The sequence below is a fragment of the Pseudomonas sp. BF-RE-21 genome (genome assembly GCF_019947305.1).
GTDB classification, from domain to species: domain Bacteria; phylum Pseudomonadota; class Gammaproteobacteria; order Pseudomonadales; family Pseudomonadaceae; genus Aquipseudomonas; species Aquipseudomonas migulae.
On the sequence record NZ_JAGYGF010000050.1, the window covers coordinates 1 to 47,463 of the forward strand.

At 59.7% G+C, this 47,463-nt stretch carries 45 protein-coding genes and 2 pseudogenes; 23 read left to right on the forward strand and 24 right to left on the reverse strand.

What is annotated here, in order from left to right; translation table 11 throughout:
* Positions 1 to 416 precede the first annotated feature (416 nt).
* A complete protein-coding gene (locus tag KGB25_RS24155) occupies positions 417 to 611 on the forward strand; it encodes a hypothetical protein (RefSeq protein ID WP_008033677.1) in 195 nt (64 codons plus the stop codon).
* A 112-nt stretch (positions 612 to 723) separates the two neighbouring features.
* Positions 724 to 906, forward strand: a complete 183-nt coding sequence (locus tag KGB25_RS24160) for a hypothetical protein (RefSeq protein WP_008033676.1) — start codon at positions 724 to 726, stop codon at positions 904 to 906.
* Here the strand turns inward: KGB25_RS24160 and KGB25_RS24165 are convergent.
* Positions 903 to 1,964 carry an AI-2E family transporter gene (locus KGB25_RS24165; protein ID WP_192229169.1) on the reverse strand — a complete coding sequence of 354 codons (1,062 nt, stop codon included), beginning with the start codon at positions 1,962 to 1,964 and terminating at the stop codon, positions 903 to 905. The two genes, KGB25_RS24160 and KGB25_RS24165, sit on opposite strands and share 4 nt — an antisense overlap.
* Positions 1,965 to 2,138: 174 nt before the next feature.
* Here KGB25_RS24165 and yegQ point away from each other — a divergent pair, with 174 nt between their 5' ends.
* A complete protein-coding gene (yegQ, locus tag KGB25_RS24170; protein WP_223437017.1) occupies positions 2,139 to 3,464 on the forward strand; it encodes a tRNA 5-hydroxyuridine modification protein YegQ in 1,326 nt (441 codons plus the stop codon).
* Positions 3,465 to 3,672: 208 nt separating this feature from the next.
* On the opposite strand, the gene KGB25_RS24175 is transcribed toward yegQ, so the two are convergent.
* Positions 3,673 to 4,536: a LysR substrate-binding domain-containing protein gene (locus KGB25_RS24175; RefSeq protein ID WP_008033671.1), complete on the reverse strand. Its 864-nt coding sequence runs from the start codon at positions 4,534 to 4,536 to the stop codon at positions 3,673 to 3,675.
* 96 nt (positions 4,537 to 4,632) lie between these two features.
* Between KGB25_RS24175 and KGB25_RS24180 the strand changes: the two genes are divergently transcribed.
* On the forward strand, positions 4,633 to 5,541 hold the full coding sequence (locus KGB25_RS24180; RefSeq protein ID WP_223437020.1) for a DMT family transporter: 909 nt from the start codon (positions 4,633 to 4,635) through the stop codon (positions 5,539 to 5,541).
* Between the two features lie 100 nt (positions 5,542 to 5,641).
* Here the strand turns inward: KGB25_RS24180 and KGB25_RS24185 are convergent, their stop codons facing one another.
* On the reverse strand, positions 5,642 to 6,358 hold the full coding sequence (locus KGB25_RS24185; RefSeq protein ID WP_008033665.1) for a FadR/GntR family transcriptional regulator: 717 nt from the start codon (positions 6,356 to 6,358) through the stop codon (positions 5,642 to 5,644).
* 281 nt (positions 6,359 to 6,639) lie between these two features.
* Between KGB25_RS24185 and KGB25_RS24190 the strand changes: the two genes are divergently transcribed.
* Together KGB25_RS24190 and gudD are read left to right on the forward strand one after the other, a co-directional pair.
* Positions 6,640 to 7,986 (forward strand): MFS transporter, encoded by a 1,347-nt coding sequence (locus tag KGB25_RS24190; protein ID WP_223437021.1) that lies wholly within the window; start codon positions 6,640 to 6,642, stop codon positions 7,984 to 7,986.
* Between the two features lie 24 nt (positions 7,987 to 8,010).
* Positions 8,011 to 9,354, forward strand: coding sequence for a glucarate dehydratase (gudD, locus tag KGB25_RS24195; RefSeq protein ID WP_008044644.1), 1,344 nt, complete (start codon positions 8,011 to 8,013; stop codon positions 9,352 to 9,354).
* A gap of 126 nt (positions 9,355 to 9,480) precedes the next feature.
* On the opposite strand, the gene KGB25_RS24200 is transcribed toward gudD, so the two are convergent.
* On the reverse strand, positions 9,481 to 10,353 hold the full coding sequence (locus tag KGB25_RS24200) for a LysR family transcriptional regulator (RefSeq protein ID WP_223437023.1): 873 nt from the start codon (positions 10,351 to 10,353) through the stop codon (positions 9,481 to 9,483).
* 159 nt (positions 10,354 to 10,512) lie between these two features.
* On the opposite strand from KGB25_RS24200, the gene ampC reads away from it, so the two are divergent.
* On the forward strand, positions 10,513 to 11,679 hold the full coding sequence (ampC, locus tag KGB25_RS24205) for a class C beta-lactamase (RefSeq protein ID WP_223437025.1): 1,167 nt from the start codon (positions 10,513 to 10,515) through the stop codon (positions 11,677 to 11,679).
* 183 nt (positions 11,680 to 11,862) lie between these two features.
* Here the strand turns inward: ampC and KGB25_RS24210 are convergent, their stop codons facing one another.
* A complete protein-coding gene (locus tag KGB25_RS24210; protein ID WP_223437027.1) occupies positions 11,863 to 12,411 on the reverse strand; it encodes a DUF4174 domain-containing protein in 549 nt (182 codons plus the stop codon).
* Between the two features lie 177 nt (positions 12,412 to 12,588).
* Here KGB25_RS24210 and KGB25_RS24215 point away from each other — a divergent pair, with 177 nt between their 5' ends.
* Positions 12,589 to 12,957 carry a VOC family protein gene (locus KGB25_RS24215; RefSeq protein ID WP_008033652.1) on the forward strand — a complete coding sequence of 123 codons (369 nt, stop codon included), beginning with the start codon at positions 12,589 to 12,591 and terminating at the stop codon, positions 12,955 to 12,957.
* A 49-nt stretch (positions 12,958 to 13,006) separates the two neighbouring features.
* Here the strand turns inward: KGB25_RS24215 and KGB25_RS30680 are convergent, their stop codons facing one another.
* Together KGB25_RS30680 and KGB25_RS24225 are read right to left on the reverse strand one after the other, a co-directional pair.
* Positions 13,007 to 13,240, reverse strand: a complete 234-nt coding sequence (locus KGB25_RS30680; RefSeq protein ID WP_223416169.1) for a DUF2798 domain-containing protein — start codon at positions 13,238 to 13,240, stop codon at positions 13,007 to 13,009.
* Positions 13,241 to 13,297: 57 nt separating this feature from the next.
* Positions 13,298 to 14,017, reverse strand: a complete 720-nt coding sequence (locus KGB25_RS24225; protein ID WP_223437029.1) for a cysteine hydrolase — start codon at positions 14,015 to 14,017, stop codon at positions 13,298 to 13,300.
* A 152-nt stretch (positions 14,018 to 14,169) separates the two neighbouring features.
* Between KGB25_RS24225 and KGB25_RS24230 the strand changes: the two genes are divergently transcribed.
* The 3 genes from KGB25_RS24230 to KGB25_RS24240 all read left to right on the forward strand — a co-directional run bounded on the left by KGB25_RS24230 (position 14,170) and on the right by KGB25_RS24240 (position 19,053).
* Positions 14,170 to 15,057 (forward strand): helix-turn-helix transcriptional regulator, encoded by an 888-nt coding sequence (locus KGB25_RS24230; protein WP_223437031.1) that lies wholly within the window; start codon positions 14,170 to 14,172, stop codon positions 15,055 to 15,057.
* A 180-nt stretch (positions 15,058 to 15,237) separates the two neighbouring features.
* Positions 15,238 to 15,588 (forward strand): hypothetical protein, encoded by a 351-nt coding sequence (locus KGB25_RS24235; protein ID WP_223437033.1) that lies wholly within the window; start codon positions 15,238 to 15,240, stop codon positions 15,586 to 15,588.
* Between the two features lie 627 nt (positions 15,589 to 16,215).
* On the forward strand, positions 16,216 to 19,053 hold the full coding sequence (locus KGB25_RS24240) for an EAL domain-containing protein (RefSeq protein ID WP_223437035.1): 2,838 nt from the start codon (positions 16,216 to 16,218) through the stop codon (positions 19,051 to 19,053).
* A 25-nt stretch (positions 19,054 to 19,078) separates the two neighbouring features.
* On the opposite strand, the gene KGB25_RS24245 is transcribed toward KGB25_RS24240, so the two are convergent.
* Both KGB25_RS24245 and KGB25_RS24250 read right to left on the reverse strand, forming a co-directional pair.
* Positions 19,079 to 19,864, reverse strand: a complete 786-nt coding sequence (locus KGB25_RS24245; RefSeq protein WP_008033636.1) for a sulfite exporter TauE/SafE family protein — start codon at positions 19,862 to 19,864, stop codon at positions 19,079 to 19,081.
* 190 nt (positions 19,865 to 20,054) lie between these two features.
* Positions 20,055 to 20,804 carry a hypothetical protein gene (locus tag KGB25_RS24250; protein WP_008044104.1) on the reverse strand — a complete coding sequence of 250 codons (750 nt, stop codon included), beginning with the start codon at positions 20,802 to 20,804 and terminating at the stop codon, positions 20,055 to 20,057.
* A 248-nt stretch (positions 20,805 to 21,052) separates the two neighbouring features.
* Here KGB25_RS24250 and KGB25_RS24255 point away from each other — a divergent pair, with 248 nt between their 5' ends.
* From KGB25_RS24255 to KGB25_RS24265, 3 genes are all read left to right on the forward strand, one after another.
* Positions 21,053 to 22,201 carry an aldose epimerase family protein gene (locus KGB25_RS24255; RefSeq protein WP_223437037.1) on the forward strand — a complete coding sequence of 383 codons (1,149 nt, stop codon included), beginning with the start codon at positions 21,053 to 21,055 and terminating at the stop codon, positions 22,199 to 22,201.
* A 504-nt stretch (positions 22,202 to 22,705) separates the two neighbouring features.
* Positions 22,706 to 23,527, forward strand: a complete 822-nt coding sequence (locus KGB25_RS24260) for an aldo/keto reductase (RefSeq protein WP_223437039.1) — start codon at positions 22,706 to 22,708, stop codon at positions 23,525 to 23,527.
* A gap of 29 nt (positions 23,528 to 23,556) precedes the next feature.
* A complete protein-coding gene (locus KGB25_RS24265) occupies positions 23,557 to 24,027 on the forward strand; it encodes a DUF1810 domain-containing protein (protein WP_207286203.1) in 471 nt (156 codons plus the stop codon).
* Here the strand turns inward: KGB25_RS24265 and KGB25_RS24270 are convergent.
* Positions 23,992 to 26,352 carry a DNA polymerase II gene (locus tag KGB25_RS24270; protein ID WP_223437051.1) on the reverse strand — a complete coding sequence of 787 codons (2,361 nt, stop codon included), beginning with the start codon at positions 26,350 to 26,352 and terminating at the stop codon, positions 23,992 to 23,994. The two genes, KGB25_RS24265 and KGB25_RS24270, sit on opposite strands and share 36 nt — an antisense overlap.
* A gap of 324 nt (positions 26,353 to 26,676) precedes the next feature.
* On the opposite strand from KGB25_RS24270, the gene KGB25_RS24275 reads away from it, so the two are divergent.
* On the forward strand, positions 26,677 to 27,117 hold the full coding sequence (locus KGB25_RS24275) for a CBS domain-containing protein (RefSeq protein WP_007944798.1): 441 nt from the start codon (positions 26,677 to 26,679) through the stop codon (positions 27,115 to 27,117).
* A gap of 116 nt (positions 27,118 to 27,233) precedes the next feature.
* Here the strand turns inward: KGB25_RS24275 and KGB25_RS24280 are convergent, their stop codons facing one another.
* On the reverse strand, positions 27,234 to 27,857 hold the full coding sequence (locus KGB25_RS24280; RefSeq protein ID WP_207286205.1) for a glutathione S-transferase: 624 nt from the start codon (positions 27,855 to 27,857) through the stop codon (positions 27,234 to 27,236).
* 146 nt (positions 27,858 to 28,003) lie between these two features.
* Between KGB25_RS24280 and KGB25_RS24285 the strand changes: the two genes are divergently transcribed.
* Complete coding sequence (locus KGB25_RS24285; protein WP_207286206.1) at positions 28,004 to 28,798, forward strand: DUF4349 domain-containing protein; 795 nt, start codon at positions 28,004 to 28,006, stop codon at positions 28,796 to 28,798.
* 177 nt (positions 28,799 to 28,975) lie between these two features.
* Positions 28,976 to 29,416: a phage infection protein gene (locus KGB25_RS24290; protein ID WP_145316151.1), complete on the forward strand. Its 441-nt coding sequence runs from the start codon at positions 28,976 to 28,978 to the stop codon at positions 29,414 to 29,416.
* Between the two features lie 78 nt (positions 29,417 to 29,494).
* On the opposite strand, the gene KGB25_RS24295 is transcribed toward KGB25_RS24290, so the two are convergent.
* Positions 29,495 to 30,589 carry a DUF1615 domain-containing protein gene (locus KGB25_RS24295; RefSeq protein ID WP_223437041.1) on the reverse strand — a complete coding sequence of 365 codons (1,095 nt, stop codon included), beginning with the start codon at positions 30,587 to 30,589 and terminating at the stop codon, positions 29,495 to 29,497.
* 279 nt (positions 30,590 to 30,868) lie between these two features.
* Here KGB25_RS24295 and KGB25_RS24300 point away from each other — a divergent pair, with 279 nt between their 5' ends.
* A complete protein-coding gene (locus tag KGB25_RS24300) occupies positions 30,869 to 32,401 on the forward strand; it encodes an FAD-dependent oxidoreductase (protein WP_008045202.1) in 1,533 nt (510 codons plus the stop codon).
* Positions 32,402 to 32,521: 120 nt separating this feature from the next.
* Here the strand turns inward: KGB25_RS24300 and hemB are convergent, their stop codons facing one another.
* The 3 genes from hemB to KGB25_RS24315 form a co-directional block, all read right to left on the reverse strand.
* Positions 32,522 to 33,496, reverse strand: coding sequence for a porphobilinogen synthase (hemB, locus tag KGB25_RS24305; RefSeq protein WP_008045200.1), 975 nt, complete (start codon positions 33,494 to 33,496; stop codon positions 32,522 to 32,524).
* 228 nt (positions 33,497 to 33,724) lie between these two features.
* On the reverse strand, positions 33,725 to 34,567 hold the full coding sequence (locus KGB25_RS24310) for a PhzF family phenazine biosynthesis protein (RefSeq protein WP_223437043.1): 843 nt from the start codon (positions 34,565 to 34,567) through the stop codon (positions 33,725 to 33,727).
* Between the two features lie 33 nt (positions 34,568 to 34,600).
* Positions 34,601 to 35,299 (reverse strand): glutathione binding-like protein, encoded by a 699-nt coding sequence (locus KGB25_RS24315; protein WP_207286210.1) that lies wholly within the window; start codon positions 35,297 to 35,299, stop codon positions 34,601 to 34,603.
* A 367-nt stretch (positions 35,300 to 35,666) separates the two neighbouring features.
* Between KGB25_RS24315 and KGB25_RS24320 the strand changes: the two genes are divergently transcribed.
* On the forward strand, positions 35,667 to 36,341 hold the full coding sequence (locus KGB25_RS24320; RefSeq protein WP_008045195.1) for a hypothetical protein: 675 nt from the start codon (positions 35,667 to 35,669) through the stop codon (positions 36,339 to 36,341).
* Positions 36,342 to 36,446: 105 nt separating this feature from the next.
* On the opposite strand, the gene KGB25_RS24325 is transcribed toward KGB25_RS24320, so the two are convergent.
* The 3 genes from KGB25_RS24325 to KGB25_RS24335 all read right to left on the reverse strand — a co-directional run bounded on the left by KGB25_RS24325 (position 36,447) and on the right by KGB25_RS24335 (position 38,562).
* The gene (locus tag KGB25_RS24325) at positions 36,447 to 37,403 is read right to left on the reverse strand and encodes a zinc-binding alcohol dehydrogenase family protein (protein ID WP_223437045.1); all 957 of its coding nucleotides are present in this window, start codon (positions 37,401 to 37,403) and stop codon (positions 36,447 to 36,449) included.
* 31 nt (positions 37,404 to 37,434) lie between these two features.
* On the reverse strand, positions 37,435 to 37,608 hold the full coding sequence (locus KGB25_RS24330) for a DUF1427 family protein (protein ID WP_008035179.1): 174 nt from the start codon (positions 37,606 to 37,608) through the stop codon (positions 37,435 to 37,437).
* Positions 37,609 to 37,791: 183 nt separating this feature from the next.
* Positions 37,792 to 38,562 carry an AraC family transcriptional regulator gene (locus KGB25_RS24335; protein ID WP_032832904.1) on the reverse strand — a complete coding sequence of 257 codons (771 nt, stop codon included), beginning with the start codon at positions 38,560 to 38,562 and terminating at the stop codon, positions 37,792 to 37,794.
* A 146-nt stretch (positions 38,563 to 38,708) separates the two neighbouring features.
* Here KGB25_RS24335 and KGB25_RS24340 point away from each other — a divergent pair, with 146 nt between their 5' ends.
* Complete coding sequence (locus KGB25_RS24340) at positions 38,709 to 38,936, forward strand: DUF6555 family protein (RefSeq protein ID WP_008035177.1); 228 nt, start codon at positions 38,709 to 38,711, stop codon at positions 38,934 to 38,936.
* 105 nt (positions 38,937 to 39,041) lie between these two features.
* Here KGB25_RS24340 and KGB25_RS24345 read toward each other — a convergent pair whose 3' ends face one another.
* The 3 genes from KGB25_RS24345 to KGB25_RS24355 all read right to left on the reverse strand — a co-directional run bounded on the left by KGB25_RS24345 (position 39,042) and on the right by KGB25_RS24355 (position 40,345).
* The gene (locus KGB25_RS24345; protein WP_008045190.1) at positions 39,042 to 39,206 is read right to left on the reverse strand and encodes a metallothionein; all 165 of its coding nucleotides are present in this window, start codon (positions 39,204 to 39,206) and stop codon (positions 39,042 to 39,044) included.
* A 198-nt stretch (positions 39,207 to 39,404) separates the two neighbouring features.
* A complete protein-coding gene (locus KGB25_RS24350; RefSeq protein ID WP_192419822.1) occupies positions 39,405 to 39,857 on the reverse strand; it encodes a DMT family transporter in 453 nt (150 codons plus the stop codon).
* A 2-nt stretch (positions 39,858 to 39,859) separates the two neighbouring features.
* Positions 39,860 to 40,345: a DMT family transporter gene (locus tag KGB25_RS24355; protein WP_008045188.1), complete on the reverse strand. Its 486-nt coding sequence runs from the start codon at positions 40,343 to 40,345 to the stop codon at positions 39,860 to 39,862.
* Between the two features lie 237 nt (positions 40,346 to 40,582).
* Here KGB25_RS24355 and KGB25_RS24360 point away from each other — a divergent pair, with 237 nt between their 5' ends.
* Complete coding sequence (locus KGB25_RS24360) at positions 40,583 to 41,518, forward strand: LysR family transcriptional regulator (protein ID WP_223437047.1); 936 nt, start codon at positions 40,583 to 40,585, stop codon at positions 41,516 to 41,518.
* Between the two features lie 187 nt (positions 41,519 to 41,705).
* Here the strand turns inward: KGB25_RS24360 and KGB25_RS30685 are convergent, their stop codons facing one another.
* The 3 genes and pseudogenes from KGB25_RS30685 to KGB25_RS24370 all read right to left on the reverse strand — a co-directional run bounded on the left by KGB25_RS30685 (position 41,706) and on the right by KGB25_RS24370 (position 44,892).
* Positions 41,706 to 42,527 carry a methyl-accepting chemotaxis protein gene (locus KGB25_RS30685; RefSeq protein WP_404943258.1) on the reverse strand — a complete coding sequence of 274 codons (822 nt, stop codon included), beginning with the start codon at positions 42,525 to 42,527 and terminating at the stop codon, positions 41,706 to 41,708.
* 84 nt (positions 42,528 to 42,611) lie between these two features.
* Positions 42,612 to 43,388, reverse strand: a pseudogene (locus KGB25_RS30690) (cache domain-containing protein); the annotation flags it as partial.
* 187 nt (positions 43,389 to 43,575) lie between these two features.
* Positions 43,576 to 44,892, reverse strand: coding sequence for a Na+/H+ antiporter family protein (locus KGB25_RS24370; RefSeq protein ID WP_162130708.1), 1,317 nt, complete (start codon positions 44,890 to 44,892; stop codon positions 43,576 to 43,578).
* Between the two features lie 1,513 nt (positions 44,893 to 46,405).
* On the opposite strand from KGB25_RS24370, the pseudogene KGB25_RS30695 reads away from it, so the two are divergent.
* Both KGB25_RS30695 and KGB25_RS30700 read left to right on the forward strand, forming a co-directional pair.
* Positions 46,406 to 46,552, forward strand: a pseudogene (locus tag KGB25_RS30695) (HAMP domain-containing protein); the annotation flags it as partial.
* A 102-nt stretch (positions 46,553 to 46,654) separates the two neighbouring features.
* Positions 46,655 to 47,410: a methyl-accepting chemotaxis protein gene (locus tag KGB25_RS30700; RefSeq protein WP_404943259.1), complete on the forward strand. Its 756-nt coding sequence runs from the start codon at positions 46,655 to 46,657 to the stop codon at positions 47,408 to 47,410.
* Positions 47,411 to 47,463 lie beyond the last annotated feature (53 nt).

A 47,463-nucleotide genomic window follows, 5' to 3' on the forward strand; every position in this document is an offset into this window, starting at 1 on the left:
GCGGGCCCAGGGAGCAGGACGGGAGCGAGGGCATGCCGAGCCACAGCGAGGCACCGAACGAAAGGGGCAAGAGCCCTTTGGTTACTTTGGGGCTTTTCCAAAGTGACTCGCCGTAAGGGCGAAACCAATAGCCGCCGATACCGCAGAAACGGATATGCCCCCCAACCAATCCCAACCCCAAAAACCCCCTCAACATCACACTCGAACAGCAGTTTTAAGGCCCCACCCGTCGGCAAAAGTCTGGATAAATCGCATCAAGGTCGCTATCGGGACAGTGCTGACGGTTTAAGTTGGCAAGATTGACTCACCCACCCTCACCCCCGCCTTGGGGGAACACGGTCATATTTATGTCATGTCAGGTCCGCAAGCTCGGACCTGTCCGCCAACAACAGGTTGATAACAACAAGGACGACCACATGCCCACACAAAACCCGCACCGCAACCTCGGTTTGTGCACCTCCAGCAAGGTCTACAACGCCCTGACCGAACTCAAGCACCTGGAAGGTCATCGCAGCGCCAAGTTTCTTTCGCTGCTGGCCGAAAACCTTGTGCGAAAAGGCCTGCTCAACGAACAGGAAGTGGTCCACATGCTGGACCTGGTGGTCGACTGACCGACAGACGGTCGTTTGCACCCGCTGCCGTCAATGTCGACTATCGAAAGCGATGATTGTTCGTTCGCGCGGCGGACCCGTAAGGTAGCTCCATAGATTGATGGAGGTACTTATGTCCCAGGTTCAAATCATGTCCGTTATTGGCAGCGCCGTTCCCGCCTCGCTTAGAGAGCTAGGATTGCTCGCCTGTTGGTATCTGGTCCAGGACGGTGAACAAATCAGCGGTCCGCTCCCATCGCTGACCGCCGCCAAGGCACTGTCACAGAGCTTCGACGCCGGCCGACTCAGCGCTTAAGGCAACTGCACCCGCGGTTTGGTTTCCATGAAAATCGCCCAGCTCGACATAAACAGCGCGGCGATCAACGGTCCGATGACAAAGCCATTGAGCCCGAAAATCGCCAGGCCGCCGAGGGTCGAGATGAGGATCAGATAGTCCGGCATCTTCGTGTCCTTGCCCACCAGGATCGGGCGCAGCACGTTGTCCACCAGGCCAATCACGAACACCCCGAACAGCCCCAGCACCACGCCCTGCCAGATCGCCCCGCTGAACAGGAAAAACGCCGCCACCGGCGCCCAGACAATCCCTGCACCGACCGCCGGCAACAGCGACAGAAACGCCATCAACACCGCCCAGAGCAACGAGCTCGGGATGTCCAGAAACCAGAAAATAAAACCGCCCAATGCGCCTTGAGTGATCGCCACAAAAAGGTTGCCCTTCACCGTGGCACGCACCACGCGGTTGAACTTGAGCTGCAAACGGCGTTTCTGGTGTTCTTCCAGCGGCACGGCGGCGCGCACTTTGCGCGCCAGTTCTGCTCCGTCGCGCAAAAAGAAGAACAACAGGTACAGCATGATGAAAAAACCCACCACGAAATCAAACGTACCCTGACCGAAACTGAAGGCTTTGTTGGCGATGAACTCATTGCCCGTCACCGCACTCTTGATGATTTTCTCCCGCAGCCCCTCCAGCTCACCGATCCCGGCGCGATCGAGCAAGTGCTGGAAGTACGGAGGCAGGCTGTGTTTGAAATGCGTGATGTACCCCGCAATGTCCAGCTCGCCGCTTTCGATGCTCTTGTAAAGCGCCGCCCCTTCCTGGACCAGCAGAATACTGAGGATGATCACCGGCAGGATCGCAATGACCATGCAGATGCTCAACGTCAGCATTGACGTCAGGTTGCGCTCCCAGCCGAACTTCAGTTGCAGTCGTCGCTGCAACGGTGCGAAGAGAATGCCGAGGATCACCGCCCAGAACACCGCGCCGTAGAACGGCAGCAAAATCCAGATAAACGCGGCGGTCACCACCCCCAGCAAAATCACCAGTGATTTGTCTTGTACCTTCTCTTCGTTCATGTCCGATCCATGTCAGTCCGCAGGGCACAGGCCCTTGTAGCAAGAGCCGTCCTGATGCTTAGTCCGCCACGGTTCGCGCGAGTGCCATCCGTTTGTTCATCAAGCATAGATCCAGATCAATGAATGCCGCGGGTATGCCGATTATCCTCGCCGGCTTTTGCGATCGACCCGCCCATGACCCTTTTCACACCTGAGCTGCTCGCCCCCGCCGGCACCCTGAAAAACATGCGTTATGCCTTCGCCTATGGCGCCGACGCGGTGTACGCCGGTCAGCCGCGCTACAGCCTGCGGGTGCGCAACAACGAGTTCGATCACGCCAACCTCGCGCTCGGCATTCGCGAGGCCCAGTCCCAGGGCAAGCGCTTTTACGTGGTGGTGAACATCGCCCCGCACAACGCCAAACTCAAAACCTTCCTCAAGGACCTGGAGCCGGTGATTGCCATGGCGCCGGACGCGCTGATCATGTCCGATCCGGGCCTGATCATGCTGGTGCGTCGACACTTCCCGCAGATGCCGATCCACCTGTCGGTGCAAGCCAACACGGTCAACTGGGCGAGTGTCGAGTTCTGGCAACAACAAGGCTTGAGCCGGATCATCCTGTCGCGGGAACTGTCCCTGGAAGAAATCGCCGAAATCCGCCAGCAAGTGCCCGCCATGGAGCTGGAAGTGTTCGTCCACGGCGCGTTGTGCATGGCCTATTCCGGCCGCTGCCTGCTGTCGGGCTACATGAACAAACGCGATGCCAATCAGGGCAGTTGCACCAATGCCTGTCGCTGGAAGTACTCGGCGCAAGAAGCCACGGAAAATCTGCTCGGCGACATCGTGCAAACCTTCCAGCCCGAACCGACGCTGGGAATTGGCGCGCCCACCGATCAAGTGTTCCTGTTGCAGGAAGCCAACCGCCCCGACGAACTGATGCCGGCCTTCGAAGACGAACACGGCACCTACATCATGAACGCCAAGGACCTGCGCGCCGTGCAGCACGTCGAGCGCCTGACGCAGATGGGGGTGCATTCGCTGAAAATCGAAGGGCGGACCAAATCTCACTTTTACTGCGCGCGCACCACTCAGGTTTACCGTCGGGCGATCGACGATGCGGTGGCCGGTCGCGACTTCGACCGGGGCCTGATGACCGATCTGGAATCCCTCGCCCAGCGCGGTTACACCGAAGGTTTTCTGCGTCGTCACGTGCATGACGAATACCAGAATTATCAGAACGGCAGCTCGGTGTCGGAGCGGCAGCAGTTTGTCGGTGAATTGACCGGCGAGCGGCGTGACCGGCTGGCGGAAGTCAAAGTGAAGAACCGTTTTGGCCTGGGCGATCACATGGAACTGATGACGCCCAAGGGCAACTTCCACTTCGATTTGCATCAGTTGCAGAACGTCAACGGCCAACCCATCGATGTGGCGCCGGGGGATGGGCACACCGTGTACCTGCCGATTCCGGATGCGGTGGATTTGCGCTTCGGGTTGTTGATGCGGGATGTGCGCGAGATGTGATCTTCGATCAACACCGCGATCCCCAAAACACCGCATCCCCTGTCACACCGCTATTGCTGATACACCGCTTTCTTTTGAACACCGCGCCCCCTGTAGGAGCTGGCTTGCCAGCGATGAGGCCCTTCAAATTTTCACCGCAGCTAAGGCCGCCATCGCTGGCAAGCCAGCTCCTACAGGGGGACGCGGTGTTTCGGATAGCGGTGGTGTCTCAGGTGAACTCCTCGCGCAACATCGCCACAAACGCTTCTCGCGCCGGGTGAACCCCGGCGTTTTCATGCCAGTAAAACAGGTTGTCGATGGCGGTCAGTTCAGGGAACTCATACCCCGCGCACCCCGCGCCTTTGGCGTACTGATCGAACACCCCTTTGGGCACCAGCGCGACCCCCGCCCCCGCGCTGACGCACCCGACAATCGCGCCGTAACTCGCCAGGCTGACAATCGGCAGCGCCTGCCCCTGGCGCAACAACCAATGTTCCAGCGCCGCACGGTAAGGACACCCCTGGGGCCACATGAACACGGTCTTGTCCTGCAAATCGGCGATCTCGCGCACCGGCCCCAGCGACGTCGAGGCAATCAGCAGCAGCTCCTCGCGGTACATCGGCGTGCGCTTGAGTTGTGAGCGCTCGACATCCACCGCGACGATTGCGCCGTCGAGCCGGTGGTTGGCGGTGTCATCGAGCAATTGGCCCCACGTGCCGGTGGTCAGCTCCAGCGCGACCGCCGGATAGCGCTTGTGGAACTTGGCGAGCAAACGCGGCAAGCGACCGGTGGCCGACGATTCGATGGCGCCGATGCGCAACGGGCCGGACGGTTCGGCGGCGGGGTCGACCGCCCGCTTGGCCTCAGCCGTCATGGCAAGAATCTTCGAGGCGTAGGCCAGAAAAGTCTGCCCCGACGGACTGATGCGCAACCCTCTGCCTTCGCGGATAAACAACGCGACGCCCAGCTCCGCTTCCAGCGACTTGATCCGTGCCGTGATGTTCGACGGCACGCAATGCAACAGCTCGGCCGCCCGGGCGATGCTGCCGACGTCGGCCACGGTCTTGAACATGCGAATCTGTGCCAGCTCCATACATCACCCAAAGTGAACGGTTCGCGCAGTATAAGTCAGTTGTGGCGAACGGTCCGCATTCTGATACTCGAAGCATCTGCCCACAGGTGCCCGACCATGAAAGCGCTCTCAACCGCCACCCCTCCCCTCAAAATCATCCTGGCCATGGCCTTCGTCGTCGCGTGCTGGGGCTATTCCCCGACCGGTATTCACATCGGCTTGCAAGCCTATGATCCCGGGCATCTGGCATTGCTGCGGTTTCTGCTGGCGTCGGTGTTCATGGCGCTGGTCGCGGTGTTCAAAGGCATCAGCCTGCCGACCCTTCGCGATCTGCCGCTGCTGTTCGGCCTCGGCTTTTTTGCGGTGAGCCTGCATCACGTGGCGACCAATTTTGGTCAGCAAGGGGTCAGCGCCGGTGCGTCCAGCGTGCTCGCGCAATCGACGCCCTTGTTCAGCACGCTGCTGGCGCGCTTCGTGTTCAAAGACCAGGTGAGCGCGTGGCGTTGGGGCTGTGTTTTTCTGGGATTGATCGGCGTGGTGATTGTGGTGGCGGGCGATCGCGGACTGGGCAGCATCGACGCCCATGGCCTGTTGATTCTGCTGGCGGCGGTGTCCTGGAGTTTCTACTTCGCGTTGCAGAAACATCACTCCGGGCGTTACGACGGGCTGACACTGGTCTGCTACACGGTGTGGTCGGGGACCGCGTTGTTACTGGTTTATCTGCCGGGGTTGGCGGCGCAAGCGGTCAACGCGCCGATGCAGGTGCAACTGGCAGTGCTGGCGCTGGGCATTTTTCCGAGCGCGCTCGCCTACCTGGCCTGGGCATTTGTGTTGACTCACGTTGATTTGAGCCGGGCGACGATGACGCTGTATCTGGTGCCGCCGACGGCCATGGCGATTGCCTCGTTTGGCTTGGGGGAACGGCCGACGGTGATGATCGTTGTCGGGGGGACGGTGGTGTTGGTCAGTGTGTTGGCGTTGAATCTGGAGCGGCGGTTTGTGGCGATTCGGGTGGCGGGTGTTTGATGGGTGTTTTGTGGTGATGGGGCTGGCGCCTTCGCCGGCAAGCCGGCTCCTACAGGGGATCGCGGCTCGGCGCTGCGCCAGCCGGATCCCGCGAAGGCGGTTAATCGCGATCCGCCAGAAACCGGTCCCGGCTGTTGGTCAGGTGCAGCCACATTGCCGCCCGCGCCGCGTCCGCATCCTGACGCTTGATCGCGTTGAGAATCGCCTCGTGTTCCAGATTGGCCAACTGCCCCAGCTTGCTCAAATCCGCCGCGCCACGTTCAGCCGCATTGACGCGGGTGCGGGGGATCATCGCGCTGCCCAGGTGCTGCATGATTTCCGTGAAGCAGACATTGCCGGTGGCCTCGGCGATCAGCAGATGGAAACGCCTGTCGGCTTCGACGCAGCTGTCGTTGTTGGCGAGCAGGCTTTGGTAATCGTCCAGCGCTTCGCGCATCTGTGCCAATTGCGGGTCCGTGCGCCGAATCGCCGCCAACGCAGCGGCCTGGGTTTCGAGGCCCAGGCGCAACTCCAGAATGCTGCGCACGCCCAGCGCGGTATCGACATTCAGTCGTAGCCCCTGCTCCGGTGCGCGCTCGATGACAAACGTGCCGATGCCGTGCCGGGTTTCCACCAGCCCCGACGCCTGCAACTTCGAGATTGCCTCGCGCACCACGGTGCGACTGACCCCGTGCTCCTGAACGATGCTGTTCTCCGACGGTAGCTTGTCCCCCGGCAGCATCTGGCCGAGCAGGATGCTCTGGGTCAGTTTCGCGACCAGGTCATGGGCCAGGTTGTGGGTGCGCTTGCGGGCAGGCGCGTCGAGGTCATCTTGCATGGCAATCATCCGAAAGCAGGGCTAAGCGGATCGTAGCACTGCGGTCGAACGGTTTCTCAAGAAAACCGCCCTCAACTTGTATGACAACACTCAACAAAACAGACATCCAAGACAAAAACAAAGCATACAAACACCCCTAAACTGAATAATAAATGACCTTAACCATACTATTTTGTTGAGCATTACCTCTTGCAGGATAAAAAAATGTAGTTGTATGATGTCTAGCAACAACGCCACACCTGCAACACCCCGCATAAAAATAATCAGTGGGAGAAAACCAAGTGAATACATCCGTATCCGGGATGCACGACGGTGCCGATTCGGTCCTGAAGTCCGCCATCTCGAAAGTGAAACGCCACGTTCTGCCGCTGTTCGTCATCATGTTCATCGTCAACTACATCGACCGCGTGAACATCGGCTTCGTCCGCGCCCACATGGAACATGACCTGGGCATTGGTGCTGCCGCCTACGGCCTCGGTGCCGGCCTGTTCTTCATCGGCTACGCGCTGTTCGAAGTCCCCTCCAACATCCTCCTGCAAAAAGTCGGCGCACGAATCTGGCTGACCCGCATCATGCTGACCTGGGGCCTGGTGGCCGCCTGCATGGCGTTCATCCAGAACGAAACCCACTTCTACATCCTGCGATTCCTGCTAGGCGTGGCTGAAGCCGGGTTCTTCCCCGGGGTGATTTATTACTTCACGCGCTGGTTGCCCGGGGTCGAACGCGGCAAGGCCATCGCGATCTTCCTCAGCGGCTCGGCCATTGCCTCGTTGATCTCCGGCCCGTTGTCCGGCCTGCTCCTGCAAATCAGCGGGTTCGGCATGCACGGCTGGCAATGGATGTATTTCATTGAAGGCATGTTCTCCGTCGGGCTGTGCGTATTCGTCTGGTTCTGGCTCGACTCCAAACCCCACGACGCCAAATGGCTGAGCCGCGATGAGCAAGACGCGCTGGTCAAAGCCATCGATGACGAACAACTGGCCCGCGAAGCCGCGACGCCGATCAAACCGTCGCTGGGCACGCTGCTCAAGGATCGCCAGATCATCCTGTTCTGCCTGATCTACTTCTTCATCCAGCTGACCATTTACGCCGCGACCTTCTGGCTGCCGAGCATCATCAAGAAGATGGGCGACCTCAGCGACGTTCAGGTCGGGCTGTTCAACTCGATCCCGTGGTTGCTGTCGATTGTCGGCATGTACGCCTTCGCGTCGCTCTCGACAAAATGGAAACACCAGCAAGCCTGGGTCGCCGCTGCCCTGCTGATCGCTGCGGCGGGGATGTTCATGTCCACCACCGGCGGGCCGGTCTTCGCTTTCGTGGCGATCTGCTTCGCGGCGCTGGGTTTCAAATCGGCCTCTTCGCTGTTCTGGCCAATCCCTCAGGCGTACCTGGATGCACGGATCGCCGCCGGCGTGATCGCGCTGATCAACTCGGTGGGCAACCTCGGCGGCTTCGTCGCGCCGACCACCTTCGGCCTGCTGGAACAACACACCGGCTCGATTCAGGGCGGGCTGTACGGCCTCGCCGCGACCTCGATCATCGCCGCGATCATCGTCTTCGCTGCACGCAACACACCGAAAACCGCACCGGCCGTTGCGCTGGGCAAACCAACGCCCAACCACGTCTGATCGCTGCTATTTAAGGACAAGAACATGAACCAACAAGACACCGCAAAAGCCCCGATCATCACCAGCATGCAAGTGGTTCCGGTGGCCGGTCACGATGGCATGCTGCTCAACCTGAGCGGCGCCCATGGCCCGTTTTTCACCCGCAACATCGTGATCCTCAAGGACAACGCCGGGCACACCGGCGTCGGTGAAGTGCCGGGCGGCGAGCGCATTCGCCAGACTCTGGAAGATGCGCGCAGCCTGGTGGTCGGCAGCCCGATCGGCACCTATCAGAGGATTCTCAACCAGGTGCGCCAGACCTTCGCCGACCGCGATGCCGGTGGTCGCGGCTTGCAGACGTTCGACCTGCGCATCACCATTCACGCGGTGACTGGCCTGGAAGCGGCGCTGCTCGATTTGCTCGGCCAGCACCTGGACGTGCCCGTCGCGGCGCTGCTCGGCGAAGGCCAGCAACGCGACGAAGTGAAGATGCTCGGTTATCTGTTTTATGTCGGTGATCGCAACGCCACCGATCTGGCTTACCGCAGCGAACCGGACGCCGACAACGACTGGTTCCGCGTACGCCACGAGAAAGCCATGACCGCCGATGCCGTAGTGCGCCTGGCAGAAGCCGCCCACGCCCGTTACGGGTTCAAGGACTTCAAGCTCAAGGGCGGCGTGCTCAGTGGCGACGAAGAAATCGAAGCGGTCACCGCGCTGGCCGAACGCTTTCCCGACGCACGCATCACCCTTGATCCGAATGGCGCCTGGTCGCTGAAAGAAGCGATCCGTTTGTGCCGCGACCAGCATCACGTCCTCGCTTACGCCGAAGACCCGTGCGGCGCTGAGAACGGCTATTCAGGCCGGGAAGTCATGGCCGAATTCCGCCGTGCCACGGGCCTGAAAACCGCGACCAACATGATCGCCACCGACTGGCGGGAAATGGGCCACGCGATCCAGTTGCAATCGGTGGACATCCCGCTGGCCGACCCGCATTTCTGGACGATGCAGGGTTCGGTTCGCGTGGCGCAGATGTGCCACGAATGGGGCCTGACCTGGGGCTCGCACTCCAACAACCACTTCGATATTTCCCTGGCGATGTTCACCCACGTCGCAGCTGCCGCACCGGGCGAAATCACCGCCATCGACACCCACTGGATCTGGCAGGACGGCCAGCGCCTGACCAAAGCGCCGCTGCAAATCGTCGACGGTTGCGTGCAAGTGCCGAAGAAACCGGGGCTCGGGGTTGAACTGGACATGGATCAACTGGCCAAGGCCCATGAGCTGTACAAAGGCATGGGGCTGGGTGCGCGGGATGACAGCGTGGCAATGCAGTTTCTGATTCCGGGGTGGAAATTCGATAACAAGCGGCCGAGCCTGGTGCGCTAACACGGCACGCCAAGATCCTGTAGGAGCCGGCTTGCCGGCGATTGCGGTGGGTCAATCGACACATTTATCGCCCGAACGGACGCCATCGCCGGCAAGCCGGCTCCTACAGGGATGTGCGGTGTTCATTCATTGCGCGGCATGCAAAAGCCACCCTTTGAACGCCGCCATCGCCGACGTCTCGGGCCGTGACTGCAAGCGGGTCAGCCAGTAGCTGCCGGTGGTGATGCCGATGGCGAACGGTTGCTCGATGACTCCCGCCGCCAGTTGCCGGGCGAACATCAACGGCGGCGCCAAGGCCACACCCGCACCTTGCAACGCCGCCTCCATCATCGCCAGCGAGGAATCAAAGACGATGCTGCGAGGCGGCGCGACATGGGCAGGCAGGCCGGTAGCCTGAAACCATTCGGGCCACTCATCCGTGCGATAGGAACGCAACAGCGTTTGCTGCAACAGATCGTCCGGCGTGTGCAGTTGCCGAGCAATCTCGGGCACACACAACACCGACAACGGCGCCTCGATCAACCTGACCGCTTCAATCCCGTGCCACGCTCCCGCGCCAAAGCGAATCGCGTAATCCAGCCCTTCAGCCGCCACGTCCACTCGATTGTTGTGGGTCGACAGGCGCAAATCTATGAACGGATGTTTCGCCTGAAAGTCCGCCAGTCGCGGCAATAGCCAGCCGACCGCAAACGTCCCCACTGCGCCCACCGTCAACACCTCACGAAAATGCCCGCCTTCGAAACGCTCCAGGGTTTCGGCGATTCGATCGAAGGACTCGCGCAGCACCGGCAACAAGGTCTCCCCCTCACTGGTCAGCATCAGCCCGCGAGGCAGGCGTTTGAACAGGGTGACGTTGAGTTGGGCTTCCAGGCTTTTGACCTGATGACTCACCGCGGCTTGCGTGACGCACAACTCCACCGCCGCCCGTGTAAAACTCAGATGACGCGCAGAGGCCTCGAAGGCGCGCAGTGCGTTGAGCGGTAATTGCGGGCGGATCATGCCAACTCCCAAATTTTTCTAATGGCTAAGCCGAGATATTGTCGTTTGTCGAAGCACGGCGAACTGAATAGATTTGGCATGCCCAGCGACGGCCCGATTCATAAACCGCTCGGAGTGTAGCGGGTTTAATCATCAAATCTCATGGACAGCAGCTCAATCATGCACAACTCAACATTCGGCAAGGTCTTATCCTGCAGCGCTTTCGGACTGCTCCTCAGTGCAGGTTACTGCGTTGCCGGAAATCAGACTGACGCGCAGATCGAAGCCGCGGTGAATGCCGCGGTTGCCCCGGTCATGCAGCAACAGAACATTCCCGGCATGGCCGTCGCGATCACCGTGAATGGCAAGCAGCATTACTTTAACTACGGCGTGGCCTCGAAGGAAACCGGCACGGCTGTCACCGAAAGCACCCTGTTCGAGATCGGTTCGGTGAGCAAAACCTTCACCGCTACCCTCGCCGCCTACGCCCAGGCCAGCGGCAAACTGTCCCTGTCGGACAAGGCCAGCCATGTCCTGCCGGCATTGCGCGACAGCGCGTTCGATCACGTCAGCGTGCTGCAACTGGGCACCTACACCGCCGGTGGCCTGCCACTGCAGTTCCCCGACAATGCCGATGCAGCCGACAAGATGCTCGGCTATTTCAAACAGTGGAAACCGGCCTACACCGCCGGCAGCCATCGGCTGTATTCGAACCCGAGCCTGGGGTTGTTTGGATATCTGGCGGCCAACAGCATGGGCCAGCCGTTTGATGAGTTGATGGAAAAGACCGTGCTGCCCAAGCTCGGGTTGCAGCACACCTATCTCAAGGTGCCGCAGAATCAGATGGCGCTTTACGCCCAGGGTTACACCAAGGAAGACAAACCGGTGAGGGTCGAGCCGGGCGCGCTGGACTCAGAAGCCTATGGCGTAAAAACCAGCGCCTCGGACCTGCTTCGCTACGTCGAGGCAAACATCAAACCCTCCAGCCTTGAAGCGCCGATGCAGCAAGCCATCGCCACGACGCATGCCGGTTACTACACGGTCGGCGACATGACCCAGGGGCTGGGCTGGGAGTTTTACCACTACCCGATCACCCTCGATAAATTGCTCGCCGGCAACTCGTCGCCGATGGCGATGGAGGCGCACAAAGTCCAGTGGCTGAACCCGCCACAAGCTCAACCGGACAACGTGCTGATCAACAAGACCGGCTCCACCGGTGGCTTCGGTGCGTATGTGGCGTACGTGCCCTCGAAAGACATCGGCATCGTGATCCTCGCCAACAAAAACTACCCGAACCCGGAGCGAGTCAAAATCGCCCATGCAGTGTTGAGCACATTGACTCAATAACCTACGAACCAACCTCCTGTAGGAGCGAGCCTGCTCGCGATTGCGGTGTGACAGGCGAAAGAGATTTCGAATGTTACGCCCTCATCGCGAGCAAGCTTGCTCCTACAAGGATTGGCGCAGGCAAAAAAAATGGGCGACCTGTTGAGGTCGCCCATTTTTGTTAGCGCATGGCCATCTACGCATTCAATCGTCAGGCATTTCCGGTGGCTTGGCAGGCCTCGCCGGCTTGCCCGGTTTCGCCCCCTTGGTGCCATTAGGCGGTGCGGCTTCAGTGACGGGCGGCGGGGTGGGCACCGTGGCTTCTTTCTCGGTGGACGGCAACTGGTCGACCGTACTGAAAATCGCCTTCAGATCAACCGCGTCCGATTGCTCGAGTTTCTTTTCGCCGTCCTTGCCGACCAGAATCACCTTGGTCTTGGCCCCTGCTCCCAACTTGAGCGAACGGATCAAGGCTGCCGTGTCTTGTGGCCCGAGGTCTTTGCCTTCGCGCTGGCCCATCAGGTTGAGTACGGTGTACAGGACCATGTTCCGGTCGGTGAATTCCTTGCGATTGGCCGGCTCATCCAGCGACTTTTTCAGGCTGACCCACGCCGGGTCGACCGTGCTCGGCGCAATGACAATCAGCGGCCGGGACCTGCCCTTGTCCATGTCCAGCGGTGAGTCGCCATCGGCGGCGAGCAAGGGGCCGGCGAAAGCCAGCAGGGTTGTCAGGGTCAATGACCTGATGAGCATGCGCATCTCCTTTTGATATCCACGCTCTAATGATTGCGCATCGCGGCGTTCGTTCCGGGGGTCGCACCGCAATTGTGTTTCGCCTTGACCCAAGCTTAGGTCAGGGCGGTCATTGCGCAACAGGCTGAGCTAATCTCAAGACTCGATATACACCTGAACCGCCGTGAGGATCCTGCCATGAGCGCTCAGCTGAATCACACCATCGTCTGGTGCCGAAACAAACAGATATCCGCGTCGTTTCTGGTCGAGATTCTCGGCTTGCCCGCCCCCGAACCCTTCGGGCCGATGTTGATCGTGAAACTCGAAAACGGCGTGTCGCTGGACTACTACGACAATGACCCGCCGATTGCCTCTCAGCATTATGCGTTTCTGGTCAGCGACGACGATTTCGATGCGGCGTTCGCTCGCCTGCAAGCCAGGCAGCAAGCGTGGTGGGCTGATCCCTGCAAACAGCAGCCGCAACAGATCAACGATTATGGGGGTGGCAGGCGCGTGTATTTCGATGACCCGGACGGGCATCTGCTGGAGATTTTCACCCGGGAATGAATGCGGCCAGCGGCAGAAATCAGCAACACAAACAATGCTGCCGGGCATCTTAAGGATCTTCTTGCACCACAAAGGACGTTAGCCGCCTTATCAGCGGTGTCGCAAGTAACACGAATGGCACAATGGTCATCCAGGCAACCAGCCAGGCTTTTAATCCATACGACAGCAACTGGCTAGCCGGAAGGCTTGAAGGACTGGCTATGGCCGTAGCAATAGCGCAGGTGATTGCGGACTGGATCACCGCAGAAGTTCGCTGGCGAAATCGCCGATGGAGCTTGGGCATTTCCGGTACTCCCAGACGGCTGCGTCGCAAGTGGCGAGCAGCCGGCTTGCATGGACCTTACTTGGCTTGGAGCAACTCAACAGTCTGCGCAGTCGTCAACAGAGCGTTGGCGATGTAACGGAAGTTGATCAGCGCGGCCAGGTAACCGTCCCCTTCCGGGGTGGTCGGGCCGGCGGTAGCGTCACGCACCACGGCCACCTCGAAACCTTGCTCCAGCAATTCACGCAGGTGCGACTCGACGCAAAGGTTGGCCGCCATACCCGCCAGAATAATTTGCGATACACCGTGCTTGCGCAGTTGCAGCGCCAAGTCATTGGTTTCCGGGCCGTAGACCTTGTGTGGCGAAGCGATGATGGTTTTGCCGTCGAGAATGTACGGCTTGAACTCGGGCATGAAGTCCGCACCGGAGTTCTCGAAACCGTCGAGGGTCAGCGGGCCCTTGCGATCGAACATGCAGATGGAGTGCATGACCTTTTCCAGCGGCCCGCCGAATTTCCACTCGTGGTCGCACGGATAGTAGTAGTGCGGAGAGACAGCGACCGTGATGCCCGCACCTTTGGCGGCTGCGAACAACTGACCGAGGTGATTGACCACATCGTGTTCGACGATACTCTTGCCAAACACATCCCAACTCACACCCTCAGGGCTGAGGAAATCGATTTGGGGGTCGATGACGACCAGCGCAGCGCGGGAAAGGTCAATTTTCATCCCTGGATCTGGCAGCGCAGGGCTGGCTGGATCTGCGTAATGTGCGAGGCGTGTTGTGTCGTTGCTCATGCCAATAGACTCCGATCGTGGGTAACAAAGTTGCTCTATGCCATGGCGCCCCTGCGGGCCGTTGCTTACCATCGGCGAGAACTTCATGCTATCCCCACCTTCTGATCCGACTTTGTCAGCACGTACAGAGTCTTTATCTGGTCGTCGCTATCATGGATATCCTGTCCGAATTCTTCGAACGCACGAACCTTCAGGGCAGGCTTTTCTTCTCTGGCCGGGTCGATGGCACTCTTGTCCTCGATAAGCCGCCAGGCATGGCGTTCATCCATGTCATCAGCCAGGGCGGTATCGACATGGTTCAGCCTGGGTTACCAAAGATCTCCATTGCCGAGCCCAGCGTGCTGTTCTGTCCGAGCAGTTGCCGGTATCAACTGCGCTCCAATACGATCGAGGGGGCAGAACTGATTTGCGCCTCATTTCAATTTGGGCGAAACACACAACACCCCTTCCCTCTCGGGCTCAAAGAAACCCTGATCTTCCCATTCAGAGAGCTGGAGAATCTCGACCCGGTTATTGGCGCGTTACTCGCCGAGTTTCGGGATCAGGAGGCTGGAAGGACCAAAGCGCTGAATCTGCTGTTGGAATACATATTTGTCCTGATCGTGCGACGCGCCGTTGCAGACGGACTGATATCCAGTGGATTGCTCTATGCCCTGCAGGATGGGCGCCTCGGCGCGGTATTCAACAGCATCCATTCAGTGCCGGATGAGCTTTGGACCGTCGAGAAACTGGCGAGCCTGGCGAACATGTCCAGGTCGAAATTTTCTGCCTGCTTCACTCAGATAATGGGGCAGTCGCCTATGGGGTACGTCACCGCATGGAGGATGAAGGTGGCTCAGGACATGCTTCGTGATGGTGTTCAGATCAAGGTGATCGCCGAGTCGGTCGGTTACAGCTCGCAGGCATCTTTTTCGAAAAGCTTTCTGAACGTCATTGGTTGTCCTCCAGCCGAGTGGCTGAAACGCGATGCCAGTGCAGAAGCACCCTTGGTGACCGCACACGTGCAGCCCGCACAAGATTTTCTGGCTTCACAGGCGTAACAGAGCAAGGATCGCCGAACCCAAGTGAAGTCTTTATGACTACTCGACGTGTCATATTGACTCTTTCCGGCCGTTGTATATATGACAACACGCAATCATATTTTGTTGATATATAACAACAAATAAAATGGCACGATTCATGAACTGGTTTTGGAAATGCCTCCAAAGCAGGAAATCATCATGTCTCGATCCATGCCCCTCAGCTTTACGCTTTGCCTGTTGCTCTCACCCGTATGCATGGCCGATCAGGTCGTCCGTGAGGTGCCTGATACCACCGCTGGCAAGGGCGCCGGTGCCGTGACCGGATTGATGGTCGGCGCTGTGGGTGGCCCGATTGGAGCGCTGATCGGTGCCGGTGTCGGATTCTTTGCCGGCAGCGCGGTTCAGGAAGCGGCCGGTCTCACGGAAACCGCTTATGAAGTGAAGGACGCCCAGGGCGAAATCAGCACTGTTCGCTCGCCCAATGCCCGCTTCGAACCAGGTCAACAAGTGACGCGCAAAGGCCCGCGCCTGGTGCGTCAGGACAGTTGATCCAGCCATCACCACGAACTTCTTCTTGGGATCCGGCCATGGGTCGGTTCCTCTTTTTTTCTCGTTTTCGAGGGTGGACGAGCCGCATCTCGTCTGCCCTTTTTTCTTACACCGCGCTTTATCTTTAAGGCCTGTGGGACAGCGTAAACACCCTCTTGATGATAATCATCGCAATGAATATTCATCGATCTAACAATAGGTATCAGCCGCGAAAGTCGCTTCATCTAAGGCAATGCAAAAAAACAGCAACTTCATAGCCGGTTGCCAGACAAATATGGATAAGCAGCTAACACACAAGCATTTTTATTTACTTTCCTGACCGTTCGGCCAACAAAGACAGCAAAAATTATCTTCGTCGTCACGTTTTAAGCATTTCAATTCGACACTACTTTCTTATAAAATTCCCCGCCTTAATGGCCCCTGGCCAGCAACCTCGGAAAAGCGGCTCTCTCTCCCTTGAAAAGAAAAGCCCGGCGACACCTTGTTGCGACTTTTCCTGACATCATCCGGTACAGCTCCGAACACTGAATTCCTTTCGTACAATCATGAACTGCCAGCCAGGCACTTTCTGCCTGGATGCGACCTTTATTAACGTTTCCCTATCTGTCCGAGACAGAGGAGGATTATTTGCTTCGCAAGCTTGCACTGCCTTATGGTTTGAGGACGATCCTGACGACTGCGCTGGTATTCCAGTGTGCAACTTTAGTCCTCAGCTTATGGTTAGTGAGCAGCAACCAATCGAGCATTGGAACCCTATCAAGTGTCGCTGTCGATCAAGTCGACGCAGTGGCGGAAACAGTTCAACACTTGATGGAGGCACGCCTCTCCCTGTCGCGAGCCAACACCCGCATCGTACTGTTTAATAAAATCCCGCATGAAATGGTGCAACACGCCCGCGCGGAACTGACACTGGCGAATAAATCGTTTGACCGCTTCCTCACACACACAAAGGTTGATGAAGAAAACCATATCCGAGTCCAGGCTTTAAAAGACGTGTATTCACGTTATGTGGAGGTGCTCAATCAATTGGTCAAGTACACGGGCGCTGGCGACGTCCAATGGGCACTCGCTCAGCCGGTACAGGACATTCAAGAGCAACTCCTTCTGGAACAAAAAAACTTCATAAAATACGGAAACAGCATCAGTCAGACTTCCCTTCAGTCCATGGGCGATCGATTTAAAATATACATCGCCGCCGCTGCAATGATACTTCTCATGGTATTAGCAACAACATTCTTCCTGTTGTACATCATAAAGAAAGTAGAGAAGAGTCGACTTCTAAAAATTGCCGTCAATCGAACTGACAGTGCAATTATCGTCACTAATCCGAACAGCATAATTACCTATGTAAACGAGGGTTTTGTGCGCATGCTGGGTTATGAAATATCAGACCTGGTAGGAAAAAAACCCGACGAGGTATTTTATGGCCGCCATACGGATCAAGAAGCCGTCCTTTCTTTCAGAAACAGTATCCAGAAAGGACAAAGCCACACCACTGAATTACTGGTCTACAACAAATCAAAGAATCCATTGTGGGTACGCGTAGTCGCCAATCCGGTGCTCGACCCACAGGGTGTTCAGCAGGACGTCGTGGCTATTGTGACGGACATCACCGAAGCCAAGATGAACGACGAGTTGCAGTTCAAGGTCCTCAGTGCCATGGCCCGCGAAGAGCCACTTCCCGACATCATGAAGTTGATTTGTCTGGAGATAGGTCGTATCGCTCCTGAAATCGGCGTTTCAATAAGACAATTTGATGAGCAGGGCTGCCTTCCACTGGTGGCGGAATTCAACCTCCCGGCCGGGTTGATTCAGTCACTGGAAAGCCTTGCCGAAAGGTCCATCCTGAAAAAAATGGACGTGAAAGAAAGCATGATGCTGAATTTCACTGACCCTGCATCGGACCAGGGCGATTGCATCGATCACAAGCTCTCGCAATCGTTCGGTTTCACGGCCGGCTGGGTTAACACCATTCGCTCCAACAACGGACGTTGTTTAGGCACATTTACCCTTTACTACCGTGAAAATCACCTCCCTGCGGTCCAACATCACCGGCTGCTTGAAACCAGCCTGAAGCTGTGCGCTCTCGCCCTCGAGAGGGACAGTTTTATCAACGATATTGAACGACTGGCCTACTATGACAGCCTGACGATGTTGCCCAATCGGCGACTGTTGATGATGAAAGCAAACTCAATGATTGCCAATGCTCAGCGCTCGCAATCATCAATGGCCGTGTTGTTCATCGACATTAATAAGTTCAAGCAAATCAATGACTCACTTGGGCATGCCGCCGGGGATTTGCTTCTGTCTGAAATAGCCAGGAGGCTTCAGGGTTCTGTGAGGGGCAATGACTTTGTCAGCCGGCTTTCAGGAGATGAATTCGTCATTATTCTGTCCCCCTCCAGCGCTGAACAGGCGATTGCCTTTTCAGAAAGAATAATCAGCAAACTATCGGAACCCATGATGTTGGCCGATGTAAAAATTGCGCCCTCGGCCAGCATTGGTATTGGTATTTATCCAGACCACGGTAACGACATTCACTCATTGCTTTTGCATGCCGATCAGGCGATGTACAAAGCCAAGTCCGCAGGCCGCCAGGCAATTGAAGTGTTCGACCAGGTGATCAACGATTCAACCAATGACGAACTGACACTGAGCCTGGCCCTCGAGAACGCCCTGGAGTCCAATCAGCTGACGCTGCATTACCAGCCCCAGATAGCGCTCGACGACAACCAGCTTTTTGGTGTCGAGGCACTTGCCCGCTGGATTCATCCGGAGCTTGGAAACATCCCTCCAAATCGATTCATCCCCTTGGTGCGCGAGGCAGGATTGATGCCCAAGCTCAATCAATGGGTACTCACCGAAGCCTGCCGGCAGATGGCTCAATGGCGCGACTCGGGACTTGCTGTGGCTCGCATGTCGGTCAACATCTTCCCCGTCGCCTTTCGCGACAGAGCCATTATTGATCTCATCCAGTCTCTGCTGACAAAGCATGGGCTCCTACCCTCCTGTTTGACGCTGGAGGTCACGGAAGACTTCATACTGGACGCCACCGACAACGTCATATCGGTCATTACCGAGGTCCGTCAACTGGGCGTCAGCTTATCCATTGATGATTTTGGCACCGGTTACTCCAGCCTGAGCTACTTGCTGCGATTGCCCGTGGACACCATCAAGCTGGACAAGAGTTTTATCGACGATATCGAAAAAAGCGAAAGTGCCCGGACGCTGGCGCAGTCGATTGCCGGGATCTGCAAGAGCTTGCAATTGAACATTGTCGCCGAAGGTGTTGAAACCGATGCGCAGCTTGAAATCCTTCGAGGCCAGGGATACCAGATAGCGCAAGGTTATTGTTTCTCGCGCCCTTTGGCCCCACAGGATTTGGCTCAATGGATCCGTGAGAGATTCCTTTCCAGCGATGATAGCGAACGCTACCGAATCTCGGCTCCCAAGAGCCTGCCGTGAGATTTCAAGGGATGTCGTACAGGACCTAGAACGCCAGTTTGTAGCCGATCAGCACCAGCATCGTCGCCAGGCACGGGCGCAACACCTCATCCGAGATGCGGCCGGTCAGGTGGCTGCCCAGGTAAATCCCCGGCAGCGAACCGACCAGCAAGTAGCCCAGCACATGCCAATCCATGTTGCCCATGCTCGCATGGCCGAGACCGGCGACCAGGGTCAGCGGTACGGCGTGGGCGATTTCCGTGCCGACGAGGCGGCGGGTAGGCAACAGCGGATACAGAATGAACAGCGCCACGGTGCCCAGGGCGCCCGCGCCGATGGAGGTCAGGGCGACCATGGTGCCGAGGATCAGACCGGTGATCACGGTCAGCCCATTCAAGCGTTTGCCGCTTGGGTTGTAGGTGCCGCCGGCGCGTTTGTGAGCGAAGTCGAGCAGGCGTTTCTTGAAGAAAATCGCCAGTGCCGTGGCAAACAGGACAAAGCCCAGCGCCTGTTTGATGATGGCGTTCATCGCGTCGGGGGACGTTTGCAAACTGCTCAGGAACCACAACGTCAGCGCGACGGCCGGCACACTGCCGAGCGTCAGCCAACCGGTAATGGCCCAGTCAATGTTCTTGTTCTTGCGATGTACCAGCACACCACTTGATTTGGTAATCGCGGCGTACAGCAGGTCCGTACCCACCGCTGTCGCCGGGTTGATGCCGAACCAAAGCAGGATCGGCGTCATCAGCGAGCCGCCGCCCACGCCGGTCATGCCGACAATGAACCCCACCACCAAACCTGCCACAACCAAACCGAAGTTAACGAAATCCATTAACACGCCCACAAAAACGCATGAAAAAACTGGCCCGCAGCATAGCGATTTTTCTTATAACTACTTATATCGATGCGGTCTATCGTTATTCCTGCACGCGCATTCCTTGCCGGCGATGGCGGCGGATCTTCAACATTGATTTGACTGACACACCGCAATCGCCGGCAAGCCGGCTCCTACAGGTCGGGGTTTACTGGACGGGGAGGAAATTGAGGAACAACAGGCTCTGTGCGTAGTTCAGGCCAATCCGCCGGTAGCGCTCGTCCAGCATCTGGGTCAGCAGGTCCAGGCGCGCGACGATCTTGCCGAACTCCACGGCAAAACTCAGGTTGCTGCCCTCCTCCGAGATCTCGTTGGAAAACAGCAAGGGCTCGCCGTTTTTGTTTTGCCGCTGGCTGAGGATCCAGGTGGCTTTCTCGATGTTGCGCGCAGCGTTGCTGACGAAGACCGGGTTGATTGCATCGGTCATGTAAAACTCCAGCCGATTGCCGTGAGCGGTGACCAGCATGCTGCCGATGGCGTAGATGAAAGCGCCGACCCGGTCGCCGAGGAACTCCGGGCTCATGGCGTAATTCAGCGCTGCCAGATCCTTCTTGCCCCCCAGCGTCGGCAGCGGTTGTTGCTGTTCGATGGCCAGGCGCACCTGTTTGCCGGCGGTGCGGGCGTCGAGAAATCCGGACTTCTTCAGCTCCTGCGGGTTGCGCAGGTAGAGCTTGCCCATCAGCAGGTAAAGGCTGTCGAGGTTGTCACGCATCGCCAGGGTGGCCATGCGGTCGACGCTGGTCTGGAGGAATTCCTGGGGCCTGCCTTCACGAAACTGGCTGACGATGTCCCGGCCCTGCTGCTGACTGCAACCGGTCGTGAAGAGCATCGACAGCACGGCGAGCAGCAGGCAATGGCGGCGGATGTGCACAGCGGTGAGGGGTAAAACTCGGGCCATGGGTGCTTGAACTTGGGTATGGGCCGGCGGAGGGGATCGCCGCAGGCTGGCCAAGGGTAGAGCCGTGGATTGCGAAAAAGTGCAGAACCTGCAGTCCGCCCTTTCCCAACAAAGTGAAGGGGATTACTCATTAGTCATACTTTTTAATTGCAACACCGCACCATTCAGCTATAAATCCTTCCATGTCGAATTAATAATCGTCATTTAGTATGACTACTTTTAAAAAACAATAAAAAGGAAGGTAACCCATGCTTCACTCCAGATACCCGCACTACGCCCTTGGACTGTCCCTGATGATCGCCACCCTCACCGCCCAGGCCAATGGTCTGTCCAGCGAACATAAAGCCTTCGGCAAAACCAATGACGGCACAACCGTCGAACAATACGTGTTGCGTAACAGCCACGGCATGCAGGCCACCGTGATCACCTACGGAGCGACGCTGCAGTCGCTTGCCGTGCCGGACAAAAACGGCAAGCTCGAAGACGTGGTGCTCGGCTTCGACAACGTACAGGGCTATCAGAGCGGCAAGGCCTACTTCGGCGCGACCATCGGGCGCTTCGGTAATCGCCTGGCTAACGGTGCGTTCGAAATCGATGGCAAGCGCTTTCAGGTGCCGCAAAATGACGGCTCGAATTCACTGCACGGCGGCCCGCAGGGTTTTGACAAACATGTCTGGAAAGCCAAACCGGCGAAGGGCAAGGATTCAGTGGGCGTGACGCTGACATACCTGTCGGCGGACGGCGAAATGGGTTTTCCTGGCAACCTGACAACCGAGGTCACCTACAGCCTCAACGAAAACAACGAGCTGCGCATTGAGTACAAGGCCTCCACCGACAAACCGACGGTGCTGAACCTGACCAATCACAGCTACTTCAACCTGGCCGGCGCGGGTAACGGCGACGTGTTGCAACAGGTCGCAACCTTGCACGCCAGTCACTACACGCCGGTCAACGGTAAGTTGATTCCTACCGGCGAGCTGGCTCCGGTGACCGGTACGCCGATGGACTTCACCCAACCCACCGCCATTGGCAAACACATCAAGGCGGATCATCCGCAGCTGAAATTCGCTGAGCCGAAACAGGGTGGCTTCGATTTCAACTGGGTGCTGGATGCCAAGGGGGACCTCGGCAAACTGGCTGCCGATGTCAGCGACCCGCAGTCTGGGCGTCGTTTGCAGCTCTATACCACTGAGCCTGGCGTGCAGTTCTATACCAGCAACTTCCTTGATGGCTCGGTCAAGGGCAAGGCCGGCAAGACTTACGCACACTGGAGCGCGTTCACTCTGGAAACCCAGCATTACCCGGACGCGCCCAATCAGCCGAACTTCCCGTCTACGCGACTGGATCCAGGCAAGACGTATACCCAGAGTACTGTGTTGAAGTTTTCTGCTCGGTAAGACGTTGGGGGGGCATCGGCGCTTGGGTGAATATCCATTATTTCGGTGATGGCTGATCGTGGTTTCGCCCTTACGGCGAGTCACTTGGAAGAGCCCCAAGTAACCAAGGGCTCTTGCCCCTTTCGTTCGGTGGCTCGCTAATGCTCGCCATGCCCTCGCTCCGGTCCTGCTCCGTGGGCCCGCCGCGATCGGCCATCCCTGGCCGTGCGCGGCTAACCCGGCATCCATGCCGGGTTGCCCACTGCGCAGAACCTGCGCTCGGCCTCTCGAGGGGGCGTGTACCTCAAGATCAAAAGCGGAAGGCGAGCTAACGCTCGGCCTGATGAGTGGTGGAAATCAAAAGCGCACGCGATCCCTGTAGGAGCCGGCTTGCCGGCGAAAAACGTCTGGGCGGCGCGTTCATTCAGACAGCCCGCGTTATCGTTGACACCTACAGCCCGGGGAACCCATAGGCTATTCTGCTGCCAACCGAAGTATCGACCGAATGACATCAAGGAGCTTTGCATGCGGACTCTCGAACTGGCCGGCATCAACGTACCGGTTATCGGCCAGGGCACCTGGCGCATGGGTGAAGATCGCGTTCGACACCGCGAGGAAGTCGCCGCGTTGCGCCTGGGCATCGAGTTGGGCATGACCTTGATCGACACCGCAGAAATGTATGGCGAAGGGGGCGCCGAGGAAGTCGTCGGCGAAGCCATTGCCGGCCTGCGCGACAAGGTGTTTCTGGTCAGCAAGGTGTATCCGCACAACGCCAGCCGCAAGGGCATCCCCGAGGCCTGCGAACGCAGCCTGCGGCGGTTGAACACCGATTACATTGATTTGTACCTGCTGCACTGGCGCGGCCAGTACCCCCTTGAAGAAACCGTTGAGGCATTCGAACGCCTGCGCGAGGCCGGCAAGATCGGCCGTTGGGGCGTGTCCAATTTCGACGTGGATGACCTGCAAGAACTGGCCTCCCCGGCCTGCGCCACCAATCAAGTGCTCTACAACCTTGAGGAGCGTGGAATAGAATTTGATTTACTGCCGTGGAGCCAACAGCATCGTCAGCCATTGATGGCGTACTGTCCCATCGGCCAGGGCGGGAGTTTGCTCGCTCACCCGACACTCAAGCAGGTGGCCGCCCGTCACGCGGCGACACCGGCCCAGGTAGCCTTGGCATGGATTCTGCGGCAGGATGGAGTCATTGCCATCCCCAAGGCGGTCCGACCTGAGCATGTGCAACTGAATGCGCATGCCGCTCAATTGAAGCTTGTAGCCGGGGATCTGGAGGCGCTGGACCACGCGTTTCACGCGCCACAACGCAAACAGCGACTGGCCATGGTCTGAGCCATCGCGGTTCTGTCAGAGGGCTTCTCATGAGAAGCACCGATCAGCTCGACGCCTTTAATCTGCAACGCTTCATCCAGGCGCAGGACCCGGTGTTCGAGCGCGTGCAAAACGAACTCGGCGCAGGCCGCAAGCGCAGTCACTGGATGTGGTTCATCTTTCCGCAATTCATCGGCCTGGGCGGCAGCGAAATGTCGCAACGATATGCCATTCACTCGGGAGAGGAGGCTTCGGCGTACCTCAAGCATGCGCTGCTGGGCCCACGGCTGCGCACCTGCACGCAGTTGGTGCTGGATATTCCGGAACGCTCCATCATCGAAATTTTCGGCCATCCGGACAATCTGAAGTTCCGCTCATCGATGACCCTGTTCGCGCAGTTCGCCCCGGATGACAGCCTGTTCCAGCAAGCGCTGATGCGGCACTTCCATGGGATTCCGGATGACTGGACGTTATCGCTGCTGGACTCAAAACAGGCCCAACTGCCCCCCAATCAGGGTTGAGAAATCGTCATCCACGAACGGCAGAATCGCATCCGCCACCGGTTGCAGCTGCCGGGTGACGTAATGGTCGTAATCGATCGGCGCGCTACGGATCTCCAGCGGCTCGGGCCCGGCGACGGTGATCACGTAGCTGATCCAGCCGCCGTTCTGGTATTGCCGCGGACGGCCCTGCTGATCGTTGTAGTCGTCGGCGATCCGCGCCGCGCGGACATGCGGCGGCACGTTGCGCTCATAGTCATCCAGGGTCCGGCGCAAGCGCTTGCGGTAGATCAGGCGATCATCGAACTCGCCCGCCAGGGTCTTGCGCACGTACTCGCGGACATAGTCCTGATAGGGCTGGCGATGGAAGATCCGTGTGTACAGCTCTTGCTGGAATTGCCGGGCCAGCAGCGACCAGTCGGTGCGCACGGTTTCCAGCCCCTTGTAGACCATCTCGTCGCTGCCGTCGTCACGCGTGACCAGCCCGGCATAACGCTTCTTGCTGCCCTCCTCCGCACCGCGAATGGTCGGCATCAGAAAGCGCTTGTAGTGGGTTTCGAACTGTAACTCCAATGCGCTCTGCAGCCCGTACTCCTCTTGCACATGCACGCGCCACCACTGGTTGACGTGATCCACCAGCGCGTGGCCGATCTGCGCCGCTTCCTGCTGACCGTGGGCGCGGCGCAGCCAGACAAACGTCGAGTCGGTATCGCCATAGATCACCGTGTGCCCCTGGGCTTCGATCAGTTGGCGGGTACGCAGCATGATTTCGTGCCCGCGCAACGTGATCGACGAGGCCAGGCGCGTATCGAAGAAACGGCAACCGCTGGAACCGAGCACGCCGTAGAAGGCGTTCATGATGATCTTCAGCGCCTGGGACAACGGCGCGTTGTGTTCCCGCTTGGCGGTTTCGCGGCCCTCGGCGACCCGGGCGACAATGGCCGGCAGGCAATGCCGGGTTCTGGAAAAACGCGCCCCGCGAAAACCGGGCACGGACTCGCTGTCCTCCGGATGCTTGAGCCCTTCGATCAGGCCCACCGGGTCGATGAGGAAGGTGCGGATGATCGATGGATAAAGGCTTTTGTAGTCGAGCACCAGCACCGATTCGTACAGGCCCGGCTGCGAGTCCATGACAAATCCGCCGGGGCTGGCCTGTGCAGGCTTGCTGCCGAGGTTGGGCGCAACGAAACCCTGGCGGTGCATCAGCGGCATGTACAGGTGCGTGAAGGCCGCCACCGAACCACCGCTGCGATCCGCCGGCAAACCGGTCACGCTGGCCCGCTCAAGCAGGAAAGTGAGCAATTGGGTCTTGGCGAAAATCCGCGTGACCAGTTCGCAGTCCTTGAGGTTGTAAGTGGCGAGGGCCGGTTTGTCCTCGGCGAACATGCGGTTGATTTCGTCCATGCGCTGGTACGGCGTGCTGATCGACTTGCCTTCGCCGAGCAGGGTTTGCGCGACGTTTTCCAGGCTGAACGATGGAAAACTCCAGGTCGCCGAACGCAGGGATTCGATGCCGTCGATGATCAATCGCCCGGCGGCCGAGGCGAAGTAATGGTTGCGGCTGCCGTGCTCGCGCCACTGCATTTCCTCGCCACCGCGCCCCAGTTTCAGCGGCACCGCCAGGCGTCGGGCGTGTTCGTGAAGCACGCGCAAATCGAACTGCACGACGTTCCAGCCAATGATTGCGTCAGGGTCGTGCCGGGCGAACCATTCGTTGAGCTTTTTCAGCAGCAGGGTTCGCGACTCACAGTATTCGAGCTGGAAGTCGACGTTGCTGTCGTCGCCGTTGGGCGGGCCGAGCATGTACACCTGACGCTCGCCGCAGCCTTCCAGCGCGATGGAATACAGATCGCCCTGAGCGGTGGTTTCGATGTCCAGGGACACCAGCCTGAGCGTCGGTCGATAGTCGGGATCGGGTTTCATCTGCGCGTCGAGCAGCAGGCCTTCGGCATCGGGTGTGCCACCGAAGATTACCGGCGCGGTGATGAAGCGCTCCATCATGTAGCGTTCCGGTGGGCGTACGTCGGCCTCGAACATCTCGACGCCAGCCTTGCGCAGCGCGGTTTCCAGGCGCATCAGCTGACCGTGTTGCTGGCAATACAGGCCGAGCACCGGGCGATGCTCGAAATCCAGCAGGGCCAGGGGTTTGAGCTCGACGTTTTTTTCGCCGTGCAGCACCTGTTCAGCCTGCTCGCGCTGCTCGGCGGGGATGAACGCCACCGACGGTTGATGCGGCAGGCGAATACGCTGGGGACCGGTGTCGGTCGCCAGCCAGAACTCGACTTCCGTACCGGCCGGGGTATCGCGCCAATGCCGGGTCAGGACGAAGCCCCGCTGTAAATCCACCACTGCAACCTCACCTCTGATTCAGAGCGCAATTCTACGCGGCATTGCGGGGGATAACAGCGAACGCCTGGATTGGAATGAACCCTTGTAGGAGCTGGCTTGCCGGCGATAGCGCCCGTTCAAACGATAAATAGGTCGCCTGACCCACCGCTATCGCCGGCAAGCCGGCTCCTACAAGGTCGGTGGGGTGTTCGAAAATGAGAGGTTTATCGAAGAAAAACGGCTGAATGGCGTTTTTTGCGCGTTATCTGCCGTTTTCTGCCTTGCCCTCGGCGCTCGGGTCTACGATTCTTCAAGAACAACGACAACACCCGAGAAGCCACCATGAAAACCGTCGCCCAACTGCTCAAGTTGAAAGATCAGAAAAATCAGGAAGTGCACCAGATCAAACCCGATCATATGGTGCTCGAAGCACTGATGAAGATGGCCGAGAAGAACGTCGGTGCCTTGCTGGTGGTAGAGAATGACGAAGTGCTGGGCATCATCAGTGAACGTGATTACGCACGCAAACTGGTGCTGCATGGCCGCTCTTCCGTGGGCACGCCGGTGCGCGACATCATGGTGTCGCCAGTCATCACCGTAGACACCCATCAAACCGTCGATACGTGCCTGGGCATCATGTCTGACAGGCGCCTGCGCCACCTGCCGGTGGTGGAGAACGGCAAGTTGATCGGCTTGCTGTCGATCGGCGACCTGGTCAAGGAAGCGATTGCGGAGCAGGCAGAACTGATCCGCCAGCTGGAGCAGTACATTCGCGGCGAGTAATGCGAGCCCTGTAGGAGCGAGGCTTGCCCGCGAAAGCGCCGACTCAGTCAATGAACGTGTCGCCTGACCCAACGCCTTCGCGGGCAAGCCTCGCTCCTACAGGTCATCAGTGATATTCAAACGGGCCAATGCCGCGCAAAGACCGGTGCCAATGTCGGGTGCCGGTCGATTCGCTCAAGCCAGGCGGAAAAACCGGGCCGGGCACTGCGCAAATGCTCCCGGGTGCCCGCCCACCGCGAGATCACCGCCGCCAATACATCCAGCGCACCGGGCGTCTCATCGCCCAGGTACAACTCGCCCGAGAACTGATCGGCAAACACCTCCCAACTCCAGTGCAACCGTTCGCGTGCGCCGGCCATGAGGTTGTCACGCGAGGGTTTGTCCGCCACGAGCAACCAGCGCTCGGGGTAATCGATGATGCCGATTGCCGCATAACAATTGGTGACGATGTACACCAGCCCCCGGATCGCCTGATCGCGCTCGGCGGCGTCTTTCGGCAGCAGTTTCGATTTGGGAAACGTCAACCCGAGATGAATCAAGATCGCCGCACTTTCGGTGAGAACGCTGCCGTCAGGCAGTTGCAGGGTCGGAATCTGCTTCAGCGGGTTGATCTTCTCCAACGCGTGGGCCGCCTCGGTGGATAACTCGACGTCGATGAAGCGGTAAGGAATCTCGCACAGCTCCAACGCAGCTTCGATGGCGGCGGCGCCGGAGTTCTGGTGTCCGTATAGCTGATACATATCGCGCTCCTGGCGAGACGAACAGGTAGTCGGTAGACGAGCGGGCAAAGGTCACGTTCCCTGCCATTTGGCGGATCGATGCAGGTAAGATGCGCGATCCCGGGGCACTCTTCTAATACCCCCGCAGCACACTTCAAGGAAAGAACATGCGCCAACAGGATGGCCAACGCGCCGCACTTTTTCGTACCGTCGGTTTCATTCTGGCCTGCCTGGCGCTAAGTGCCTGCTCGCCAAGCGACCACTCGTCATCGGCCAGTCTAGCCGGTGAACAAGGGCGTGGCGGGGCCATGCTGGCCTATGAACACGAATTGCAGCTGTTGCTGCCCCAGGCAGAAATCGCCCCGCGTTTGCAGGCCACCCGTGAGGCGTGCGAAACCGCACGCTTCGGTGCCTGCAATGTCTTGCGTATCGAGCAAGGCGCCGGCCGCGCCGACATCACCTTGCGCATTGCCCCTGCCGGCGTCGAGCCGTTGGTGGCGATGGCCGCCGAGGGTGGCGAACTGGGTCAGCGGATCACCAGCGCCGAAGACCTCGCCGATGCCGTGGACGACACCCGCCGACGCCAGGAGCGACTCAAGGCTCAGCAGCAACGCCTGGATGAACTGGCGACCCGCAAAGACATCAGCGTCACCGATCTGATCACCCTGAGCAAAGAGCAGGCCGGGATCGAAAACGATCTGCAAGCCCTGGCGCAGATTGCCGCCGGGCACCAGCGGCGTCTGGACACCAATCGGGTCACGTTGTCGTTCCTGCCGACCGGCGCCAGCAGTCGCTCGTCACACTTGAGCCAGGCGTTCAGCAACTTGCTCGACAACCTGGCCGAAGGCGCCGCCGATGCACTGGAAAAAACCAGTTACGCCCTGCCCTTCCTGATCCTCGCGTTCCCGCTGTTCATGCTGTGGGTCTGGTTGTGGCGCAAGTTTGTTCGGCGTCGGACCTGAGCCGGGCGTCAACCGCGCTCCGCCTGCCGACAACTGAACCATCACGCCTACGCACGGGGATTCAGCTGTTCCATCACTGCCGTCGATGTTCACCATCACGTCAATGAAGTTCTCATAAAAATTGTGCGGCGTACCATCAGCTCCATACCAAACAACTACACCCCGGAGCACACCACCATGAAACGCCAACTCTTCCTCAGCATCGCTTTCTCGGTTTTTGCAGTTAACGCTTTTGCCGCTTCGTCCGCTCACCCGGTTGTCGCTGAAGGCGGCTCGGATCGGTTGATTGAAAGCCGTGTGGCTGAGGGTGGTTCGGATCGTTTGATCGAAAATCGTGTGGCCGAAGGTGGTTCCGACCGTCTGATCGAAAACCGCGTCGCCGAAGGTGGTTCTGACCGCCTGATCGAAAACCGCGTTGCCGAAGGTGGTTCTGACCGTCTGATCGAAAACCGCGTTGCCGAAGGTGGTTCCGACCGTCTGATCGAAAATCGCGTCGCCGAAGGTGGTTCCGACCGTCTGATTGAAAACCGCGTCGCCGAAGGTGGTTCCGACCGTCTGATCGAAAACCGCGTTGCCGAAGGTGGTTCCGACCGTCTGATCGAAAGCCGCGCTGTATGAATGAATGGCTTTGCAGCAACACTCGACAAAAAACCCGGCCTCACCCGCCGGGTTTTTTTATGCATTTTTTGAGACCGGTCACTTCCCCGCCAGCGCCATGCAGCGCTGATAACGCTCGTCGACCCGCTTGGCAAACCACGCCGTGGTGAGTTTTCGGGTGATTTTCGGGCTCTGCAACGCAATCCCCGGCAATACCGCTCGCGGCAATGAACGGCCTTCGGCCTTCTCGGCCAATTCGAAAACCCGCTGATACAACGTGCTGTCCTCGAACTCGAGGCTTTTGCCCTTCTCCAGTTGATCCCGAATCGTCGGATTGCGCATGCCCAGTTGCTTGCCGAGGGTGCGCACGGCCAGTTCCGTGGTGCCGGGCATGATCGAGTCGTAGCGCACCAGATCACCGTCCAGCGCAAGAGGAATCCCCGAAGCACGGCTGACCGCGTTCTGAAATGCGGCGTTTCGACTGGCGTACCAACCGGCGTTGAAATCGGCGAAGCGGTACAGCGGCTGCTTGTAGCTCACCGGATAACCGAGCAAGTGGGCGATGCCGAAATACATACCGCCGCGACGGCTGAACACTTCATGCCGAATCGAGCCGTCCACCGGGTACGGATAACCCCGCGCCTGCTGCTCGGCGAAGTCGATGCTGACCTGCATCGGCCCACCGGTGTGCACCGGATTGAAACCACCGAACAGCGTGCGGCCCATGGGCACCCTGCCGATGAAATCATCGAAGATCGCGCTCAATTCCTTTTCACTGCGCGCAGCATTCAATCGGTCGCTGTAGCTTTTACCGGTGCTGGAACGTATTTGCAGCGCACCGCTCACCAGCAGGCCAGGGATGTGGGCTTTGGCGGCACGGCGGTCGATTTCCTCTCGGGCGATCTTGCCCAGGCCCGGCACCGGCGGGTCCGACTGAAAGGTCGACTCCTGCTCGGTGACCGCCAGTACGGAACACAGATTTTGCGTAGAGGGATAAATGTTCTGCGCAGCAAACGCCGCATAGATGTCCGTGGCCCAGCCTTGGCGATCAACGGTTTTCGCCGGCAGCAGGCGCACGATCTCGGCCTTGACCTCTTTGGGTGTGCGGGCCGGGGCTTCCTGGGTGCGCTGAGTTCCGCAACCGGCCAGCACCAACAGCGCCGCGACGCTCGTGATCAATCGATTGGCTTGCATGGCGCTCCATCAGATCCGTTGAACCGGGTTAACCATACGATCAATCGCATGGCGCAGGCTATGACTGTGCCGGCGACACACTGTTCCCTGCACAGACACACTGAACGGTGGGAGCCGGCTTGCTGGCGATGGGAGCACCGAGGTGCATCAAGATGAGCGCGTTATCGTTCATTGCCAGCAAGCCGGCTCCTACAGGGTCTTTTTCCGTTGGGCGGGCTGTCTGACGGCCCTCTTCGGCTGGACCATACTTGAGCCAAGACGCCAGGGGAGAACAGGCGCATGAACCGTAGCGACGTATTGATCATCGGCGCCGGTCCCACCGGTCTGGTGCTCGCGCTGTGGCTGAGCAAACTGGGGATCCGCGTGCGGATTATCGACAAGACCTCGGCCCCCGGCACCACTTCACGGGCGTTGGCCGTACAGGCGCGCACACTGGAACTGTATCGCCAGCTCGACCTCAACGAAGCCGTGATACACAAAGGGCATCGCGTGGCGGCGGCCAACTTCTGGGTCAAGGGCGAACCCGTGGCGCGCTTGCCGTTGGGCCGGATTGGCGAGGGCCTGACGCCCTACGCGTTCCTGGAAATTTTCCCCCAGGACGAGCATGAACAATTGCTGATTGAACGCCTGGAAACCTTTGGCATACGGGTCGAGCGCAACACCGAGCTGGAGAGTTTCGAAGAAACCGGCGATGGCATCACCGCGCGGCTGCGCCTGCCCGATGGTCAAGAGGAAACCTGTCAAGCCTGTTACCTCGCCGGTTGCGACGGTGCCCGCTCGCGCGTGCGCAAAACCCTCGACACCGGATTTCCCGGCGGCACCTACCAGCAGATTTTCTACGTGGCCGACGTGCAGGCCAGCGGGCCGGCGCTCAATGGCGAGCTGCACCTGGACCTCGATGAAGCGGACTTTCTCGCGGTGTTTCCCCTCGCCGGCGAAGGTCGCGCGCGGTTGATCGGCACCGTTCGCGACGAACGCGCCGAGCACGTGGAAACCCTGCGATTCGAAGACGTCAGCACCCGCGCCATCGAACACTTGAAAGTGCAGATCGAGCAGGTGAACTGGTTCTCGACCTACCGTGTGCATCATCGGGTGGCCGATCACTTTCGCAGCGGTCGCGCGTTTCTATTGGGCGACGCGGCCCATGTCCACAGCCCGGCGGGCGGCCAGGGCATGAACACCGGCATCGGCGATGCCATCAACCTCGCCTGGAAACTCGCGGCCGTGTTGAGCGGCGGTGCTGCCCCGCATCTGCTCGACACGTATGAAACCGAGCGCATCGCCTTTGCCCGCAAACTGGTCGCCACCACCGACCGGGTTTTCAGTTTTGTCACCGCCGAAGGACGCATGGCGGATTTGTTGCGTACCCGTCTGGCGCCGTTCCTGCTGCCGAAAATGGCTTCGTTCGAGGCCTCCCGGGAATTCCTGTTTCGTACGGTGTCGCAGATCACCCTCAATTATCGTGGAATGCCATTGAGCACCGGCGTCGCCGGGCACGTTCACGGAGGTGACCGCTTGCCGTGGGCACATGATGGTGAAGGGGATAACTTCGGGCCGCTGAAGTGCCCGAACTGGCAGGTGCATGTGTACGGCGACACCAGCGACGAAATGATTGCCTGGTGCAATGAACATCACTTGCCGTTGCATGTGTTTGACTGGCGACCGGCATTTGAAACATCAGGTCTTGGGCGCAACGGGTTTTATTTGTTGCGGCCGGATACCTACGTGGCGGTGGCCGAGTCGTGCTCGGATCCGAAGGTGATCGAACGGTACTTCCGGGATCGCGGGATACGGCCGTATTTTGGGGCCTGAGCGCGCCGCAAATCCTGTAGGAGCAAGCTTGTTCGCGATGAGGCCGGCCCCTCCAGCGTCTCGGGTGACTGGCCCACCGCTTCGCCAGCAAGCTGGCTCCTACAGATTTTGTGTGTTTTTTTAAATTCCGGCCAGGGCCAGGTCCATCGCGAAGTAGGTGAAGATCAAATCCGCCCCCGCCCGTTTGATCGCGCCGAGACTCTCGCGCACCACGCGGTCCTCATCGATGGCCCCGGCCTGTGCGCCGAACTTGATCATCGCGTACTCGCCGCTCACCTGGTACGCCGACAGCGGCAGGCGCGAAACCTCGCGAATGTCGCGGATGATGTCCAGGTACGCGCCGGCCGGCTTGACCATCAGCGCGTCGGCGCCTTCCTGCTCGTCCATCAACGACTCACGCACCGCTTCGCGGCGGTTCATCGGGTTCATTTGATAGCTTTTGCGGTCGCCCTTGAGTGCGCTGCCGCCGGCTTCGCGGAACGGGCCGTAGAGCGCCGAGGCGAATTTGGTCGAATAGGCCATGATCGCGGTCTGGGTGAAACCGGCGGCGTCCAGCGCCCGGCGAATCGCCTGGACCTGCCCGTCCATGGCCGCCGACGGCGCGATCACATCGGCACCGGCACGGGCTGCCGCGACGGCTTGTTTGCCGAGGTTGATCAGGGTCTGGTCGTTATCGACCTCGTGGTTGTGCAACACGCCGCAGTGACCGTGGTCGGTGTATTCGCAGAAGCAGGTGTCGGACATCACGATCATCTCCGGCACCGCGTCCTTGGCGATGCGCGCCATGCGCGAGACCAGGCCATTGTCGCTCCAGGTGTCGCTGCCGCTGCTGTCCAGATGATGGGACACGCCGAAGGTCATCACCGACTTGATCCCCGCACGGGCATAGCGCTCGATCTCGCCGGCCAGTTTCGATTCCGGAATCCGCATCACACCGGGCATGCTTTTGATCGGCACGAAGTCGTCGATTTCTTCCTCGACGAAAATCGGCAGTACCAGATCGTTCAAGCTGAATTCGGTTTCCTGGAACAGGCTGCGCAAGCTCGCATTGCGGCGCAGACGGCGTGGACGTGCTTCGGGGAACTGGCTGGACATGGGTTTTCCTGAAAAATCGGGGGACGAGACGAAAGTCGTAAGGGGGCGAAAGCTTATGCCCAGTTCGCCGCCGGGCACAAACCTCAGCGGAGTAAAAACCGTTACCGCCACAGCAACAATCCCCGCATCCACCACAAAACCCTGTGGGAGCGAGCCTGCTCGCGATGGTGTATCAGCTACATTGATGGTGACTGACACTCCATCGCGAGCAGGCTCGCTCCCACAGGTTTACAGCGTCAGGGTTCCGGAGATACAGGTCACCACGGAACCACCAATCCAGATCTCATCGCCCACCTGATCGACCTGAATGCGCCCGGCCCGTCCCATGGTCAAGCCCTGACTCACCACATAAGACGCCGGCGCCAGCCCTTCGCTGAGCAGCCATTGGGCGATGCCGGCATTCAGGCTGCCGGTGGCGGGATCTTCCGGCATGCCGTCGCCGGAAATGAACGCCCGCACTTCGAACTGTGCGTCATCGCCGTCGCGCTCTGGATGCCACGGCGCAATCACGCCGACCGCGAGGCCAAGCATCTGCGAATGGTCCGGCTGAAGATCCAGCACCTGCTGGCGATCCTCGACCATCACCGCCAGCCAACCCGCGCCGTTATCGACCCACTGCGCCCGCACGATGGCGCCCGGTTCCAGTCGGAGCCCGCGTCGCACGCGCTCCACCAGATCCGCCTGCACCGGCCCGGTCTTGAGCAGTGGCGGTGCGAGAAAGGCCAGTTCCGCGCCTTGCCGGCGCACCCGCACCAGGCCCACGCCGCATTCCTGAATGATCTCCTCGCCCTTGGGCACGCCACCGGCTTCGAGCCAGGCATGGCAGGTGCCCAGGGTCGGGTGACCGGCGAACGGCAACTCGTTCAGGGTGGTGAAAATCCGCACCCGGTAATCGGCCCGAGGGTCCTGCGGGGCGAGGATGAACGTGGTTTCACTGAGATTGGTCCAGGTGGCGAACGCCGCCATGCGCTCATCGCTGAGCTCATCGGCGCCGAACACCACGGCCAACGGATTGCCCTTGAGCGCAACGCGGCTGAAGACATCTACTTGCTTGAAATCGAATGCGTGCATGGCCTGCCTTGGTCTTGGTGGATTCGAAAGGTCTTACTTGGGAATTTCCAGCCCGCGCATCACCGCCGGCCGAGCCAGGAAGCGCTCCAGCACCCGCGTCACGTTCGGGAAATCCTTGATGCCCACCAGATCGCCCGCCTCATAGAAGCCGATCAGGTTGCGCACCCACGGGAATGTCGCGATGTCGGCGATGGTGTAGCGCTCGCCCATGATCCAGTCACGCCCCTGCAAACGTCCATCAAGGACTTTTAACAAACGTTTACTTTCCTCGACATAGCGATCACGAGGGCGTTTGTCTTCGTAGTCCTTGCCGGCGAATTTGTTGAAAAAACCGAGCTGGCCGAACATCGGCCCGATACCACCCATCTGAAACATCAACCACTGGATCGTCTCGTAACGCGCAGCCGATTCCTGGGCCAGCAACTGCCCGCTCTTGTCGGCGAGGTAAATCAGAATCGCCCCGGACTCGAACAACGGCAGCGGCAGGTCGTCCGGCCCGTGGGGGTCGAGGATCGCCGGGATCTTGTTGTTGGGGTTCAGCGACAGAAACTCGGGCGACAGCTGGTCGCTGGTGTCGAAGCCCACGCGATGCGGCTCGTAGGGCAGGCCGATCTCTTCGAGCATGATCGACACCTTGACGCCGTTGGGGGTCGGCAACGAGTAGAGCTGAATCCACTCAGGGTATTGGGCTGGCCATTTTTGAGTGATAGGGAAAGCAGACAGATCGGTCATCGCATGGATCCACGAAGAGATTGAGAGGCACGATCATAGTGTGAGTGGCCGCAGGCTGCGACGTACGGCGTATCGATATTGATGATTACCAAGATCAATGGATTGCAGTCTTCTCCTGCGACCGCCCCGTGTACTGTGTCCATAAATCCGCAACATCCTGTCGATAACCTCTGCTCCAACCCGTTCATGGTTATCGGTACATTGCTGCGCATGCCGCCGGAATCGAACCAAACGGGCCTCAGTGGACTCTGAGTGTTGCCCTTTCGGAAACGGACCGGATCATCGACATGGAAAACACCCGACGCTGGGAGCGCGTGGTGTAAAGGTTTGTCAGCCTTAACCGAATGCGCTGAAGAACCCTTATTCCATGATGAACCTTATGAAATTGGTCCAACGCTTCAAACATCGCGCTTATATTGTGCTGCCCTCCCTGCTGGCAATCAGTGCGCTGTTCCTGTCGCTGGAAGTCCGTGAAAGCCGCGCCCAGCCGGCTGACGGCACCCAGACGCTGGTCTTCCTGCGCCACGCGGAAAAACCCGCCGGCGGCCTCGGCCAGCTCAATTGCCAGGGCCTGAACCGCGCCATCGACCTGGCCACCCTGCTCCCGGAAAAATTCGGCAAGGCCAACTACGTGTTTGCAGCCAACCCGACGCGCAATGTCGAGGAAGGCGAGCTGGATAATTCCTACAGCTACATTCGCCCCCTGATGACCATCAGCCCCAGCGCCATCAAGCTCGGTTTGCCGGTGAACATCAACTTCTCGGCCAATGACACCAGTGACCTGGCCGACGAACTGCTGCATGACAAGTACCACAACTCGGTGATCTACACCGCGTGGTCCCACGGCTACCTGCCCGAGCTGATCAACAAGGTCGCCGGCGAAGCGGTAGGCAAGAAACAGAACATCACCGATGACTGGGAATCCAGCGACTACGACTCGCTGTATGTACTCACCCTGACCTGGCACAACGGCAAGGCCAGCCTGCAGAGCCACAGCTACAAGCAAGGCCTGGATAACGGCCGGGAAACCTGCCCGACATAAGGGCGACCTGTAGGAGCCAGCTTGCTGGCGATGCAGACGCCGCGGTGTTTCGGGAGCACCGCGTTATCGTTCATCGCCAGCAAGCTGGCTCCTACAAGGTTTGGGTTATGGCAGCAGGATGACTTTGTCGCCACGACCCTGATTCACTTCGGCATAACGTTCCAGCCCTTCGGCCAGTGGCGATTCGAACAACCCTTGCGGCAACGGCAACAGGTCCTGGTCGAAGAACCGGCCGAACTGATCGAGCATCGCCGCGCACGCTTGCACGCCGTATAGCAACGAGTTGATCCCCACCACCGAACCGCCCTTGCGATACAGCGCCAGGGCCGGCAATTGCACCTGGCCATCCACCGGCGCGGCGATGATCGCTATGCGACCGAACGCGGCCAACGCGGGGACGGAAGCCGGCAGCCAGAACCCGGTGGTGTCAAAAATCACATCGGCACCGCCGGTGTAGACCGCATTCACCTGCGCGCCCAAGTCCTCGGGTTTATCCAGCTGCAACGTCTGATACCCCTGGGCCTGCAAGTCCTTGACCTGCTCCGGCCGACGCGCCGCCGCCAGCACCTGGGCGCCACGTACCTTGGCCAGCGCCAGCGCAGCACTGCCGACCGCCCCGCCACCGATCACCAATAACCGCGTTTGTGCGTTCACCAGGCTGCGCTCCAGCGCATCCCACGCCGTGGTGTAAGGCACGCCGAGGCTGGCGGCTTGGGCAAAACTCAGGTGCGTCGGTTTGCGCGCCACGCCGTTGGCCGGCAACTTGACGAATTGCGCATGGGAGCCATCGGCGAAAAAGCCCAGCTCACGGCCGGTGCCCCACACTTCCTGACCGATCAGCGCCTGCGGGCCTTCGACAACTACACCCGCAAAATCACGCCCGGGAATGCGCGGCAACGTGGTGTAGGGAAAACGCCCCAGCACATTCTTCACATCGCTGGGATTGAGGCCGGCGGCCTTGATTTGCACCAGCACTTCATCGGCGCCGGGCACGGGGGTCGGAACCTCGACATAGCGCAGGGCCGAAAGGTCGCCGGTTTTGTCGAACTGCAATGCTTTCATGGGAGTGTCCATCCAACAGGGGAAAGGGAATTCAGGAGATCCAGCCAGTGACCAGTTGCCGCCCCATGGGCCACAACTTTTCACCGGCGAGCATGCCCAGCAGGCCCACCAGCGCGATGGCCGGTGGGGCGGGAGAACGAAAATCCAGCGCGCCGTAAAGCAAACCGACGCCCAGACCGATGACCAGCGAGATGAGGTAGCTCATGGCAGACTCCGTGGGCAATTGAGGGATGCCCAAAGTCTAAAGGCCGGCATCCGCGAGCATCGGCCAAGTGCTTCTGAATTCCGGCCAAACCACCCCCAATAACCTGTAGGAGCTAGCTTGCTGGCGATAGCTGACGTGAGGGCGATGCAAAATTTGAGGATGCTATCGCCAGCAAGCTGGCTCCTACAGGTTCGTGCAGAACTGCGAGGGCGCGACACCCAGTTCCCGACGGAACATGTCGCTGAAGCTGCTCGGCGAGTAGCCCAGCTCCCGGGCAATCGCACTGACCGGCGCCCCCTGGATCAGCTCCGCGACTGCAGTCGCCAGTTGCACTTGTCGCCGCCACTCGGCGAAGCCCATGCCCAGACCGTCCTTGAACAGCCGCGCCAGGGTGCGCACGCTGGCCCCGGCGTTTTGCGCGTGTTGTTCGAAGGAAACGTCCAGCGATGGGGCGGCCATGACGGCCTGACACAGGTTCATCAGGCGCCGGTCGGAATCATCCGGCAACGGGATCTTCAGCAGCGAACGCCTGGCTCGCCGCAGTTCCAGCAGTGCCAGCCCGACCAGCGCTTCGTAATACTCCGGCGCGCCGTCGTCGCCCTGCTCCACCAGCCCGACGATGAGTTCACGCAGCAACCCGCCCACTTCGATCACCTGGACCGTGTCGTCCAGCGTCGCCGCCAATGCCGGACGCAGGTAGATGTTGCGCATCTGCAGGTCCGAGACCACGCGAATGCCGTGAGGCACGCCCGGCGGCAACCACACCGCCCGTTGCGGCGGCACCACCAGCGCCTCATGCGGCGTTTCGACCCACATCACGCCGCTCATCGCATACAACAACTGGCCCCAGACATGCTCGTGGGGCTCGATGAACAGCCCGCGCGGATAGGTGCGCGCCAGCGGTTGCACGGGCACATCGGTGTCACTCAGGTCGGGGGGCGCGGCAAGGGCCATGGTCAGCATTCATCGGGGATTTTCAGAAAATCCATGGTAACCAGCCGCAGGCCTTGTCGCCACTGGCTGCAGCCGTCTGACAATCCGAATGAATTTTCCGTACCGCCGACGATCCTTCTATTACTACAGGGAGGAATACGGGCTTTATGAATAACGCAAAACTTTTCGTCATTGAATACACCCTTCATGGCGTCCCAAAGTCTTTCATCATTCGCCTGGACAAAATGGACAATGCGCAGGCTTGGCATTGGGCGAGTTGCGACGCCGGCGTGGGCCGGATCCCGCGCTTTGGAAGGGAGAAAGTGCAAAAGACCAGCAAGCCGATGGCGGAAAAATTCGGCGTGGAAAATGTCACTTGGCGGCCAGCAAGCTGACCACTGTAGGAGCGAGCCTGCTCGCGATGGACGTTAACGATGACGCGCATCTTCTGCTCAAACGCGTCGCTCGTGAGTCCATCGCGAGCAGGCTCGCTCCTACAGTCAGTGTTGAGCGCACTTGCATTCTTTGTGCACGCATTCTTCACCGTGTTCATGGTGTTTGGCGCAGGCCTCACAGCAGTAGTGCTTGCCGTGACGTGCGATCGGATGCTGGCCCAGTTTGCAGTTGCATTTCGGGCAGTCGCAGATGTCTTCACTGTCAATCATGAGTCTGACTCCTCAGGTGGTGGTCGTCGGGGCTTGAAGCTACAACCCGTCTCACCAGTGTAGAAGTTGCCACAGACGACGCAGCCCAAACCTGTAGGAGCGAGGCTTGCCCGCGAAGAACGATAACGCGATGTAACTGTTTAGATCGCGGCATCTGCTTCGCGGGCAAGCCTCGCTCCTACAGGAAAGCGAAAGCGGTCAGGCCTGGCGGGTATTGCTGCGATACATGAACACCAGCGCCAACCCGAGCAACACCATCGCCAGTATCCGGCTGCCGGACAGTTCGATCTGCGGGTTGCCCAGCCAGCCGAAGTTATCGATCAGCATCCCCATGCCCAACTGCCCGACGATCACCGCGACCGTCGCCACCGCCGTACCCACCCGTGGCACCGCCCCCACCATCACCATCATGTACACCACGCCGAACAGCGCGCCGCTGAGCTGCCATTTCGGCACGTCCAGCAGGCTCACGGCATGGGCCGGCTCGAAAAACAGGATCAGCAACCCGGTGCTCACCGCACCCACCACGAACGTCAACAAACTGCTGCGCAGCACACCGACCGTTTCGCCCAGACGCCCATTGATGGCGGCCTGAACACTCAACACCGCACCGGCAGCCACGACCACCGCCAACAAAATAATCAGATTCATCATTAACCCCGCGCAATCAGAACAAGTGCCGCCACAATCAGCAGCAAGGCCAGCCAACGTTCACCGTTGACCTTTTTACGAGTGGCGCCGAACCAGCCGAAGTGGTCGATCAGCACGCTTTTACCGACCTGCCCGGACAGGATCGCGATCATCGTCATCGCAATGCCGATGTACGGCGTGGCCAGGGTCAGCACCACCACGTAGATCGGCCCGAGAAAACCGCCGATCAACTGCCAGCGCGGCAGGTCGCTGAAGGCCGGTCCCTTTTGCGGGCCGCTGAGCAACAGCAGGAAAAACAGGATCGCCGAGCCGACGCCGAAGATGCTCAACGTCGCCCACAAGTGACCGACCTGAACCCCCAGCGGCCCGAGCAGACCGGCCTCCACGGACAGGCCCATACCGGCCAGGATCACCAAAGGCAGCAGCAAAAGCCGCAACCCGGGTTGGGTTGCTGGTGTGACAGCGATATCGATTGAAGAAGATTGCATAACAGAGACCTACCCATTTCCAAATGAACTACACGGTCGCCTGTAGGAGCGAAGCTTGCTCGCGAAGGCGGCGTGTCAGTCGCCGAAGATGACGACTGACACGCCGCCTTCGCGAGCAAGCTTCGCTCCTACAAGGTCTGCGTGCAGGAAGTGAGCGCATTATCGGCTGGCGCTGCTGTGCGATAAATGGGAGCATCCTGACAACACTTTTGCGTAACTCGCACAGCAGGATTCTTCATGCACGGCCTCCACGAATTGGGTTTCAAGGCACTTCGGCTGTTTGTCGCCGTACTCGACCACGGCAGCTTCTCTGAAGTCGCCCGCCGCGAAGGCCTGGCGCCGTCGTCGATTTCCCGGCAGATCCAGTTGATGGAACAGGCGCTGAGCCAGCAATTGCTTTACCGCCATACCCGCGCGGTCACGCCGACGGAAGCCGGACGCTTGCTCGGCGACCATGCGCGATTGGTACTGGTGCAGTTGGAGGAAGCCGAACAGGCGTTGCAGGAACAACAAAGCGAGCCGAGCGGGCTGGTGCGGATCAACGCGCCGGTGGTGTTTGGCCAGCGGCACCTGACGCCCTGGCTGGGGCAACTGTGCGAGCGTTACCCGAAATTGCAGCTGGATATCCAGCAGACCGACAGCTACGTCGCACCGTTACAGGAAGGTGCCGACCTGCTGTTTCGCATCGGCCCGCTGCACGATTCGAGCATGCAGGCGCGGATTCTGGCGCCGCAACGCTTTCAGGTGGCGGCGAGCCCGGCGTACTTGAAACGCCATGGCACACCGTTGCATCCCGAAGACCTCGCGGCGCATCAATGCCTGGCCTACAAAGGCGTGGCCGGCCAGCAACGCTGGTTTTTCCGCCAGGGTCAGCAGGACTGGAGGCCCTACTCGGTGAAGGGACCGATCACCGGCAACCACGCCGACACCCTCACACAGGCCGCCGAACAAGGCCTGGGCCTGGTGATGTTTCCGTCGTGGCTGATTGGTGAAACGGTGCGCAACGGCACGCTGGTGCCGGTGCTGGGGGAATATCAGGTGTCCAACAGCCTTGAGCCGCAACAGATCGCCGTGCTCTGGCCCGGGAGCCGGCGGTTGTCGGTGAAGGTAAGGACGGTGATTGATTTCTATGTCGAATGCTTTGGGGCTGTGCCGTATTGGGACAGGCCGTAACATTGACAGCACAACCTGTAGGAGCCGGCTTGCCGGCGATGGCGGCGCGTCAGTCAACATTGATGGCGCCTGACACACCGCTATCGCCGGCAAGCCGGCTCCTACAAAGGGGTGTTGTGTCAGTCGACATCGATGTTGGCTGACATGTCGCCATCGCCGGCAAGCCGGCTCCTACAAGGTGTGGGGGTCAGATGCGGAACTGGCCGACCAGAGTGCCGAGGCGCTGGCCAAGATCAGCCAGGCTGCGGGACGTCTGGGCGCCGAGTTGGGTTTCGCCGGCCACGTTGTCCACGGCCACCGCGATCTGATGCACGCTGCGGTTGATCTCTTCGGCCACGGCGGTCTGCTCCTCGGCGGCGCTGGCGATCTGCGCGTTCATCGAGTTGATGGTGCCGATCAGTTGAGCCATGGTGTCCAGCGAAGCACCCGCTTCGTTGGCCTGCATGGACGTGCCGTCGCCGGCCTCGCTGGAGCGGCGCATCGCTTCCACCGCCGACTGAGTGCCGGCCTGCAAGCGGTCGATCATGCCCTGGATTTCCTGGGTGCTGATTTGCGTGCGGCTGGCCAGCGCACGGACTTCGTCGGCCACCACCGCAAATCCGCGACCGGCCTCACCGGCACGGGCCGCTTCAATGGCGGCGTTGAGCGCCAACAGGTTGGTCTGCTCGGCAATCGAACGGATCACCCCGAGCACGCTGACAATCGATGACACGTCCTTTTGCAGGCTGTCGAGGGACACGCCGCTGCTGCGAATATCGTCGACCAACGCATGGATCTTGACGATGCTGCCGGCCACCACACGCTTGGCCGTCTGGCCTTCTTCGTCGGTCTGCTGCGCCGCCACTGCGGCGTTTTGTGCACTTTTCGCCACTTCTTGCGCGGCGGCCGACATTTCGTTGATCGCCGTGGCCACCTGATCGGTCTCGTGACGTTGACGCTCCATCGCCTGATCCGAACGCTGGGCCTGATCGGAGACCTGGTTCACCAGCCCGGTCAATTGCGAGGTCATTTCGGTGATCTGGCGCACCAGGCCGTGGATCTTGTCGACGAACCGGTTGAACGAGCCGGCGAGTTGGCCGAGTTCATCCTGGCTGGTGATGGTCAGGCGCCGGGTCAGGTCGCCCTCGCCCGCCGCGATGTCGTCGAGGTTGGCTTTCATCAGGTTCAGCGGACGCAGAATGGTGTTGGCCAGCAGCATGCCGGCGGCGGCAATCAGCAGCAGCACGACGGCGGCGATGCCGATGATGCTCAACAACACGCCTTCCATCCGGTCTTGAACCTTGGCTTCGACCACGGCCACTTGCGCCTCGATACCGTCGAGGTTGACCGAGGTGCCAACCGCCATATCCCACTTCGGCAGGTATTCGGTGTAGCCGAGTTTTGGTACCAGCACCTGAGTGTTGCCAGGCAATGGCGAGCTGTATTGCAGGTAGTGAGTGCCGTCTTTGGCGACTTTCACCAGGTCGCGGTTGACGTAGACGCCGTTCGGGTCGCGGTTGTCCTTGAAGCTCTGGCCCACGCCTTCGGGGCTGTTGGCCTTGAACAGGCGCACGGTGTTGGAGTCGTAGCCGAAGAAGTAGCCTTCCTTGCCGTAGCTGATGCTCGACAGCAATTTGATCACCTGGGCCCGCGCCGCGTCATCGCCGGGGGCGGCGGCCTCGTAGAGCGGTTTGATCGCGGTCATGGCCACGGCGACGTAACTTTGCAGGGTAGCCTTGGCGTCGCTGAGCAGGCGCTGACGCGTCTCCTCGACTTCCTTGCGGGCCTGTTCCTGCAGAACGAACAACGTGGTCAGGCTGATGACCAGCGCAAAGAGCAACACCGGGAGGACGGCAAGGGACAGGACTTTAGCCTTCAGGCTCATGCGCATGACGGTTCACTCTTTTGGTTTTATTGGCGTGGTTAAAGGCTTTAACGGCACGCGCAACCAAAAGTTGAATCAGTGGCCAATGCAATCCCCTCTGTGGGAGCGAGCCTGCTCGCGATGGAGTGTCAGTCGCCATCAATCTGGCTGACAGATCATCGCGAGCAGGCTCGCTCCCACAGGGGATCTTCGTTCAGAGAACCATCGCGGCCACCCAGCCGAACGCCAGCAGCGGCAGGTTGTAATGCAGGAAGGTCGGGACCACGGTGTCCCAGATGTGGTGGTGCTGACCGTCGATGTTCAGGCCGGAGGTCGGGCCGAGCGTCGAGTCGGAAGCAGGCGAACCGGCGTCGCCCAGCGCGCCGGCGGTGCCGACGATGCAGACGATGGCGATCGGGCTGAACCCCAGTTGCACGCACAGCGGCACGAAAATCGCTGCCAGAATCGGCACGGTGGAAAACGACGAACCGATGCCCATGGTCACCAGCAGACCGACCAGCAGCATCAGCAGCGCACCGATGCCTTTACTGTGGCCGATCCACGACGCCGACGCTTCAACCAGCGTCTGCACCTGACCGGTGGCTTTCATCACTTCGGCAAACCCCGAGGCGGCGATCATGATGAAACCGATCATCGCCATCATCTTCATGCCTTCGGTGAACAGGTCATCGGTGTCGCGCCACTTCACGATGCCCGACACCGAGAAGATCAAAAAGCCTGCCAGTGCACCGATAATCATCGAGTCCAGCAACAACTGAATAATGAACGCCGCCGCGATGGCCACACCCGCAACCATCAGGCTCAGCGGGTTGTACTGCACCGCGACCTGCTCGACCTGTTCGATCTTTTCCAGGTCGTAGACACGCTTCTTGCGATAGCTGATAAAGGCTGCCGCAAGCCCCACCACCATGCCCAGCGCCGGAATGCCCATGGCATGGGTGACGTTGATGCCGCTGATATCGACGCCGCTGCGGGCCACGTTGGCCAGCAGGATTTCATTGAGGAAGATGTTGCCGAAGCCCACTGGCAGGAACATGTACGGGGTGATCAGGCCGAAGGTCATGACGCAGGCGATCAACCGCCGATCCAGTTGCAGCTTGGTCAGCACATACAGCAGCGGCGGCACCAGCAACGGAATAAAAGCGATATGTATCGGCAGAATATTCTGTGAAGCGATGGCCACCACCCACAGCAGGCCGATCAGCAGCCACTTCACCGAACCGCCACCGTTGGCGTGCTGGCGGTCAACCATGGCCAGGGCTTTGTCGGCCAGCGCATGGGCCAGGCCGGACTTGGCGATCGCCACCGCAAATGCGCCGAGCAAGGCATAAGACAAGGCCACCGTCGCCCCGCCGCCGAGGCCGCTGTTGAAGGCTTTCAAGGTGGCGTCGATGCCAAGGCCACCGGTCAAACCACCCACCAGCGCGCCGATAATCAGCGCGATCACCACGTGCACGCGGGACAGGCTGAGAATCAGCATGATGCCGACCGCGGCAATTACAGCATTAATCATCGTTACCTCAAGGCAAGCGAAATGAGCCCGGCCGGCAGTCTGCGAAGAGCCGCCAGCGGGATAAGGAATGGGTTTTATTAGAGGGCGCGCACTGTGCCGGACCATCACCGCCTTGTCAAAGCCGCGAGACCCGAACGCAAGCTAGGCCCTCCCTTTCCAAAACGACATCGCCCCCTGTAGGAGCCAGCTTGCCGGCGATGGCGGTGGTTCAGTCCCCCCGTTATTGACTGGACGGACGCCATCGCCAGCAAGCTGGCTCCTACAGGATTCGTGATAATGATTCCATTTCGTCGGACGGCGTAAAGAATGCGGATTTTCGGCCGTTACAGTGCAAAGTCTCAGATATTTATCGAATAAGGACGTCTCCATGTCGCTCAGACAACTTTCCATTCAATGGAAAATCACCCTGCTGGCCGGGCTTTGCCTCGCCGGTATCGTGACCTTGCTGGTAGGTCTTTCGCTGTATCGCATGGAGCACAGTTCCGAGCTGGTGAAAGCCTCGAGCATGGAGATGCTCACTGAAGCCGCCCAGGCCCGGATCGAGTCCCAGGGCGAAAACCAGGCGCTGAACATTCGCCAGCAGTTCATGGATGCCTATCAATATGGCCACGGCTTCTCGCGTCAGGTGTTGTTCCTGCGCGATCAGGCCGAAAAGCGCTTTCTCGATGCCTTCGACCTGCGTGAAGACCTGACCCGCCAGGTCAAGTCTGCGTTGCAAGCCAACCCGGAATTGCTCGGCCTGTCGCTGGTGTTCGAAGCCAATGCGCTGGACGGCAAGGATGAACTGTTTGCCGGCCAGGCTGAGCTGGGCAGCAACGACAAGGGCCGTTTCGCGCTGTACTGGTCGCAACCGACCCCCGGCAAGGTGACGTCGATGGCGCTGCCCGAAACTGACATGGCCGACACCAGCACCGGCCCCAGCGGCGAACCCGCCAACGCCTGGTTCACCTGCCCGCGCACCTCGCTCAAGCCCTGCGTGATCGAACCCTACTTCTATGTGATCGACGGCCAGAACGTGCTGATGACCAGCATCGTGTTCCCGCTGATGGTCAATGGCAAAGTCATCGCCTCGCTGTCGGTGGACATCAACCTCAACAGCCTGCAAGCAGTCAGCCAGGGCGCGAGCAAGAAGCTTTATGACGGCCAGACCAACGTCAGCATCATCAGCCCGGCCGGTTTGCTCGCCGGCTACAGCCCGGACGCCAGCAAACTCGCCCAGCGCCTGGACGCTGTGGATAAAACCAACGGCACCGAACTGATCCGCCTGCTCGCCGCCAGCAACAAAACCGCCAGCCTGCACAGCAACCAGCAGTTGAAAGTGCTGTCGCCGTTCCAGCCGATCCCCGACGGCAAATCGTGGGGCGTGTTGCTCGATGTGCCGGAAAAAGTCCTGGTCGGCCCCGCCGAAACCCTGAAAAAACAACTCGATGAAAGCAATACCGCCGGCACACTGGTCGAACTCGGCCTCGGCGTGCTGGCCGCGTTGATCGGCCTGTTGCTGGTGTGGCTGATGGCGCGCAGCGTGACCAAACCGATCCTCGGCGTGGCGCACATGCTCGAAGACATCGCCAGCGGCGAAGGCGATCTGACCCGGCGTCTGGCCTATGACAAAAAGGATGAACTGGGCCAGTTGGCCGGCTGGTTCAACCGCTTTCTCGACAAGTTGCAACCGATCATCGCCGAGGTGAAACGCTCGGTTCAGGACGCACGCAGCACGGCGGACCAGTCTTCTGCCATCGCCACGCAGACCAGCGCCGGCATGGAACAGCAATACCGTCAGGTCGATCAGGTGGCGACCGCTTCCCACGAAATGAGCGCCACCGCCCAGGACGTTGCCCGCAGCGCGGCACAAGCGGCACAAGCAGCGCGCGATGCCGATCACGCCACCCGCCGTGGCTTGACCGTGATCGACCAGACCACCACCAGCATCGACAACCTCGCCGCCGACATGAGCGCAGCGATGGTGCAGGTCGAAGGTTTGGCGGCCAACAGCGAGAAAATCGGCTCGGTACTGGAAGTGATCCGCGCCATCGCCGAGCAGACCAACCTGCTGGCCCTCAACGCCGCCATCGAAGCGGCCCGTGCCGGTGAGGCCGGACGCGGTTTTGCGGTGGTCGCCGACGAAGTGCGCAACCTGGCGCGGCGTACGCAGGAGTCGGTTGAAGAAACCCGTCTGGTGATCGAACAGTTGCAGAACGGCACGCAGGATGTGGTGGGGTCGATGAACAACAGCCATCGCCAGGCTCAGGGCAGTGTCGAGCAGGTCAGCCAGGCCGTCACGGCGTTGCGCCAGATCGGCGACGCAGTGACGGTGATCAGCGACATGAACCTGCAGATTGCCTCGGCGGCGGAAGAGCAAAGCGCGGTGGCGGAAGAGATCAACAACAACGTGGCGACGATCCGGGACGTAACCGAGTCGCTGTCGGGGCAGGCGAATGAATCGGCGCGGGTGAGCCAGTCGCTTAACAGCCTGGCGAATCAGCAACAGAGCCTGATGGATCAATTCCGCGTCTGACTGACAACACACCCCTTGTAGGAGCCGGCTTGCCGGCGATGGCGATTTTGAAG

Bases quoted from the DNA above. Each gene is read 5' to 3' on its own strand.
- KGB25_RS24265 (WP_207286203.1), top strand. From the start codon at position 23,557: ATGAGAAGCACCGATCAGCTCGACGCCTTTAATCTGCAACGCTTCATC.
- KGB25_RS24165 (WP_192229169.1), bottom strand. From the start codon at position 1,964: ATGAACGAAGAGAAGGTACAAGACAAATCACTGGTGATTTTGCTGGGG.
- KGB25_RS24230 (WP_223437031.1), top strand. From the start codon at position 14,170: ATGGATATCCTGTCCGAATTCTTCGAACGCACGAACCTTCAGGGCAGG.
- KGB25_RS24275 (WP_007944798.1), top strand. From the start codon at position 26,677: ATGAAAACCGTCGCCCAACTGCTCAAGTTGAAAGATCAGAAAAATCAG.
- hemB (WP_008045200.1), bottom strand. From the start codon at position 33,496: ATGTCCAGCCAGTTCCCCGAAGCACGTCCACGCCGTCTGCGCCGCAAT.
- KGB25_RS24350 (WP_192419822.1), bottom strand. From the start codon at position 39,857: ATGAATCTGATTATTTTGTTGGCGGTGGTCGTGGCTGCCGGTGCGGTG.
- KGB25_RS24235 (WP_223437033.1), top strand. From the start codon at position 15,238: ATGTCTCGATCCATGCCCCTCAGCTTTACGCTTTGCCTGTTGCTCTCA.
- KGB25_RS24335 (WP_032832904.1), bottom strand. From the start codon at position 38,562: ATGGCCCTTGCCGCGCCCCCCGACCTGAGTGACACCGATGTGCCCGTG.
- KGB25_RS24285 (WP_207286206.1), top strand. From the start codon at position 28,004: ATGCGCCAACAGGATGGCCAACGCGCCGCACTTTTTCGTACCGTCGGT.
- KGB25_RS24330 (WP_008035179.1), bottom strand. From the start codon at position 37,608: ATGAGCTACCTCATCTCGCTGGTCATCGGTCTGGGCGTCGGTTTGCTT.
- KGB25_RS24345 (WP_008045190.1), bottom strand. From the start codon at position 39,206: ATGATTGACAGTGAAGACATCTGCGACTGCCCGAAATGCAACTGCAAA.
- KGB25_RS30700 (WP_404943259.1), top strand. From the start codon at position 46,655: ATGGAACAGCAATACCGTCAGGTCGATCAGGTGGCGACCGCTTCCCAC.
- KGB25_RS30680 (WP_223416169.1), bottom strand. From the start codon at position 13,240: ATGCCCAAGCTCCATCGGCGATTTCGCCAGCGAACTTCTGCGGTGATC.
- KGB25_RS24260 (WP_223437039.1), top strand. From the start codon at position 22,706: ATGCGGACTCTCGAACTGGCCGGCATCAACGTACCGGTTATCGGCCAG.
- KGB25_RS24280 (WP_207286205.1), bottom strand. From the start codon at position 27,857: ATGTATCAGCTATACGGACACCAGAACTCCGGCGCCGCCGCCATCGAA.
- KGB25_RS24320 (WP_008045195.1), top strand. From the start codon at position 35,667: ATGATGAACCTTATGAAATTGGTCCAACGCTTCAAACATCGCGCTTAT.
- KGB25_RS24160 (WP_008033676.1), top strand. From the start codon at position 724: ATGTCCCAGGTTCAAATCATGTCCGTTATTGGCAGCGCCGTTCCCGCC.
- KGB25_RS24295 (WP_223437041.1), bottom strand. From the start codon at position 30,589: ATGCAAGCCAATCGATTGATCACGAGCGTCGCGGCGCTGTTGGTGCTG.
- KGB25_RS24200 (WP_223437023.1), bottom strand. From the start codon at position 10,353: ATGATCCGCCCGCAATTACCGCTCAACGCACTGCGCGCCTTCGAGGCC.
- KGB25_RS24225 (WP_223437029.1), bottom strand. From the start codon at position 14,017: ATGAGCAACGACACAACACGCCTCGCACATTACGCAGATCCAGCCAGC.
- KGB25_RS24175 (WP_008033671.1), bottom strand. From the start codon at position 4,536: ATGGAGCTGGCACAGATTCGCATGTTCAAGACCGTGGCCGACGTCGGC.
- KGB25_RS24255 (WP_223437037.1), top strand. From the start codon at position 21,053: ATGCTTCACTCCAGATACCCGCACTACGCCCTTGGACTGTCCCTGATG.
- KGB25_RS24360 (WP_223437047.1), top strand. From the start codon at position 40,583: ATGCACGGCCTCCACGAATTGGGTTTCAAGGCACTTCGGCTGTTTGTC.
- yegQ (WP_223437017.1), top strand. From the start codon at position 2,139: ATGACCCTTTTCACACCTGAGCTGCTCGCCCCCGCCGGCACCCTGAAA.
- KGB25_RS24340 (WP_008035177.1), top strand. From the start codon at position 38,709: ATGAATAACGCAAAACTTTTCGTCATTGAATACACCCTTCATGGCGTC.
- KGB25_RS24290 (WP_145316151.1), top strand. From the start codon at position 28,976: ATGAAACGCCAACTCTTCCTCAGCATCGCTTTCTCGGTTTTTGCAGTT.
- gudD (WP_008044644.1), top strand. From the start codon at position 8,011: ATGAACCAACAAGACACCGCAAAAGCCCCGATCATCACCAGCATGCAA.
- KGB25_RS24215 (WP_008033652.1), top strand. From the start codon at position 12,589: ATGAGCGCTCAGCTGAATCACACCATCGTCTGGTGCCGAAACAAACAG.
- KGB25_RS24180 (WP_223437020.1), top strand. From the start codon at position 4,633: ATGAAAGCGCTCTCAACCGCCACCCCTCCCCTCAAAATCATCCTGGCC.
- KGB25_RS24300 (WP_008045202.1), top strand. From the start codon at position 30,869: ATGAACCGTAGCGACGTATTGATCATCGGCGCCGGTCCCACCGGTCTG.
- KGB25_RS30685 (WP_404943258.1), bottom strand. From the start codon at position 42,527: ATGACCTCGCAATTGACCGGGCTGGTGAACCAGGTCTCCGATCAGGCC.
- KGB25_RS24355 (WP_008045188.1), bottom strand. From the start codon at position 40,345: ATGCAATCTTCTTCAATCGATATCGCTGTCACACCAGCAACCCAACCC.
- KGB25_RS24325 (WP_223437045.1), bottom strand. From the start codon at position 37,403: ATGAAAGCATTGCAGTTCGACAAAACCGGCGACCTTTCGGCCCTGCGC.
- KGB25_RS24210 (WP_223437027.1), bottom strand. From the start codon at position 12,411: ATGCTCATCAGGTCATTGACCCTGACAACCCTGCTGGCTTTCGCCGGC.
- KGB25_RS24245 (WP_008033636.1), bottom strand. From the start codon at position 19,864: ATGGATTTCGTTAACTTCGGTTTGGTTGTGGCAGGTTTGGTGGTGGGG.
- KGB25_RS24315 (WP_207286210.1), bottom strand. From the start codon at position 35,299: ATGACCGATCTGTCTGCTTTCCCTATCACTCAAAAATGGCCAGCCCAA.
- KGB25_RS24310 (WP_223437043.1), bottom strand. From the start codon at position 34,567: ATGCACGCATTCGATTTCAAGCAAGTAGATGTCTTCAGCCGCGTTGCG.
- KGB25_RS24250 (WP_008044104.1), bottom strand. From the start codon at position 20,804: ATGGCCCGAGTTTTACCCCTCACCGCTGTGCACATCCGCCGCCATTGC.
- ampC (WP_223437025.1), top strand. From the start codon at position 10,513: ATGCACAACTCAACATTCGGCAAGGTCTTATCCTGCAGCGCTTTCGGA.
- KGB25_RS24185 (WP_008033665.1), bottom strand. From the start codon at position 6,358: ATGCAAGATGACCTCGACGCGCCTGCCCGCAAGCGCACCCACAACCTG.
- KGB25_RS24155 (WP_008033677.1), top strand. From the start codon at position 417: ATGCCCACACAAAACCCGCACCGCAACCTCGGTTTGTGCACCTCCAGC.